The organism is Shewanella benthica KT99 (assembly GCF_000172075.1).
In the GTDB taxonomy this organism is placed as follows: domain Bacteria; phylum Pseudomonadota; class Gammaproteobacteria; order Enterobacterales; family Shewanellaceae; genus Shewanella; species Shewanella benthica_A.
Genome location: NZ_ABIC01000030.1, coordinates 1 through 53,191 on the forward strand (window position 1 = coordinate 1; position 53,191 = coordinate 53,191).

Consider the following 53,191-nt stretch of genomic DNA (forward strand, 5'->3'; position numbering starts at 1 on the left):
TGGTTGACTAAACTACAGCTGGAAAATGACAACCATTCGTGCTTCTGGAACAGACTCAAGATATTAACTATATAGCTCAGAGTGGTCTTATCGGTCGTGATGGTATCGACAGCAGTGTTAAGGGCCGCGCTCACTTCGACAGTGCATCACGCGACTACACCATGGCTGCGGGTCAGGAAACTCTCGAAGTAGCATTAACCTATGTTGCTGACAACGGTGCTAACTACACTAAGATGTTTATCTTCCACCGTGGGAAATTCAACATTGATGTCGACTATGTGATCGACAACACCACAGATAAGCAGCTGCAAGTGCAGATGTACGGTCAGATCAAGCACAGCATCAAGGAAAGCGAAAGCAGCATGATGATGCCGACTTACCGTGGTGCCGCCTTCTCGACTGCAGACATTCGTTACGAGAAGTACAGTTTCGATGATATGGCTGACAAGAACCTGGATAATAAGACGCTAGGTGGTTGGGCAGCTATGCTGCAACACTACTTCGTTTCTGCCTGGATACCACCAGCTGACGATCAGAACATTATCTTCTCCAGCTTAAGTGCTGGCGGTCAGGCTAATATCGGTTTCCGTGGTGCCATCTATGATATTGCGCCGGGTGCGACTCAGACTATCAAGGCTCAGTTCTATGTTGGTCCTAAAGATCAGAAGGAACTTTCTGCAATCTCGGACTCACTCAACTTAGTGGTTGATTATGGTTTCCTCTGGTGGATAGCCGTGCCTATCAGCAAGTTACTCATGTTCTTCTATTCAATAGTGGGGAACTGGGGTGGGGCGATTATCCTTATTACGCTTACCGTGCGTGGTATGTTATTCCCGCTAACTAAGGCTCAGTACACCTCTATGGCTAAGATGCGTAGTCTACAGCCTAAGCTTGCAGAGATGAAAGAGCGTTTCGGCGATGACCGTCAGAAGATGGGTCAGGCCATGATGGAGCTGTACAAGAAAGAGAAAGTTAACCCTATGGGTGGCTGTCTGCCTATCTTGCTACAGATGCCTATCTTCATCGCACTCTACTGGGTGCTAATGGAGAGTGTTGAATTACGTCATGCACCATTCATGTTATGGATCATCGATTTGTCGGTACAAGATCCTTACTACGTGATGCCAGTGCTGATGGGTATCTCCATGTTCGTCATGCAGAGAATGCAGCCTATGGCACCGACCATGGATCCTATGCAACAGAAGATGATGCAATGGATGCCGGTAGTATTTACCGTGTTCTTCCTCTGGTTCCCTGCTGGTCTGGTACTTTACTGGTTAGTAGGTAACATAGTTGCCATCACGCAGCAGAAGATCATCTACGCGGGTCTGGCGAAGAAAGGCTTAAAATAAGTCTGCGACTCAACAAGCGTTAACTGAAAAGCGGTTTAATACTTAGGTATTAACCGCTTTTTCTTTTTATGAAAGACTGAGTCTTTCAGTTTTACCCCCTCTTATTCAGCGTAGGAATCACAGTAATGACAGCAGATACTATCGTGGCACAAGCCACCGCCCCAGGCCGTGGCGGTGTAGGCATCATACGTATCTCCGGCGATCAGGCCAGCGAAGTGGCTATGGCCATGCTTGGGCACATACCCAAGACGCGTTATGCCGATTACTGTGATTTTAAAACTGCCGATGGTGAAGTGATCGATCAAGGTATCGCCCTCTACTTTAAGGGACCCAAGTCCTTCACCGGTGAAGATGTACTCGAGCTACAGGGCCATGGTGGTCAGATAGTACTGGATATGCTGATCAAGCGCGTGATGGAAACCAAGGGCATTCGCATCGCCAGACCTGGTGAATTCAGCGAACAGGCCTTTATGAACGACAAGTTAGATCTCACCCAGGCCGAAGCCATCGCCGATCTTATCGATGCCACCAGCGAACAAGCCGCTAAGAGCGCCCTGAACTCACTCCAGGGCGAATTTTCGGCAGAAGTACATGCATTGGTCGAACAGGTCACTAACTTGCGCCTATACGTCGAGGCAGCCATAGATTTCCCCGACGAAGAAGTAGACTTCCTCTCAGACGGTAAAATTTCCGGCTCACTCAACAAGATTATCACCAAACTGGACTCGGTCAAGGCCAGCGCCAAGCAAGGTTCGATAATCCGTGAAGGCATGAAGGTGGTGATAGCCGGTCGACCCAATGCCGGTAAATCCAGCCTGCTTAACGCACTTGCGGGTAAAGAGACTGCCATAGTCACCGAAGTAGCAGGCACCACCCGTGACGTACTGCGCGAGCATATCCATCTAGATGGCATGCCATTACACATCATAGACACAGCAGGCCTGCGTGAAACGGTCGATACCGTCGAGAAGATCGGCATAGAACGCGCCTGGGCCGAAATTGAAACCGCCGATCAGGTGCTATTTATGCTCGATGGCACCACCACAGATGCCGTCGACCCACACGAGATCTGGCCAGATTTTATCGACCGTTTACCGAATAAACTCGGTATCACAGTGGTGCGTAACAAGGCAGACCTCACAGGTGAGTCATTAGCACTCAGCGAAGATCACGGCCATCCCGTGTTCCCTATCTCGGCAAAAACAGGTTTAGGCATAGAAGCGCTCAAGCAACACCTTAAATCGCTTATGGGTTATCAGAGCAATCTCGAAGGCGGCTTTATCGCACGTCGTCGTCACTTAGAGGCGCTTGATCTAGCCAGTAGCCACCTGATGTTAGGTAAAGAGCAGTTAGAAGTTTATCTGGCCGGTGAGCTATTAGCCGAAGAGCTACGCATGACGCAGCTAGCCTTATCTGAGATCACCGGTAAGTTCACCTCAGACGATCTACTCGGTAAGATCTTCAGTTCTTTCTGTATAGGGAAATAGCCCCGTCTTTCCGGCATGCTTTTGGCCGGAATCCAGATCCTAGAAAAAGACGAACGCGGCGCTAATCGGCAAGATCCGGATTAAGCAGGACCCTAGCTAACCCCTGACTCAAAACGAAACTCAAATTCGCTATATAATATGCTTTATGCGGCTAAATTAGCCGATAAAATCACTATTTTCGGTGATAAAAATAGCAGATCTAAACCTGTACATTTTTTGATCTCGATCAAAATCATCAACAGACATATCAACAAGTAATCTAAAATTAGATCTTTTATTCAAATACCACGCAAATCAAAACCTAACACGTTGATATTAAAGAAATCTCTTTGTGTATAAACATATCGGTTTTACTTGTAAATTACAAAAATTAAGATCTTAGTTGAAAAGTTATACGCAAAACGAATTTTAATTCTGCAGATCAAAATCGATCTGATCGAGCAAAGATCAAAAACAATTTTTATAACTTCGATTCTTTAAAATTTATACTCAATATATCTATCAAAATTTAAGCTGGAAAATAAAAAAATGGTCATTAAAACCACTCGATTTCGGATCATTTTACATCGACGACTCGACTCGCCTTCTTGTATTGAATCTTCCAACCTTGCCAGCGAGGTAACTCCCAGCGTTTAGGGCCGGTTTTGCGAGCACCATTGGCGTAAACTAATGTCACCAACTTGCGTTTAGGCTGGTATTCCACAGCGAGCTTAAGGTCGGCTAATATCAGCTGAATCGGGTACAAGTTATCGAACTCTTCACGCAACCAATCCGGGATCCCCTCGAATAAGAGATCATCCGCCTCTATCAGTTGCAAATCATCAAAGCTTTCTACCCCTAGCTCATTCAACCTCGCCATAAGATAGAGATCGAATACCAATGGCTCTTCACCTAAGCTGTTAACCAGACCAGATTCGGCAAATTGTTCCTTAGCCTTTCCCAGTGCTAACCAGATATTCCAGGCGGCGATATCATTTTTCAAACGTTGGGATAAGCCCTTAAATTGACGACCGACACTTATGCTACGCACAATAGCCTCAATCGCCTGCTCCCCCTCGACTTGTTTCAAGCGGGAACCTATCACCCTGCCGGCGTAAAGCGTCTCAACCAGCAGCTTATGGCTCTGGCCCTTCTCCTTACCGTCTCCCAGACGCTCCTCACCTAACTGAGCCTCTAACAACAAGTTAAATGAGATGGGTGCCATACAAGAAGCCAGATTCAACGTCTGCTTTGCCCCCTTACCTGCAATCGAATGCAGATCGAATATCACCGCCGCTAACGCACTATCCTTACCATCGACTCCCTTAAGCTCACTACAGAAACGACTGACGCGGCCGATTTGTGCCTCGCTGAAGCCATTACCAAGGGCTGTGATGCGTTTTTCACGTCTAACGTAGGCGAGTTCAGGTGCCGCCTTGATCACGGCTAACAACCAACTCTGGCGCAGCTCAATGTCCTTACTGACTAATACGGGTGATTGCTCGACTCTCTGTAAGCCTAATGCCGAGCGGATCTGGTTTGCCAGCATGCGTGCCTCTTTACGGGCTCCTCTATTCACATAGCCGGCATCGGCATCTCCAAGAAAGTCCGGCAGCTTATCTCTTACTATTTTTATTAGCGTAAATGCGTCACAGCCCAGGGGCTCCCATTCATTCAGCAATTTAAGATCGAACTCACTGGTGGGTAACTTGAACAAGCCCTGTGGCACACTCAGGGCCGCGGCGAGATCGACCATCAAGCCACGACACACATCGTCGGGCATGGCGCTGATAAGGTGAGCAAACTGAGTATCTATCGGTAGCGGAGAGAGTTTCTTGCCATGGGCCGTGATCAGCCCGTCTGCATCTATGGCTCCCATAGCCAGTAACTTTTGTTCGGCAATCGCCACTGATTTAACTGGCAAGTTATCGACAAACTCAAGTTCAGACAGCTTATAACCACAACAAGCGGCTGCCAGCATAGGTTCCACCAGCTCCTCACGTTGAAGTTCTGGCGGTGTCATGGCTTCCATGGGCGCACTCTTACCCCATAAGCGAATACAGATACCGTTTTGCGTACGGCCGGCACGCCCCATTCGCTGAGCACAGCTTGCTTTAGATATTCTCGCCAGAGAAAGCACAGTACGGCCGTTACGCTGATGGGTACGCCGCTCAAGACCCGTATCCACCACAGCAGTGACCCCGGGGATAGTCAATGAGGTTTCTGCCACATTAGTGGCAAAGATGACTCGCTGATGATCGGCTTGCTGCAGGACATTCTTCTGCTCTTGAGGACTGATACCACCATGGAGGGCTATTAGTTCCAATCGCTTACCACTCGTGGGAACCAAAGGCTGACAGCTTTGAATAGCGCCTTGAATCTCACGCTTGCCCGGAAGAAAAACCAATATATCTCCATCCGTCTGTTGTAACAAACCCGACACTGCGGTTTTTACCGCTTGTTCCACGCCGCGAATGTCAGGCAGGTGGTGACTTTCAAGGGCCTGATATTTTAGTTCCACGTGGAACCTTTTCCCTGCCGCTATTAAACGACGGGCAGATCGCGCTTCTACAGAGCTTCCGACACAGGTTTGATCGGCTAAACCATTAGTTAAGCCCTTGCTTAAATAGTGAGTCAAACGTTCACCGTCTATGGTGGCCGAAGTCAGTATCAGTCTAAACTCGGGTGAAGCTTGGGCCTTAAACTTCAACATGGCCAGCAGCAAATCAGTGTCCCAACGGCGTTCGTGGAACTCATCGATAATCACAGTAGCGAAACTGGCTAAACCGGTTTCCTGCAGCCAACGTAGGGCAATACCCGGCGTAACGAAGGCTATCTGAGTATCATCAGTCACTGTAGAATCGAAACGTATGGCATGGCCCACTTTTAACTCAGTTTGCCCGCTGACAAATGAGGACAGCGCCAAACAAGCAACCCGCCGGGGTTCCACAACCAAGACACGTTTAGGTCTTCCAGTATTCGGTCCTTCACTATCGGGTTCCACACACCAAAGTGGTAAACGGGTAGATTTACCCGAACCGGTATCGGACTCAACTACTAAGTGATTGTCTTTTATCGCTAATTTAAATTCATCATAGAGCTTATCTATGGGTAATGAATTGATAGCCGAGGTGACTTTATGAGATGGATCAGATACATAAGTTTTAGGTGTTGTTGGCTGCATATAATACAAAGAGTATGAAATGTTCAGATAAGTTTAACGGGCAAAGGCCAGAGATGGAACACATGGAAGATAGCAGAGGCCATAAAATGGTTGAATTCAAATAGATCTAAACGCAGAATAGTTTTTATTTCATGACCATAGGCCACCTATGCAACTTATCCATCTATTCTGGCAACCTGATAATTCTGCATTCGACAACACGGGTCAAATGTATTTATGGGTGGAGAGTCAGAATGAGATAACCAGCCCCGGGTTTTACCCTTACCAGCTAGACAGCAGTAGCTTCATGGGGTTTGCCACCACACAGCTGAAGATGAACTCGGCCTTCGATGAAGTAGACATCTGGCTCCCTTGTAACGCCAAGGGTGAAGCTACAGCCTCGCCAGTCATCGCCAACATCAATAATTTGGACGACAATCAGTGCACTACATTTAAGCCATTCATACTCAATGTGATAGAGGTGGATGATCCCATCGGCTTTTTAAAAGAGCTAAACTTTCAGAGTTATCACTTCGAAGAGACGCTGATCTTAGCCGACGATGCCAAATTTTGGATCAAGATGGCCTATGAGCTCAGCCATATGATCAAGCAAGATCAATATATCCCCGCCTTGGTAGCGCAGAAAGGGACAGCAAAAACCCAATACCATACTAAGTGGCAGACTCTCTCATCCGAATATCACCACCGGCTGAAGATGATATCCTCCCACATGCCTCATTCTGCCTGCTTAGGTGATTTTACCGGCTACGACACCCTGTCGGCCTTACACCACTTCTCCGATGTCAGCCTCAATCAATTGATTGCAGCCACGCCTTACAGCCAGAAAAACATCAAGTCAGTAGAAGGTACTTTTATCGCACAGACCTTGAGTCACCAAACTCAGAACATAGATGCCGACACATTCAAGGCATGGAAACTGTGGCAGAATAATCTAGTCTATGATCAGTTTGGCGCCGATTTCACCCTGTGCTTTAAACTGCTCGAAGCCAGTGACCAGCATGAGGGCGACTGGGGACTCGAGCTACTGCTGCAGTCGAAGCGGGATCCATCTTTCATGGTCAACCTGACTCAGTACCGGCAGGATAAGGCCGCTAAACAACAGCTTTTCGCCGAACTTCTGGGTACCTCGGTGGAGCGCACACTATTGCTGCAGCTAGGCTATGCCAGTCGAATCTATGCCGTCATCGAACATATTTTTACAACTAAGATGCGAGAAGCCGTGATCCCGCTCGATCAGCAGCAGGCTTTTCAATTTCTGAAAGAGGATGCCTGGACCCTGCACGCCTGCGGCTACCGCATCATAGTTCCTGCATGGTGGACTTCTAAGGGCCGGCTTAAGGCTAAAGTAAAACTCAGGGCTCACAGAAGCACGACTAGCGCCTCTAATTCACCTAGCGGCTTTATCGACACAGATAGTCTTATTCAGTTCGACTATAGCTATTCCATGGGTGAACACGAGGTGAGCGCAGAGCAGTGGCAGCAGCTGCTGGAGACTAAATCTGATCTGGTTTATTTCAGAGGCAGCTGGATAGAGATAGATAAAGCCGAGATGGAGAAGATGCAAGGGCTTATCGAAACCTCCCGCAAAGACATGGGCAGCGGCAACATGCAAAATCTCTTGGCCCTGGCAGCAGATGAATCCAGCTACGATATTGAGCTGGATGCAGGCTTAGAGACTATAGTCGATGAGCTAAAAAACAAACATAAATTTAGCCTAATCACCCAGCCAGCTCAGTTGCAAGCCAAGCTTAGGCCCTATCAGAATCGCGGCACATCCTGGCTGGCCTACCTAGAAACCTTGGGCATGAACCCCTGCCTGGCTGACGACATGGGTCTGGGTAAGACCATGCAGATCATAGCACTCATGCTGTTACAACCGAGAAAACAGGCGGCCTTGCTGGTGGCACCGACCTCTGTGGTGGGTAATTGGCTAAAAGAAATTCAAAAGTTTGCCCCAACGTTAAATGCTGTCATACATCACGGCAGTCAGCGCAAACAAAAACAGGCGTTCAGCAAATTAGTCGCGCAGCACGATCTGGTCATCACCTCCTACGGCCTGATCCGCAAGGATAAGGCCCTGTTTAAAGAGATACGCTGGTCACGGCTGATCATCGACGAGGCGCAAAATATTAAGAACCCAGCATCGGCACAGACCAAGATACTGTACGGCCTCAGTGCAGACTCGCGCATCGCCCTCACCGGCACACCGATAGAAAACCGCTTAATGGATCTCTGGTCTATCTTTAACTTCTTAAACCCCGGTCTACTAGGCACTCAGGCCAGCTTCAGGAAAAACTTCGAACTACCGGTGCAGAGAGACAATAATTTACATAAGGGTCAGTTACTGAAGAATATCGTCGAGCCTTTCATCCTGCGCCGCCTGAAGACAGATAAGAATATCATCAACGATCTGCCGGACAAGATAGAACAGAAAGTCTATTGTGAATTGACTACCGAGCAGGCCAGCATCTATCAATCCATCGTCGATGAGATCACCACACAGATGGAGCAGACCCAGGAAAGCCAGGGCCAGAAAGTGATCATGTTATCCGCCCTGCTGAGGCTGAAGCAGTGCTGTAACCACCCGGCTCAGGTGCTGCAGGACGGCAGTGAGTTCAGCATAGAACGTTCGATCAAGTTGCAGCGACTGGTGGAGACATGCAAGGAAGCCATCGGCAATAACGAGAGTATCCTCATCTTCAGTCAATTCACCGAGGTCTGTAGTCAGATCCAAAAAATACTTAAAAATCAGTTGGGTTTCCAGACGTATTATCTGCATGGTGCGACCTCACGCAAGCGGCGAGAACAGATGATCCAGCAGTTTCAGGCCGAAGATAGCCCTCCGGCGGTATTTATCTTATCGCTAAAAGCCGGTGGTGTGGGTATCACCCTCACCAAGGCTAACCATGTTATTCACTTCGACCGCTGGTGGAACCCGGCCGTAGAAGATCAGGCTACCGACAGGGCTTATCGCATCGGCCAGCAGAAAACCGTGTTTGCACATAAATTCATCACCTTAGGCACCATAGAAGAGAAAATAGATAAGATGTTGGAGGATAAGAAAAAAATAGCCGACTCGATTATCGGCAATGATGAGTCCTGGTTATCCGGACTCGATGCCAATTCATTCATCAAGCTAATCCAGCTGAGCCGGGAGGTCTGATGCCGACACAAAAAACATGGTGGGGTAATGCATTCATCGACTCGCTGGAAGCCTTTATCGATAGCGGCCGCCTGCAACGTGGCCGCGCCTATCGCACCGATAGTCGCATGCTGAAATTCGACATCAAAGCCAACCGGATAGAGGCCAGCATACGCGGCAATATAAACCCCTATTTCGGTATCACTAAGGAACCCAGATATAGAGTATCCCTGGCCTTCGAAACGATCTCCGCCAAACAGTGGCAAACCATCATAGCCAAACTCTGTGACAACCCGGGCTGGATCTCTAAGCTGATGCTCAACGAGATGCCGGAAAATATAGAGAACGCCTTCGGCCAGAGCCATTTCTTACCCGAATCCTACCGGGACATCAAAGCCAGCTGTAGCTGCCCCGATGACGCTAACCCCTGTAAACATATCGCCGGGGTATATTACCGCCTGGCCAACATCCTCGACAGGGATCCCATGTTGCTGTTTCAACTGCGAGGCTTACCGCCGGTAAACTTACATAAGGCGCTGCAAAAAACTGAGTTAGGGCAGGTATTCTCGGAGCATATCAGCACCGCGGACAAGGTGGAGATAGAGTATCAAGACCACAGGTACAGTGAATTTAACATCACCGCAAGAGGCGACTCTGCCAACCAGACTAAAGCTATCAACCAGGCGCAATACTGGACCATGACAGACTGGTTGCTGCCACAAAAAGATGAAGCTATCACCGAGATTAATGCCTCCCTAATCAAGAAGCAGGGGGATTATCCGGAATTCTGGACCCGCTCCAACTCGTTTATCGACGCCATGGAAGAGATCTACAGCACCACTAAGCGCAAGAACAAGAAAACACTCAGCAGCGGCAGTTGAGGAGACTTGTCACATCACATGAAGAGCACCAAGTGTAGCAAATAGCTTTTTAGTTAGTCTTTTGGGTTCATTGGGCGGTTTTGTTGTTTGGTAGGGTTTTAGCAAGCCATGGCTATATTGGTGTTTATTGCTTGCAGCAAGTGCTGTAATGTCGTGGTGACAGGGATGTCATAGAACGGCCATTTTTGGAAGCTCGCAGCCGCAACTACACTGGTTGATAAAAGCAAAAACAGTAGATTTCTTCGACTTTAATAATGACTAAAACCGCTTTGAGGCAATTAAAAGGAGTATTCGCCTCATGTAGTGAGGCGATTAAGCTTGTTGTTCGCCTCACATAGTGAGTAGAATAACAGTGTTATTTGACTCATTGTTATAGATTGTTAGAGGATCATCATGTGGATTTGGCAACAAGCTAACTGGCCTGACTTTCGCTGGGAAACCGATAAAATAGCCTTGTTATTGCGTCAGGTTAGATTCAACCAAGGTCTGCTGCTTGGTAAATTAGATCATGAGCCCTCAGCTCAAATAACACTTGATACCTTGCTGGCAAATATCATTCATTCCAGTGCCATTGAAGGCGAAAAACTCAATGCCTTCTCGGTACGCTCATCTCTGGCCAACAAGCTAGGTATCAGCGATGAAAAGCCCTATCCCACCACGGTTCAAACTGATGGCTTAGCTGAGATGACACTAGATGCCCTGCAGAACTGGCAAACACAGTTAAGTTTACAGCGGATCATGGATTGGCATAAATTACTGTTTCCCGAAGGTTATACCCTGTTTAATCCCATTCAAGGTGGCGTGTTACGGGGTAGCGAGCCTATGCAAGTCATCTCGGGGCGTATAGATAAACCTAAAGTCCATTTTGAAGCCCCACCTCGCTCAGAGCTCGAAGATGAACTCACAAGGTTTATAGACTGGTTCAACAGCTCACAGCAAGATGTGGCAATGGATCCCTTGATCCGTGCAGCCATCACTCACCTGTGGTTTGTGACTCTGCACCCACTCGATGATGGTAATGGCAGAATAACCCGCTTACTCACAGATTTAGCACTCGCTCAGGCAGAAAACCGTTCTATTCATTTTTATGCCATGTCAGTGAGTATCCTGGAGCGCAGACAAGCCTATTACGATATTTTGGAGAGCACTCAAAAAGGCGAATTAGATATTACCTCCTGGTTAGTCTGGTTTTTAGATACGCTCAATAGTAGTTTGCAGAAATCACTCAATGATATCGCCCAGACAGTAGCGAAAACTAACTATTGGCAACGTGTCGATCAAACATTACTGAGTGCAGAACAGGTAAAAGTGCTTAATAGACTGCTGGATGCCAGCCCTGAGCACAGTTTTAAGCTGGGCATAAGCAGTAGCCAATATCAGAAGGTCGCTAAAGTCAGTCGTGCAACAGCGACTCGTCATTTGGCACAGCTTGTTGAACAAGGATTTTTAGTTAAAGCGGGAGCCGGTGGGCGAAGCACAAGATACTTGCTAGCTAGCAAGTAACGCAAATAGCTTTCTGGTTAGGTTTTCGTTTCATTGGGCTGGTTTTTTGTTTGGTGAGGTATAAGTAGTTCATAACATTGCTGATGTTAATCGCCTCCTGCGGGTGCTGTATAGGGATATACCAATGTCGTGATGGCAGGATGCCAATGAACGACGTATGTGCAGGTAAGCTCTCGGGACGCTGGCTCTTGATTTCATGAGAGTCCATCTTTCGAGATTATCTTGCCTACTACACCTCGTCTCTAAAAAGCAGTGTATCGCTTCGATTAGTGGCTTAACTAGGCTGGTTCCATAATAGCGAGTGTGGATAGACTATTTTCAAGGAATGGCATTAGAGCTTTGGGATCGTCAGGTTCAAATAGAGTGACACTGTCTTCGTCATGTTCTATTTCGATATCCCATTCAGAAGCGCTGAAACGAGTAGCTGTGGCGGAAAATACAGTGTATCTATATAGCCTCTTCATAAGAGATTAATTACCAATGCTCTCAAGATATTCAACGAAAGGGGCGAAGTCGCCCTTATCAGCTTATTTAAGACAAAAGATATAAGCACTGCGCTCATCGCTTATATTAGCAAGATCTCCTTTGGCCCATATTAGAGGTGACTCTTCCAATAGGAAAATACGAACGACGTCAGTAAAAATACGAGAATGCCTGCCATTGCCATTTGGAAACGGATGAATCCATACAAGCCTGTGCTGTATACGAGCGCAAAGCTCTAGATTTGAGTAGTGTTCATACTGTATCCAAAGCTTCGCATCTTCAAGAAAGTTTCCAAGATTTACTCGAACCTGGAGCGGATCACATCCAATGCTAAGCTCGCGAGTTCTTATGTTCCCAGCCCACTTCCAAACATCACCAAATAGACTTTGATGTAGATCCAGAACAAAGTCTGTAGAGAAGATGGAATCAAGCTTTCTCGTCCTTACTCTGCAACCATAACTTGCGGCCGCCTGCACGCATGATCTCTTCAGCCAGCTCGTCAATCAAATACTGCTCCTTGTCCTTGCTAATGGATTGAGCTTCCAAAAACATATTCTTAGAAGCCTTTCTAACTTCCGTTGAGGCAATTTTAAGGGCTCGATCGCTAATAGTCTCAGCCACAGCCTTCTTAGGCTTTAGTGTGTATGAGAACTCACAATCCAAAGCATCTGCTAATGCTTTTAGCTGGTTGAGTGTTATATCCCCTCCAGCTTCTCGCCTCTCAAGAACAGAGACTTTATTCCTGGTCATCCCTGCTCGAACAGCGAGTTGGGCGCCTGACATATCAAGCGCTTTTCTAATCGTTCGAACCCACCCCTCTTTTGGTACTGTGGGGGTAAATATATTAATCACGCCATCGACGATTTCTCGATATTGTCTAAGAACGGTCTTCTTAACTGTGCCTTTTTGCTTTAATGACTTGGCTTGAAAAGAGTGCATAGCAACCTCACTTCCCATGGTTCATACAAAATAACGTAATCAAATTTAGCGACTAAACATTATATACGTATCAATTTAAGCATACACTACCACACCGATTGTATCTGATTTTGAATACAAAACAAATAAAAGCGTATCTGATTATAGATACTAAAAATGAATACTGCAGGCAAGAGCCAAGATACATAGACTCGATGCTGTGACTTGTCAGCTAACAAGTTTGGCAAATAGCTTTATTTGGTTAGTCTGTTGGGTTCGTTGGGCTGTATTTTTGCTTGGTGGGGTATTTGGCAGCATGGCTATATGGTGTTTATTGCTTGCAGCAGGTGCTGTATATGGTCTTGCATGTTCCCTGCATGCATAAGACATTTCCTCCATCCGTGGAGGTCAGACATACGAATGTCGTGATCACATGGATGTGAAAGAACGACCTTATGTGCGCCTTTTCTTTAACAAGGGTTGCGAGTCGCCGGCTGTTGATTTTATAAGAGTCATCCTTATGGGCTTGCCAAAACAAACAACGTCCATGTTTAACGGCCAGTTCGATAAATATGTCCATATACAACAGCCAGTTCAGCTTCCATGCTTCTCGTTCATAGGCTCATGGCTATGCCATATTCACCCTTATCTCTCGCTCGAAGAGTTTCACGCCGTGAAACCTCGCCCTGTCATCGAAGCTCGCAGCTGTATCTACACCTGTAGGTAAAGCAGAGCTCACCTCTTCGACTTAATTAGGTCGTTTCTGAAATAGCGAGTGTGGATAGACTGTGTTTTTCAAGAAATGGCGTTAGCACTCTGGGATCTTCAGATTCAAATAAAATGACACTCTTTTCATCATGGCCTATTTCGATATCCCATTCAGAAGAACTGAAGCGAGTAGCTGTGGCGGTAATCACGGTGTAGCGACTAAAGCCAGTGTTCTCACGGTGATCTTCATCGGGGTTTTCATTGAAATAGTCGACCCAGAGAACTAGGTATTGGTCATTTGGCTGGCTCTCACTTCGATCTAGGCCTGAGTAACCTGAAACGGCCTTAGCCTTAAACATAAAACTTGGACACACATCATTGTGCCAACTCTTATCGACTAAAATGGGGAAGTTCTCAAGGCTAAACCCCAGATCAAAGCTTTCACCAAACTCTTGTTGGTATTGGTGCATTACTAAATACCGAAGAGGGTTACACTACTTAATTATAGTACATAACTACATTGATTTTTATATGATTAATATTTTTAAGAGGATTGTAACGCACTTATAAATACTCAAGCTGTATCAGAATTAGATACAGCTAAAATTTATTAACTACGTTAGGTAGTACTTTACAGGTTCAGGAAATAAAAGACTCAAATCTCGCTTATTTATCTTAAATAATGGACCTTTCTCAGCAACTTTTGGCTTTGCCCCTCCAGTACGCTTTATTAAATGATCCATAGTAATAACCCCACTTTCAATCAGAGGCATGAGTTGGCTCAATAAAGGCGACTTTGTATGTACTACAGATAGCAGATAAAAATGTTCAACACCTTCAATCCTTTCACTTTTCGCTTCTATCCAAAAAGTTTCAGCATGCTTTTCTTTTAATCTCTGGCGCAATAATCTTCCAGTCCAAGTAGCAACATGAGCCCCATCGCTATGAACTTCATTTAACTCATCTTTTTCACGATCAAACTCAAATTTTAAACCTTGGCTATTAGCTTTATTAGTACTAAGTGTGCAGTAAAGTTTAAAATTATCTTCTCGAGCATATCCATATTTGTCCAGAATGGTAGCACTGCTTTTACAAGTGCTAAGTCCCCAATCAGCAACCTGTGCAAATAGAGTAGTTCTAGTCTTATTACCACGCCCAGATTTTAATTCAATCCCCTTGTAGTCAGGTAACTTACTAGAATTAGCCTCAATATCTAAAGCAGACTCAATAGACAGACCAATAGCAGCGTTTCCTTCCATAATGGCTCGAAGTGGCTTTTTAGCTAACACCTTTAACTTAGCTAAAAGTTCATCAGAAATACTATTACTAACGGCTAAATACTTACGAATAAAACTCTGTAAACCAAGTACTTTACCAGCATAACTAGGACTGACTTCTCGAATCAAATGTGGCTTATTAGATTCTAACTCTATGTTCTTCATACTCAAATTAATTAAATATGCAGAATCATCACTGATGATTATAGCTATTTGGTCCCCTGAACAAGCAAAGTCGCCTAATTTAGTGAACCACATTCTAGGATCACCTTTTTTAGTGTTGGGTCTATAAAGGCTAACTTTCGATGCATTGCACTCTTTCTCCGATAGAAAAAATGCACTTTTCATTACTTTTGATTCTTTTCCTTGCCCTTGATTTTCATAATCATGAAAATTGGTTATATCAAAGTGTGTTCTAACTGTTTGAGTAGCATCGAGTATCGATTTTTTTAAACCTGTAGTAGTAGGTTCAAAAATAGAAAACTCAATTCCTAACTTTGTTAGTAATGATTTGTTTTTACTTACTAAAAGTTTTTGACTATCAGTAAGATAACTATCCACATCTAATTGATTGAGTTCTCCAGCCTCAACTTTTTTAAATGCAAAATGATCTGGTCTTGATAAAACTTGCTGTGTATCAAAAGCTTTAAGAACTGCTTTCCAATTTCCAAAGTTTGCTTGTTGCGCAACGAGTAACAGGGCTTCAGATTGGGTTATATTTTGTGATTTTTTAAGCTTTTTTGCTTTTTGTTTTAATCGCTCAATATTTATGAAGGAATTTTTAGAATGGTTTTGTTCTGAAGTCATGCATACACCTCTGTAAAAACTTAAGTTTCAATGAGTTATACACCAGACTTACTACCCAAAAATAAGCTAATTAGTGCTAACGAAACAAGTTTTTACAGAGAGGACACATAGGGCCTTTACTTTATTGGGTTGTTGGCTTCTCTCCAAAGCCTTGTTTGTAATGTATATTTAAGAGTTTTAACTGTCAACATTAGATTTTAAAAACGAGGATTGAATGCCTGGACTTTATAGCCTTTTTCAATTAGAATCCCCACAGATAAAATTTCTTCTTGTAGGTGTATATTGAACCATATCGAATTATTCGCAGGTTGCGGTGGATTATCATTAGGCTTAGATAAGGCCGGCTTTAAGCTCATCATGGCTAATGAATTATCACCAATGGCAGCAGAGACATTTGCTTATAACTTCTTAAATGAAAACCTAGAAGAAATTGCAAAAAATGATGGAAAACCAAAACAATCATATTGGTTAAATAGCCAATTTAGTGATTTAAAATCTAGGCTAAGAGAAAATCCATTTAACTCACCTTCTTTCTCATCTGGCGAAGGGTTTAGTGACATCCCTAAAGATTTAGATAAATTACAAGGGAAACTTGTAATTGGAAGCATTATCGAACTAAATAAATTACTAGAAAATACTCCTGAACTTGTCAAAAAATTACAAGATGGCTTCGGAAAAGGCGGTTTAGACCTCGTTTCAGGTGGACCACCTTGTCAAAGTTTTAGTATGGCAGGCTTGCGTAAAAGGGACTGCGATAAAAACTCATTACCATGGGAGTTTGCAAAGTTTGTCTCTCTTACGAAACCTAAAATTGCTGTTTTAGAAAATGTCACAGGTATATTACGAGCTTTCAAAGATGATGATGGAAATTCCTTTCATGCTTGGTTTGAAGTCGCAAAAGTTTTTGCCACAAAAGGCTATGTCCCATTATGCCTTCATATCAATGCACGTTTAGCAGGTATAGCTCAAAATCGACCTCGTTTCATTATGATAGCTATACGTGAAGATATTTATGATCGATTAGCAATCAATTTTAAAAGTGATAGTACTGAATCTAAGCTATTCAAGTCTTCTGAAATATTTTTCCAAGCTGTTCAGAAGGACATTGGAAAAGTAAAATTTGGCTCACTTCCATATTTTGATGTAACTAAACCTGCAGACTTAGCACTCTTCAAAAACTCTTTTTTACACCATTTAGTCGGCATAAATGAAGTTTCAGTTCGTGAAGCGCTAGATGATTTAAAGCAAAAAAAACCCAAACCAGTATCAAAGTTCGTTAAGAACTTAAATAAAACGTTCTCTAACTCTCTCAAAAAAAGAGAAGGTGGAATCCCCAATCACGAACAAAGAAATAATAGTGAAATAGTGAAGCGCAGGTTCCGTCTTTATCAAGTACTTCAACAGATCGATAATCGTTCTGTAACTAAAGCAGTTTTTGCTATTTTAAAGGGAAGTGATACTCAACTAAATGAGAATGTTTGGGCTGAAATAAAAGAATACAGCTACCTTAGAGAAAGTGGAAAGTTAGAATTGTTTTCAAAAAAAGAATCCTTTATAACTTACTTATTGTCACACCCGACTAAAAAGCAAACACAAAAAGCACTCGCCCCAAATTCACCAGCACCAGCTGCATTGTCTATTCCTGATGATGCTTGCCATTATGATGAAGATGAACTGAGAGTATTAACTGTAAGAGAAATGGCTAGAATTCAATCTTTTCCTGACAACTTCGTATTCCGTTCCAAGGTCACTACAGGCGGTCAAATGAGGAAATTTGAAGTACCACAATACACTCAGGTTGGTAATGCCGTCCCTCCACTACTAGGTCTAGCATTAGGCAAAGTAATTAAAGAGCTACTTAATAGTAAATGTGATTCATAGTCCGTTATTTAACGGACATATTCCAAGGATAATTAGGTATAAATATCCTTGGAATATACTAAATCCCTTTACTGAACGATGCAACTATCGAAGCTTATGGTGAAGGTGATGCGCAGTTGATGAAGGTCTTGAAATCGCCATTGCGTGCTTAACCGCGTTCCGCGAGGTTACCTGCATATAAGGTCTTTATTCACATCCATGTATAACATTATTATATCCATATACAGCACCTACAACACCAATGAAGCTATGGTTTCCAAAAGCAAACCAAACACCTAACTCGCCAAATAAAACTAATACGTGATTTTACGATTGTTAACTATCTTGAGAGCACCGCCTAAGAAACACTTCCAGTACAACTCACGTAAAGATTAAATAAAACCTCATTATTCACCTCAGATAAGCAACCTTTATTACATATCTACTGTAGACAATATAACCAAAAGGAATAAGATAAGAACACTAATGGAAAATAGTGAAAAGGAATGAAATGGCAACATCAGCAATGCAATTTAAAATGAGCTGTTTAAAGACTTTGACTGCAGTAGAAGCCGATAGAAATAGATCAAATCAACATGAATTTCAAGGCGTCGCAGCATTAAAAAGTATATTTGGACGACAACGTTTGTCTTGTAGCGCACACTTTTCGATTAGAGGACAAGAAGGTCTATCTTCAGCAGGTTTAACTTGGTACGACTCAAGAGAAAAAAAAGATCATCGCTCACCTGAGTTTCGATTATATTTTCAGTCAAACGCAGTCATGGACATTGCGCAAGAGGGAGATACTATTGTAATTGGATTAGATCAAAACGATAATATCCACTGTGAGTTAATTAGAAATGGTTCTGTAGATTATGTGAGGTATTCACACTGGTCTACAAAGTAAATATCCTCGAGATTGCCAAAGGCACAATAAGTCAGTAACACTTAATTACTGACTTATTTCATTGAAAAACTCTACGCCATATCCATCATGAAAACATCATTCACTAGAGCAGTAAATGTAGGACAAGCATACTTTTACTGACGATAAGACCTATCGAAGAAACAATGCTTTGCCAACAGGTGTAGATGCGGCTGCGAGCAATAAATACCAATGAAGCCATGGTTTCAAATTAACTTACCAAGTTCCTTCAAAGCCAAATGATACCAAAGCCTAACCAAAAAAGTTCCTTCAACCTTGTGAACCGACAAGGGACCAAATTTATTGCCCTACACTATCATTATACAAACTAGTTCAAACAGCACTTCTTGTATTTCTTGCCACTGCCACAGGGACAAGGGTCATTGCGGCCGACTTGCATATCCGCGATAAAAGGCTGTTGGATATCAAGACTATTGATATGAGAATCAAAATAACTTTCATCGAGTTTGTTGGGGGTATTCATCAAATCATCAAAGACGGCCATGAGGTCCTCATCATTCATCTCAGATTCAGCGTCGAAACCCGCCCACTGGCTAAGTGAATCCATCACATCATAATCGCCACTGATTAGGCCACTTTCCCACTCTGAATAACCGATAGACTGATTATCCCAATCTAGGATGCACTGGTTCTCAGCAGGACCTTCGTCAATCACTTTACTCTCTACATAGCCTACAAACTGGCTGTGATACTGATTAAACTCATTAGAAATTAACAGATTAATCAGTTCAAATAGGGCTATGGAGTGATTATTTTTAACGAGACAGTCGATAAAATCTGCAATGCTTTGATTCAGCGTCTCTCTATCAATTTGGCCTGTATGTAATTGAGAGAATAATGCACTTAAGGCAGCCATCTTAACCATTTCTCCGGCTTGATCTGAGTTAACCAAGTAACTGAGTTGTTCAGGTTTTCCTTGAGCCAAAATATAGTAAGCAGTCGAGAGTTCTGAAGCTATAAAGTCACCGAGTAGACGCTCTAATGGACTATCACAGTCTTCTTTATCGGTTAGGTTTATCAGGGAGTCAAAGCAACTAAATTGCTTACGATCGATAATCAGACAGATGCCGAAGAAGAGAAGATTACCGTCGGATCCGCTCAAGTCTTCTGTAGCGATAAACTTCTGCATCAAGTCATCTATCACAGGCAATAACTCCGACCACTGCTCTCTGGCTCCCAGTAAGGCTGCAACCGGTAGTTCTGTTAGATCATCACTACTAAGAATGGAGATTATCTCTGCTAATTTCATTTTTAACTCAAACGGAAAGAGGTGAACTCGCATAATAGAATAGTAAAAGAGGAAGCTAAAGCTCTAAGTCTGCATGGTTATGAAGACAGATAAACCGAAGAGATAACACTTTGCTTTACCAACAGGTGTAGATCAGACCAAACACCCAAGCCGCTAAATGAAACAAAAATGTTATTTCACTATTGTTAACTGACTATCTGACTGCCTGTCTAACTGATGTTCTTGGTTAGCCAACAGCTGTGCTTCAGTTGACACCTGCTCATCAAGATAGGAGGTAACATCTTGGTAAGTTAACCAAAATGCGTAGACGATTATGGCTGATAAAATAAAACGTAACATTAGGACTCTTTATTCACTGATTTAGTGAAGTAGTTCGTAAACTTATTCATAAAATTATTCGTGAAATTTCTATACTAGTGTCATGGCTAAAACAGACAGTAAAGCTGATGTTTTATAGCGGTGACGAGATAATACAAACAATTTAGAGTGAATTTCATACACTAGATACTGTCAAGATCTTGTCTGTTTTATCAGATTTTTCTGAAGTTTGACCGCTCATTAGTTGCGTCAAACATCCTACTCGGCGTCATTTTATTGAACGCTTAATAAGTGATGGCTAACTGTGGCTTTAACAAGAAATGAACCAATAGGTGCCAGCTTATTACTATGCCTGTCACTAGCTTATATAAAATGTATGGCGGAACTTATAACGAACAAAAAAAAACACCACTCAGCCTGAAACCTTACCCTAGTACAAATATCTCAGTATCCTAGATTTTTTATAGCTAAGAGTTCTCAAAAATAATCGAGAAACTACTGCCGATAGACCCTGATAGAGGTAGAATGCCGCCGTCTGTTCCAACCTATGCATTTATGATGATCGATCTCGCTATACTGCCACTGTATTTAACGACTGTTATCGCCCTGTTACTGATCCCTGGCCCGGACATGCTATTGATAGCCAGTTCCAGCTTAAGCTATGGCAAAAGAGTCGGTGTGTTTGCCAGCCTAGGTAATGCCACCTCAGGCTTGATTCTGACTTTGCTGGCCGCCATGGGTGTGTCTGCATTAATCGCCATGAACCCTATGGCTCTGCAGGTGCTGCGCATCTTAGGCGGAGCATATCTATTGAAGATGGGTTGGGATTGTATGCGCAGTGGCCCCCTTGATGCCCCGGAAATTGAACAACAATCGGGTCTGGCTAAGATGCTGTACCGCCGCGCGGTATTCAGTAATCTGTTAAACCCTAAGGCCCTACTCTTCTTCGTGCTGTTCCTGCCGCAGTTTGTTTCGCCTGAGCTAACGGCAACGTCTGGCGAGCAGATGCTGGCTCTAGGCCTGCTACTCAATGTGATGGGGTTAGTGTTTAACTTATTGCTGGTGTTAATGGTGGGAACCTTGGGCAAGCCATTACTTAAAAATGACAAGTTCAGGGCTAATCAAAACAAGTTTATGGGGATGATATTCTTCGCCTTAGCCATCTGGTTACTGGGCTCTCAAGTTCAAGCCATGAGCTAGCTAAAACCCAACAGACACCTGAGCGGGATTATCTTTTTTTTATTAAAAAAGAGTACGTCAACCCCGCCCAGCCTATGCTATTTATCGTTTTTGACTGTAATCTATGATGGTCTGACAATAAAGGGACAACAAACGCTCATCTTCTACCGCGACTCCCACTCTTTGTGACTCATGGCTCTGCCATTCATCGTGCATATACTTACGTGTATCGAATTTTTGTATTGTCATGCCTTCCGCCGGGCCATCGGTGACGACGCGCACGGGTCCTTCACGCAGAGTAAACAATGATGGGTCTATCACATAAGCGATGGCCGATGGATCATGCACATGACAACCTTCCAGCCCCACTTTCTCGGAATAGAACTTTAAGTAGTAACGGCTTATGTCCCAGATAAACTGGCCAACTTCACCGGCATCATCCCTGAGTCGATCCAGATAATCCTTGGTGAAGAAGCTCTGTTCGGTCACATCCAGCCCGATAATAACCACCGGCCAGGATGCACCAAACACAATATCGGCGGCGTGAGGATCGTCATGAATATTGGCCTCGGCATAGGGCGTCACATTGCCCCTGTGATCATTAACGCCAAATGCACCGCCCATCACCACCACTTCTTTCACCAGAGTCACGATTTCGGGAGCCGCCTCCAATGCCAGAGCCAGATTGGTCAAGGGCCCCACGGCCACTAGGGTGATTTCTCCAGGCTCAGCCCTGAGGGCATCGATAATGTATTGATAGGCCGGACGCGGATCGGCTTTAACGGATAATTCGGCGGGTGCCAGCACATCACCTAAACCTGACTCGCCATGTACCACAACCGTAGCCCCAACTGGCGGGCGAACCATAGGTTTAGCGGCCCCCTTGACTACATCGGCCTGCAATCCGTACTTTTGCTTAAGAAAAAGCGCGTTATGAGTGCCGTTTTCTATGGTGGCATTACCATAAACACAGGTTATGGCCTTAAGTTCTATCTCGGGATGCGCCTCGGCAAAGATGATAGCCATGGCATCGTCGATGCCGGGATCTGTATCTAAAATTATTTTGTTTGTCATAAATTCTACCGTTTAAGTTTAAATAAAATGTTTCATATACCCAAGCCACCTCGTGATCCGAGTCTCAAGATTGCTGTCACTTATCGACTTGCTAAAGTCTGCATATTAAAGTGCTATGAGTATATACCCAGACCAGATAACCATTGATGTGACCTAGTGCTAATAATTGTAATTTATATATTAGCTTTACTTTAACATTCATATTTACTGGAGTATTATCTGGCTACAAAAATGCAACAAAGCCATTACCCTTTACTTTTTTTAAGGAAGCAAACAGTGCCCAGGACGGCCAGTCAACTATAACCATCATTCAGGAAGCCCCTAATGAAAGAAGTCACATTTCGCTGGATAGACAAGTTTCTGGTAAACCTAAAAATTCAGGAAAATTTCTTAATCCTGTTTTCCTCTTCATTGTTAACTATGATCATCGTTAGTTTTACCTTAGTCAATGCCATTCAAAATCAACAAGAACAGGCGTTACACCAAGAGGTACGTTTGGTAGCTGGCCTGATGGCCGACACCGAACTGAATAGCACTCAAGTCTCAAATCTACTCGCCAACAGCAATGTACAACGAGGAAGAAACGGACTATTTCCTATGCGGATAGCCGAAAGTGACCAATATCTGAGCGGCGGCGAGTTACCTGGGCTATTTACGGCACTAAGCCCAAGTCATATGGGTGTCATTGCGATCAGTATCCTATTTTTGATCATGAGCACTTACTACATCATGACCTTCGTGGGAGGCGCACTGTTTAATATCTATGATGCCGTGTTACGCCTGGCTAACGGCGATCTGGCCTCCCGTATAAACTATGATCCCGCACGTAACGAATTCAACCTGATAGCTCAGACCATAGACAGGGTGTCAGAACGTGAGCATGTTTTAGTGAAAGCCACTCAAGAAGCGATAGCCCTGATCCAGCAGATAAGTTCCCAGTTAGGTCAACGCAGCAATGAGAACACTAAGCTGAGCAGCCAACAACAGGAGCGCATTGACTCTTTGGCCAGTGCCACCGAGCAGATGGCGGCATCGATACGTGAGGTGGCAGTTCATGCCCATGACTCATCGACCCAAACCGGCGAAGCGACCAAGACCACCGATCAGGGACGGTCTCAGGTAGGGCAAACATTAATTGCAATAAAGAAGTTAACCGCAGAGATAAATGCAGCCTCTGGTGCTGTAACCGAGCTTGACTCTAATGCCGCACAGATCGATGCTATCGTCTCAGCCATTAGGGCCATCTCAGAGCAGACCAACCTATTGGCGTTGAACGCCGCTATCGAGGCTGCAAGAGCCGGAGAACAAGGTAGAGGTTTTGCCGTGGTTGCCGATGAGGTACGCACCTTAGCCAGTCGTACTCAAAATGCCACGGTTGAGATTCAGAAGATGATAGAGACACTGCAGAAGAATAGTCGACAGTTGATGACTGTGATGCAACAAACGGTAACAGAAGCCGAGACCAGTGAGCAGTTGATGGAGTCGGTGAGTAAGAGCATCGAAGATATTTCCGGCCAAAATAAATATATCGCCGATCGCAGCATAGAGATAGCCGCCGCGGCAGAAGAACAGGGAGCCGTGGCAGATAACATAGCCTCTGATGTGGAACTGGTCCGTACGGGCTCGGAGCATCTGGCCTCCATGGTGACTCAGACATCCGCGGAGATACAGTCTCTGCATCAACAGGCGGATAATCTGGAAAGCCTGATGAAAGATCTTAAGGTATAGCCCTGCGATACCACTGCTCATTGAGCAGTGGTATTAAGCAAGTTTACGTATCAGAACATAATCATGATAGAGATCTTCATGATTAAAATGGCTAATGCCGAAGGGATCCACACTCGGCTTAAACACTGCGTGAAGCCGCCCTTGTGGGTCGATAAGATAGAGAGCGACCCCATGGCTAACCTTATAGGAGTCTTGTTCCCCCCTAGTGGTCTCTATTTTTACTCTGATCCCCAACTCATGTTCAAACTGCTTCGACGCCCCGCTAACTAACTGTGCCTCCGCAGCCTTCAGCCCTAAGATATTAGCGCCAAAGAATGGTACATACTCAGCTAATCTCTCTACCGTGTCACGCCCAGGATCTATGGTATAGAACAGCAGATGAATATCCTGATATTGGCCCTCTGCTTGCAGGCGCAGCTGAAGTCGGTTCAGCAGCATCAGAGTCGTGGGGCAAATGTCGGCACAATTGAGGAAACCATAGGCAAGTAGATGCCATTTCCCCTGCAGATCGACCTGAGTAAATGGCTTATTGTGATGATCCACCAAGGTGAAGCTGGTTAAGGCCCGCGGGTGTTCTAACAGAGTAGCACTTCGAAGTAACTGATGAGCCGAGGGGCTGACATTGGTATACATAAATAACACTGTGATCAGGGCTAACAAGACCGCAGTTATCAGGCCAGTGCTGAACGTCAGTTTGATCCTGAGACTGGTGCTCATTTAGCGACTATCAATAAGTAATTCACGCCTTCATCTTATACTGAGATGAAGGAGAGTAAGCGATTAACAAAGGTGTAGTCTCCTTCTATGGCCATCAAACTAATAAACACCACGATTGCCAGAGGCGGTAAGAACAACACCAGTTTTAATGCCAGCCGTTCCCACCTGACATGCATAAAGATAGTGATGATAAGCCCGGCCTTCAATGACATAAATAGCAAGATCAGCGTCCATCTCAATATGCCCTGCACTTCGAAAAAATCCACCAGGTAGGACATGGTGCTGAGCACAAACAGTAGCCCCCATATTTTCAAGTAGAGGCTGATGGGATGTAGCTTGGGCTGCATTTGTTCCGCCTCTTTATTTGTTATCTGACTCATACACCACCTCAATAATTTACCGCTGTTATCGCTTCCCTCTTTTATCCCTTATCGCTTTTACCCTTATCGCTTTTCGCTCTTAACCTATTTTCTATATCGCTTACCAGAGATAGAAAAGTGCGAAGATAAACACCCAAACAAGATCGACCATAGCAGCGTCCAATAAAGCTCTTATTAATTACCACAAGTAACTCTTTACCAAAGATAAAAGAGTGCGAAAATAAACACCCAGACTAAGTCGACAAAGTGCCAATAAAGGCCGGTGATCTCGACGATGTGATAGCCTTTGCCTTCGTAGTGGCCGCTAGCGACCCGCCGTGCAATAACCAAGAGAAAAATAACACCTGCGGTGACATGCAAGCCGTGAAAGCCGGTGATCATGAAGAAGGTGGCACCAAATTGTGCCGAGCCCATAGGATTTCCCCAAGGGCGTACGCCCTCCTCTATGATCAACTTGGCCCACTCAAACGCCTGCATACCAAGGAAAGATGCTCCCAATAAAGCAGTAGCCGTCATAAACAGGACGGTCTTGCGGCTGTCACCGCGATAGGCAAAATTCACCGCCATCGCCATGGTGCCGCTACTGGTGATCAGGATGAAGGTCATGATGGCGATAAGCACTAACGGAATATGGTACCCGGCTATGGTTAGCGCGAACACTTCACTGGTGAGTGGCCAGCTGTCCATGCTGGACATGCGCACGTTCATGTAGCCGATTAAAAACACGCTGAAAACAAAGGTATCGCTGAGTAGAAACAACCACATCATCAACTTGCCCCAAGGCATATTGAAAACCTGCTTGTCGGCTCCCCAATCACTCACGGCACCCTGCCAATTGTCGGTGGCTATGGGCGCTGCTACTTTTTTTTGTTTATCGTCTGTGCTCATGTGTCACTCCACTCCTAACACAAGTCCTACAAGCTATACTAGGCTGCTTTTTGTTGTTTATCGTCTATGCCGATGGCTACAAATCCTACAAGCCACACCAGGCGGCGATGGTGTTATAGGTACTGGGTGAAGCCGTCAGCAAGGCGAAGATAAACAACCAGAGCAACCACAGGTAATGCCAATACCAGGCGCATAAGACTAAACTTCGCTGCAAAATATCCAGCTTCACTTTGCGGCTAAAAATAATCAGCACCCGAACCAAAGCAAATAAACCGCCCAACAAGTGCAGACCATGAATTGCGGTTAGCATATAAAAATAGCTGTTGGCCGGATTAGAGTTGATAACAAAACCTTGCTGGCTCAGCTGTTGCCATACAACCCACTGACCGAATATGAACAAGAGGGAGAAGATCACGCTCAGTGTCAGCAGACCCAGTAATCTGTTGAGCTTATCTTCGCTCACCTGGCCGACAGCAAAATGCAGACTCAGGCTAGCCAACAACAACCAGCCCGTATTAGCCCATAACCACAGAGGTTGATACAGAGGTGACCAGGGCTCACCACCCAGAGCCTGAAAGTCGGCATATTGAGAACGCGACAGATAAGTCACGCTAAACAGGAAGAAGATGACACTGACCACGGCGATGAAAAATTTAAGCCCCGTCTTGCCGGGAGAACCTGGTTGATATTCGATTAACTCTTGATCCAATGTTTCCGCAGACTGGGCCAACCAAGGTTTCTCAGTAAGTTCTCTGAAAATGCTGCTAAAAAAGTTCATCAAGCGCCTCCCTTATCATCCATCATCTCGACCTCTTGCGGGGAAACATTCTGCGGAATAAAGTCGGCCTTCACGCCGGGTACGCTGTAATCGTAGGCCCAACGATAAACTACAGGGATCTTTCCCCCCCAGTTGCCGTGTCTTGGCGGCGTATATTCGGTTTGCCATTCCAGCGTGGTGGCATTCCAGGGATTAGGCCCAGATTTCTTGCCCTTAAAGGTGCTCCAGATGATGTTGAACAGAAATATCAGCTGCACCACGCCGACAATCAGCGCAGATATGGTGATACTGGCATTGAGGGATTGGGCCGACTCGGGGATAAACTCGGTTGGCCCCATGGCAAAGTATCGCCGCGGTACCCCGAGAAACCCCAGGTAATGCATGGGGAGATAGATAGAATACGTGCCGACGAAGGTCATCCAGAAATGAAACTTACCCAGACCCGTATGGAGGAAACGTCCAGTGACCTTAGGGAACCAATGATAGATGGCGGCGAACAGCACCATGATAGGCGAAACCCCCATCACCATATGAAAATGAGCCACCACAAAGTAGGTATCAGACAGGGGCAAGTCGACCACCACATTACCGAGAAACAGTCCGGTTAATCCGCCGTGGGTAAAGGTGAAGATGAAACCGATGGCGAACATCATCGGCACTGTCATATGTATGTTGCCCCGCCACAGAGTCAAGGACCAGTTATAGACCTTAAGCGCCGTGGGAATGGCGATAATCAAGGTGGTGGTGGCAAAGAAGAAACCAAAATAGGGATTCATGCCGCTAACATACATGTGGTGTGCCCAGACGACAAAACTCAGTCCGCCAATGGCGACGATGGCCCACACCATCATGCGATAGCCGAAGATATTTTTTCTGGCATGGGTCGCTATCACATCGGACACCATGCCGAAGGCCGGCAGCGCCACAATATAGACTTCAGGATGACCGAAAAACCAAAATAGATGCTGAAACAACACCGGACTGCCGCCGGTATAATTGAGAGGCTCACCCAGTGACAAGATGGCGGGCATGAAGAAACTGGTGCCCACTAACTTATCTAGCATCATCATGATGGCACTCACCAATAGTGCCGGAAATGCCAACAGACCTAAGATGGTGGCGGTGAAGATCCCCCATATCGTTAGTGGCATACGCATCAGAGTCATGCCTCTGGCACGAGCCTGCAATATGGTGGTGACGTAGTTGAGTCCTCCCATGGTGAAGGCGACAATAAATATCGCCAGAGACACCAACATCAAGATGATACCACCATCGTTTCCCGGTGTGCCGGGTAAGATAGTTTGCGGTGGGTACAGGGTCCAGCCTGCACCAGTAGGGCCTCCGGGAACGAAGAAACTCGCCAGCAGGACGATGACCGAGAGTAAATAGGTCCAGTAACTGAGCATATTAAGGTAGGGAAATACCATGTCCCTGGCGCCCACCATCAAGGGGATCAAATAGTTACCGAAGCCACCGAGAAGTAAGGCAGTGAGTAGATAGATCACCATGATCATGCCATGCATGGTGACAAACTGCAGGTAACTACTGGGGTCGATAAAGGAGAAACTATCGGGAAAGCCTAGCTGCAAACGCATCATAGCCGACAACGCCAAGGCGACTAAGCCGACGAACAGAGCCGTGATGGAATACTGAATGGCGATGACCTTATGATCTTGGCTCCAGATATACTTAGCCATAAAGCTGGTGGGATGATGGGACTCGTCGGGTTGATCGACAATGGCGGTATAATTCATCGGCTCACCTCCTGTGTGCTACGACTCTGGCCTGTGATACTCGGTGATTCAGTTGCGCTAATCGCCCTACTCCCCAATTGAAGATATCCTGCATCAGCAGCCGGCTTTAACCTGGTGATATAGGCAATCACATCATCTATGGCTTGCTCGTTCTGCAGTAATCGCGACATCATAATCATCTGAGTGCCGTAGAGATCTTCACGATGAGCACCGCGAATGCTGGCGCGATAATTTTGTAACTGACGCTTGAGATACCAGGCATGTTGCCCGGCTAATCTGGGAGCGTTGAGGGCAAACTTACCTTGAGCTTGGTCACCATGGCAGTATGCACAGTTGGTAAACAGGCGTTGACCACTCGCTATGGATCGAGCCAGAGGGCCGTTACTCACCGCGGCTGGAGAGATGGCCAGAGTCGGCAAGGATGCGATATAAGCCGTGACATCTTTTATCGCTTTAGCATCGACTAAAGTATTGGCCATCGCTGCCATCTGCTGACCGTAAATATCCTGCTGGTGGCTGCCACGAACCTGAGTCTTATAATAGTTAAGCTGGCGCGTTAAGTACCAGGCAGGCTGACCCGCTAGCATAGGTGCATTAAGCGCTTCATTACCCTGACCATTATCGCCATGACAGGCGGCGCAGCTGGCATATAATTTTTTACCTAGCTGCAGATCCCCCGCTGGTGCATCGAGTGACTCTCTGAAGGTGAACTGCTTATCCAACCAAACTTGATAGTCTTGGGCCGTGTCCACCACTATCTGGCCTCGCATGGTGTAGTGAGCCATGCCACATAACTCCTCGCACAACATCTCGAAACGACCAAGCCGTGTAGGCGTAAACCAGAGGTAGGTCTCGATCCCGGGCACCAGATCCATCTTGACTCTAAATTGCGGCACCGCGAAGTTATGTAATACATCTTTAGAGCGCATCAACACCTTTACCGGCTGATCCAGCAAGATATGCATCACGTTACTGGGGATCAAAATGTCATCTTGGGCATTGATATCATCAGGATTAAGGCCGAAAGGGTTTTTCTCATCCATCAACTCGACGGCGCTTTGGCCTAATACACCGTCTTTACCGGGTAATCGGTAACTCCAATGCCACTGCTGCCCCACGACTTCGAATATCTCGGCATCATCGGGAACCGTGACAAAATCCCCCCAGACGACCAAGCCAGGAGCAAGCATGGCCGCCACTCCGATAGTAGTGAACACGGTTAGCCAAACTTCGAGTTTCTTATTCTCTGGTTCATAATCGGCACGTCTGTTTTTATCGAAACGAAAGCGGAAAACACAATAAGCGAGGAAGCCATTTACCGCGATAAAGACGATACCTGTGATCCAAAAGGTGAGAGTGATGGTATCGTCGATGGCGGTCCAATTGGACGCGATCGGAGTAAACCACCAAGGGCTTACGAAGTGAAAGACCACGGATACTAGTACTAATAACAGGATAACAACCGCTATAGCCATGCCACCCATCCCTATAAAATATAGTCTCACACGCCTGCGAAGATAAAATGTGTAGCGACCAGACTAAAAATAACCAGATAATTCAGTTTTTCTAGGATCTGTTGACCTTTTATACCCACGATAACCATTAATAAGAGTGATCAACAAACGCCGCCCTAGGGGCTCATCTCTATGAGCTATTGCAGAGTTACCAGCTTTTGACTTAATCCATTACATCATCGCTCGATGTCTTACATTAAACCCATTGATATTGAGAAAATTTCAAGATAGAAAGATAAACAGACTCTTTTAACATAGACCATATTTTTCATTCTCTCCTGATCTCGGGCTAAACAGCAGCAATAAAAAAAGCGCCAAAAGGCGCTTATACCAGTTCCATTAAGTAAGTGATCATTCAGCGGAAATTAAAAACGCTGTAGGCAAGGGCTATATTTGCTCCTGCCATATAGACATTCGCCACATCCGCGTGGCTATGAGGGGATTAAAGCTAATAGTTATTCTCGGCAACAAGCTCCTGCGTTGCTCTACCGTCTTAATCCGTTCAGTTGTATATCGAAAGCCACTTGCACAGCATAAAGTGTTTTTCCTTTTGCTTTAAGGCTTAGATTCAGGGCATGGTCTTCATGAAACTGTGGAACTTATCTTGCCAGCGAACCAGCCAATGTGGAGTAGCCGATCCCAGCCCCGCAGGCTCTAATTTTGGGTGAGCATTGATGATCTTGGCAAAAACAGGTTCCTGATTGGTGTCCACATCGACAAATAACACATGCTTGCCCTTATGCAGTAACTCCTGAAATCGTTCAAAATGTACATTTGGTTTCTGAATACCGATAAAGCCACCTTCCCAGGTACAGAAACCCAGTATCACTATGGCTAGAAAAATAAACGGTAGCCAACCCGCCGCACTCTCGGTCCAGCCCATCTCATAAGCAAGCATCAAGGTCGCAGATGAGATAACAAAGCCTATCACGGCTCCTATTTCTGTCGAATGCACCACATCCTGTTTTAGCACAGGCTCAACTTCATGTAGATGGTGATTTTCGACATCGGCATCTTTCTCACTCAATATATGTATTTGTGGTTCTGTTATCCCTTCGGCCTCGAGCTCCTGTTCAACCTTCTCCAGATCGTCGAGATCACTGGTAATAAAGTAATGTCTTAACATGCCCTTACCCTCACAATAGATCTTTTCATCCTTTAGGTGACACCTTGTTCGGGTATCTCAAGTAATGAAAAAATCCTCAGTTAATATTTCAAGTATAGCAGTGATTCATTATTCGCTAATGGATGCAATAGAGCGGATAGTCAGCTGTGGCAAGGTATTAATAGCAAGACCAATACTTGGTATAATCAAGCCAATTGGCAAGCATCTCTAGCCACTTATAGAGTCAAACTTGACCATTTCAGCACTATATAGCAAGCCTATTTAACAGACATAGCAGTAAGTATAAGGAAACAAGATGGCAAAAATAGACATATTAGTAGGCACAACTCTGGGTAATGCTGAGTACGTTGCCGACGAATTCTCGGCAGTTCTAAGCGGATTAGGCCATGAAAATATCATACATATGACCCCTAAATTCACCGATCTTGACCCTAAATCATTGTGGTTGATCGTCTCATCTACACACGGTGCAGGGGATCTTCCTGACAATATAATGCCATTTTTAGAGGAGATCTTGTCTCAAAAACCCGATCTTAGCGGCACTAAATATGCGATTTGTGCGATCGGAGATTCGAGTTACGACACTTTCTGTCAGGGACCGGAAAAATTAGCTCAAGCATTGGAGAGTTGCGGTGCACAAGTCTATGTGGATAAGATCCAGATCGATGTGCAATACCATCATGTGCCAGAAGATCCCGCACTGGCTTGGTTAGAGCAATGGCAAGATCGTCTTTAAGATCTTTTTAGAGGATAATTTAAGGATCGACTCACAGATTAGATCTTACTTATCCACATATTACGATCTGAAATGATAAATATGTGGATAACCTATTATTTTCTTCTGGTTAAGCTCTGTATTATTCAAGGTCCGATCCGGTCAAGGATCCACCCTGTGGATAAGTAGTCGATCTACCCACAGGCTTACATGAGTTTGATCATAACAAGATCACAGGATCTGATCCTTGCTAACTCATGAATCGTAAAGAAAAAAAGCGGTTACCCACAGAAGATCGCTCCCTTAATAATAACAATAATAAAGGATCTATATAAAGATCTTAAGATCTATTAAGCAGATCCTCTCGGGATCGAACGATCGAAAATGATCTTTCACCTTGGGTCAATCAGGTGCTAAAATATGCACCTCAAATTCACATTAGTTCTTTATCGTCGTCAGTTTTAATTTAAGGTTTTGTAATGCATTTTCATGAACGGTTCGATGTAATTGTTGTTGGTGGTGGTCATGCCGGTACGGAAGCCGCCCTGGCTGCAGCAAGAATGGGATCTAACACCCTGTTGCTGACACATAACATAGATACCTTAGGACAGATGTCCTGTAATCCTGCGATCGGCGGGATCGGCAAAGGACACTTGGTAAAAGAGATTGATGCATTGGGCGGAGCCATGGCCATAGCCACTGACTTTGCTGGTATTCAATTTCGAACCCTCAACTCGAGCAAGGGACCAGCGGTTAGAGCCACTCGAGCCCAAGCCGATAGAGCGCTCTACCGAGCTAAGATCCAACAGATACTGCAAAACCAACCGAATTTAAGATTGTTTCAACAAGGCGTCGATGACCTGATTGTTGAAAACGGCCGTGTCATCGGAGTGGTCACTCAGATGGGACTCGCCTTCGAAGCGCCCACCGTTGTTTTGACTGCGGGTACTTTCCTCAGTGGTAAGATCCACATCGGATTGCAAAACTACAGCGGCGGACGAGCCGGTGATCCGCCATCGATCGCTCTCGCCGATCGTTTACGTGAACTCCCGCTCCGTATTGGTCGATTGAAGACGGGTACACCACCTAGAATCGATGCGAATAGCATAAATTTCGATCTTATGACCGAACAGAAAGGCGATACGCCACTTCCTGTTATGTCATTTGTCGGTGATGTAAAAGATCATCCTCGCCAAGTATCTTGTTATGTGACTCATACCAATGAGCGTACTCATGAGATTATTCGCGGCGGTTTGGATCGTAGCCCTATGTATTCAGGGGTTATCGAAGGCATAGGTCCACGTTATTGTCCTTCTATCGAAGACAAGATTAATCGCTTCGCCGACAAGACATCTCATCAAATATTTATCGAGCCTGAAGGACTCAATACCAATGAGATCTATCCCAATGGTATTTCAACCAGTCTGCCTTTCGATGTACAACTGGATCTGGTTAGATCAATCAAGGGAATGGAGAATGCACAGATCATTCGCCCTGGTTACGCTATCGAATATGATTATTTCGATCCCAGAGATCTGAAGAAATCTTTAGAGACTAAAGCGATTGGCGGACTCTTCTTTGCCGGACAGATCAACGGTACAACAGGTTACGAAGAAGCTGCTGCTCAAGGATTATTAGCCGGCATGAATGCATCTTTGCAGGTTCAGGGCAAAGAATCTTGGGCTCCTCGTCGAGATCAGGCTTATTTAGGCGTTTTGGTTGACGATCTTTCGACTCTTGGCACCAAAGAGCCTTACCGTATGTTCACCAGCCGCGCCGAATATCGCTTATTACTGCGTGAAGACAATGCGGATCTGCGTCTGACCGAGAAAGGCCGGGAGTTTGGCTTGGTCGATGATAACCGTTGGAGTCAGTTTAGTAAGAAGCGTGAGTCTATAGAGCTAGAGTTACAACGTTTAAGAGGCCAGTGGGTTCACCCTAATTCGCCTCTGTTGGATGTGTTAAATCCTCAACTGAATACGCCTATTTCTCGTGAAGCGTCTTTCGAAGATCTGCTTCGTCGTCCTGAGATGGATTATCCTAAATTAATGAAACTCGAAGGCTTTGGTCCAGGACTCGAAGATCAACGCGCCGCTGAACAAGTACAGATCCAAATTAAATATTCTGGTTATATTCAGCGTCAGCAAGATGAAATAGACAAGGCGCTTAAACATGAGACTACCGGACTGCCGTTAGATCTGGATTACCAAGAAGTGCCGGGACTGTCGAATGAAGTGATCGCTAAGATGAATGAATATAAGCCTGAAACTATAGGTCAGGCGTCGAGAATTTCGGGAATGACCCCCGCCGCTATCTCGATTTTATTAGTGCACCTGAAGAGACGTGGTTTACTTCGTAGAAAAGCTGGGTAAATTGTACTCTTTTTTATGAATTGTCAGTAAGGGAAGCGCTAAAGGCTTCCCTTACTGTTTTGACGGCTTCATAATAGCCTGTTCATGCCGATTTAAGTTTGTTATTAAGGATTAATCCCGTGTTATCAGCCCTATTAGGTGAATATCTAGCTGAAATGAATTTGACTGCCACCGAGCAGCAGCAGCAACAGCTGGTTGGATTTGTTGAGATGCTCAACAAGTGGAATAAGGCGTATAACCTGACATCGGTTAGAGATCCTCAGCAGATGTTGATCAGGCATATCATGGATAGTCTCGCTGTGTCGGCACATCTTGTGGGTGAACGTTTCATCGATGTTGGCACCGGGCCGGGTTTACCCGGGATCCCGTTGGCGATAATGAATCCAGATAAACATTTCGTTTTATTGGATAGTTTAGGCAAGCGAATTCGCTTCTTGAAGCAGGTTCAGTTTAATCTGGGTATCGATAACATCAGCTCTGTAGAGAGTCGTGTCGAAGCCTATGAGCCTGAAGAAAAATTTGATGGTGTGCTCAGTCGAGCCTTCGCCTCTATCGAAGACATGTTGCACTGGTGTCATCACCTGCCGACGGATAATGGCTGTTATTATGCACTCAAGGGTCAATTGGCCGAAGATGAAATGACAAATATTCCTCAGGGTTACCAGCTCACTGATGTTATCAAGCTGAGTGTCCCCCGTCTGGATGAACAGAGACACTTGCTAATAGTCGTTAAAAAATAGTGTTTAAGTTGCTTTCTTTTAGTGATTCAAGCAACTTGGTATTGGATGCAATTGCGTCGATAACGTATACGCGACATACAGGATGGTATTGTGGGTAAAGTGATTGCCGTGGCTAACCAGAAAGGTGGCGTAGGAAAAACAACAACTTGTGTCAACTTAGCAGCATCTTTGGCCGCCACAAAGCGCAAAGTGCTGTTAATTGATCTCGATCCTCAGGGTAATGCGACCATGGGAAGTGGTATCGACAAGTACAGTGTCGAGAATACTGCTTATGAGTTGTTAGTCGATGAAAAATCTTTCGATGAAGTTGTCTATAGAAATACTAGCGGAAAATATGATCTGATCGCGGGTAACGGTGACGTTACTGCGGCCGAGATCAAGTTAATGGAGTTCTTCGCCCGTGAGATCAGATTAAGAAATGCATTAGCACCGATTAAAGACGATTACGACTACATCTTTATCGATTGTCCCCCCTCATTGAACATGCTGACGGTGAATGCCATGTCGGCTGCCGATTCCGTTTTGGTTCCCATGCAGTGTGAATATTATGCACTGGAGGGCTTAACGGCCCTTATGGATACCATCAGTAAGATTGGCGCCATGATTAATCCTGGCCTGCATATCGAAGGGATACTGCGTACCATGTACGATCCCCGAAATCGTCTGGCTAATGATGTATCCGATCAGCTCAAGCAGCACTTCGGCGAAAAAGTTTATCGTACCGTCATTCCAAGAAATGTCAGACTGGCTGAGGCGCCTAGCTTTGGTGCTCCGGCCATGTATTACGACAAATCGAGTGCCGGCGCTAAGGCATATTTAGCCCTGGCGGGCGAAATGATTCGCAGAGCAGAACAGCATCAAGAGCTAGAACAAGCTTAAATAAAGGCAATGGAAATGACATTGAAAAAACGTGGACTGGGTAAAGGTCTGGATGCATTACTCAGTACTAGCCATGCGGCAAGTAAGAAACTTTATTTAGCTGAAGAAGCCGCCGAAGTCACGGTTAAAACAGATGACCTGTTAATGCTGGCCATAGATTTGATGCAGCCTGGTAAGTACCAACCGCGTAAAGATATGTCGCTCGAGGCGCTCGAAGAGCTCGCCGAGTCGATAAAGGCTCAAGGCATCATTCAGCCTATTGTCGTGCGTAAAGTTTCTGCGACCATGTTTGAGATCATCGCCGGGGAACGTCGTTGGCGTGCGGCTCAAATAGCTAAGCTGGATAAGGTACCTTGTATCGTTAAGCAGGTGGCTGATGAAGCCGCCATTGCTATCTCACTAATCGAAAATATTCAGCGTGAAGACCTCAATGCAATGGAAGAAGCGATTGCGTTAGAGCGATTAATGCGCGAATTTGACTTGACCCATCAACAGATTGCTACCGCAGTGGGTAAATCTCGTGCAACAGTGTCTAATTTACTGCGTCTCAATGGTCTCAACGAGCCGGTAAAACGCATGTTAGAAAATGGTGACATCGACATGGGACACGCCAGAGCATTACTCGCGATAGAAGGTGATGAGCAAACAAATGTTGCCAGATTAGTCGCAGCAAAAGAATTAACCGTTCGTGAAACTGAACGTTTAGTCAGCAAGACACTAAATCCACCAAAAATCACCGATAAACCGGTAAAAGATTACGATGTCACCCGCTTAGAAGGCCTGTTAGTCGAAAGATTAGGTGCTAAGGTTTCAATTACCCATAATAAAAAAGGTAAGGGCAAGCTAATTATTAATTATCAGGATCTCGCTGAATTAGACGGCATAATCACTAAAATTCACTAAAATTCACTAAAATTCACTAAAATTTCTACGTTAACGTCATATTATGTAATTTTGTGACATGTGTTAAATTTAAGGTTTTACATATTTAGCGTTAGATCATGTTAAAAGAGTCGATTTCCCTCAGCTTAAACTTGCTTTGAAGGCCCGAAAAGGTATACTTTCGCCAGCTTTTTGTCCTTCGTCATTGTCCGGACTTATGTTGTCTGGTCATCGAAACAAAAAGTATAAATGCGGAGAAGATAAATTGAGTAAGATTTTAGCACGTCGTGGCCGGTGGTCTGCCTATAAACTGGTTTTGATGCAGGCGGCGGTGGCTGGGGGTGCTTCGGTTTTCTTTTTCGCTCTGTGGGGAGTTCAGTATGGTCTATCTGCTTTGGCAGGTGCTGCTATCGCTGTACTTCCTAATTTTGTATTCGCAACCTTAGCTTTCTCTCATATGGGAGCAAGTTCATCGGTTAAAGTTGTTAAAACTTTTTACTGGGGGGAAGCGGTAAAGTTGCTGTTAACCATAGCTATGTTTTCGCTGGTGTTTATCAATTGGAAAGTGGGATTTATGCCCCTTTTTGTTTGTTATACCTTAGCGTTAATAGTGCATTGGACTGCTCCTTTATTTTTCAAGCAAAGTTAAGTGGGATGAATCATGGCTGCAACTGGTGAAGCGTTAACACCACAGGGCTATATCCAGCACCACCTTACTAATCTTCAGGTTTGTGCTACCGAAAATGGTTTAGCAATAAACGCTCCTGAGTGTGTAGGGAATTTCTGGACATGGCACATTGATTCGTTGTTCTTTTCGGTTGGGCTTGGTGTTCTGTTCTTGTGGCTATTCCGTAGCGTAGGAAAAAAGGCAACTACTGGTGTACCCGGCAAGCTTCAATGCTTTGTCGAAATGGTCATCGAATTTGTCGATTCTAGCGTGAAAGAAACCTTTCATGGCCGCAACCCTGTTATTGCTCCGTTGGCATTAACTATTTTTGTTTGGGTATTCATGATGAATTTCATGGATATGGTTCCAGTTGACTGGATCCCAGGTGCCGCTGCTTTAGTTGGCATCCCTTACATGAAAGTTGTTCCAACGACCGACTTAAACATTACCTTTAGCATGGCTATCGGTGTGTTTGTGATGATTATTTACTACAGCATCAAAGTCAAAGGCGTTTCAGGTTTTGTTAAAGAACTGACAATGCAGCCTTTTAACCATTGGACAATGATACCCGTCAACTTCTTGTTAGAATCTGTTACCTTGATCGCTAAGCCAATCTCATTGGCACTGCGTCTGTTCGGTAACTTATATGCAGGTGAGTTGATATTCATCCTTATTGCGTTGATGTACGGTGGAAATATGGCGCTTTCGGCTCTAGGTGTAACTTTACAGCTAGGTTGGTTGATCTTCCATATTTTGGTTATTACCTTACAGGCGTTTATTTTCATGATGTTGACCATTGTTTACTTAAGCATGGCACATGAAGATCATTAGGGATTGCTGTAAAATTTTTTACTAAATCATAAACTAACTAGATTTAGAATATTTGGAGATAGAGATGGAAATTGTATTAGGCATGACAGCTATCGCTGTTGCTTTACTAATTGGTATGGGTGCTCTCGGTACCGCTATCGGTTTTGGCCTACTAGGTGGCAAGTTCTTGGAAGGCGCTGCGCGTCAACCAGAAATGGCTCCTATGCTGCAAGTTAAAATGTTCATCGTTGCGGGTCTTTTAGATGCGGTAACTATGATCGGTGTTGGTATCGCATTATTCATGCTTTTCACTAACCCTCTTGGTGCAATGCTGTAATAAACGCTTCTGTCTTTAAACTAAATAGGAGGCTGTTGTGAATCTCAACGCTACCTTTATAGGTCAGACGGTTGCCTTTATTCTCTTCGTGTGGTTTTGCATGAAGTTTGTTTGGCCACCTTTGATGAATGCCATCGAAGAACGCCAAAAAAGGATTGCCGACGGTTTAGCCGATGCTGACCGCGCCGTAAAAGACCTTGAATTGGCACAGGCGAAAGCCACTGACCAGCTAAAAGAAGCTAAAGCTACTGCTAACGAGATCATTGAGCAAGCGAACAAACGCAAAGCTCAGATCGTCGATGAAGCAAAAGCCGAAGCAGATACTGAGCGTGCGAAAATCATCGCTCAGGGTCAAGCAGAAATTGAAGCTGAACGTAATCGCGTTAAAGAAGACTTGCGTAAGCAAGTTGCTGCTCTAGCCATCGCTGGCGCAGAGAAGATTCTTGAGCGTTCGATTGATGAAGCCGCCCACAGTGACATAGTTAATAAACTAGTCGCTGAACTTTAAATAAGGAGTTTGAGTTATGGCTGAAATAACCACCATCGCTCGTCCTTACGCAAAGGCAGCTTTTGACTTTGCCATTGAAAAAGATGCAGTAGACAGTTGGGCAGAAATGCTGAACTTCGCGGCTGTGGTGAGTGAAAACGACACCATAAAGCCTCTGTTATCTGGCGCTCTTTCCAGTGATAAACTGGCCGAACTCTTTATCGGAGTTTGTGGTGAGCAGATCGATGTGCAAGTTCAAAACCTGTTAAAGGTAATGGCTGAAAACGGTCGTTTAGTAACACTACCTGCTGTATTTCAACTATTTGTTGAAATGAAACATGAATGGGCAAAAGAGATTGAAGCTAATGTAGTTTCAGCGATTGAGCTTACTTCAGTTCAGCAACAGGATATTAGTGTTTCTTTAGAGAAACGTCTAGCACGCAAAGTTAAGCTTAATTGCAGCATAGATGCCAGCCTTATTGCTGGTGTAATTATCACGGCAGGAGACCTAGTCATAGATGGCTCGGTTCGCGGAAAACTTTCGCGTCTGTCTGATACGCTGCAATCGTAATTGGGAGTTTGAGCATGCAACTGAATTCCACTGAAATCAGCGATCTGATTAAACAGCGGATCGAGCAGTTCGAAGTCGTTAGTGAAGCTCGCAACGAAGGTACAATCGTTGCAGTGAGTGACGGCATCATTCGCATCCACGGCCTAGCCGACGTGATGCAGGGTGAGATGATCGAGCTGCCTGGTAACCGTTATGCAATCGCGTTGAACTTAGAACGTGATTCTGTAGGTGCCATAGTAATGGGTCCTTTTGCCACTTTGGCCGAAGGCGACAAAGTAAGAACAACTGGTCGTATTTTGGAAGTCCCAGTTGGCCGTGGTCTATTAGGCCGCGTAGTCAACACATTGGGTGAGCCAATCGACGGAAAAGGACCTATCGACAACGATGGTTACTCTCCTGTTGAAGTAATCGCACCAGGTGTTATTGAACGTCAGTCAGTATCTCAGCCAGTTCAAACTGGTTATAAAGCCGTTGACTCTATGATCCCAATCGGTCGTGGACAACGTGAATTGATCATTGGTGATCGCCAAATCGGTAAAACCGCTTTAGCAATCGATGCCATCATCAATCAGAAAGATACGGGTATCAAGTGTGTATACGTAGCAATCGGGCAGAAAGCTTCTACTGTTGCTAACGTGGTTCGTAAGCTTGAAGAGCACGGCGCATTGGAGAACACCATAGTTGTTGTTGCTACAGCTTCTGAAGCTGCTGCACTGCTATATTTGGCTCCATACGCTGGTTGTTCTATGGGTGAGTACTTCCGTGATCGCGGTGAAGATGCACTGATTGTCTATGATGATCTTTCTAAACAAGCAGTTGCTTACCGTCAGATCTCATTGTTGCTTAAGCGTCCACCAGGACGTGAAGCATACCCAGGTGATGTATTCTATCTTCACTCTCGTCTGTTAGAGCGTGCTGCACGTGTTAACATTAAGTATGTAGAGAAGTTTACTAAAGGTGAAGTTAAAGGCAAAACTGGTTCTTTGACTGCTCTACCTATTATTGAAACTCAAGCGGGTGATGTATCTGCATTCGTACCGACTAACGTAATTTCGATTACCGATGGCCAAATCTTCCTTGAAACTGACCTGTTTAACTCTGGACTACGTCCTGCGGTTAACCCAGGTATCTCAGTTTCTCGTGTTGGTGGTGCGGCTCAGACTAAGATCATCAAGAAACTGTCAGGCGGTATTCGTAGCGCACTTGCACAGTATCGTGAGCTTGCAGCCTTCTCACAGTTTGCATCTGACTTAGATGAGGCTACTCGTGCTCAGCTTGAGCATGGTGAGCGTGTTACCGAACTTATGAAGCAAAAGCAATACGCCCCTATGAGCGTTGCCGATCAAGCTGTGTCTATTTTTTCAGCTGAAAAAGGTTACCTCCAGAGCGTTGCGCTGAAGAAAATCGGTGATTTCGAAGCATCTCTGCTCTCATATATGAACAGCGAGCATGCTGAGCTGATGAAGACCATCAACGATACTGGCGATTATAATGCCGATATCGAAGGTGAGTTGAAGGCTGGCCTCGATAAGTTCGTCGAAACCCAAAGCTGGTAAATCGAAGAGGTGTCGTAAGGCGCCTCAGGTCCAGATTGGAGAGTAAAGATGGCTAACGCTAAAGAGATTAAAACCAAGATAGCGAGTGTGCAAAACACTCAGAAGATCACGTCTGCAATGGAAATGGTTGCCGCGAGCAAAATGCGTAGAGCACAAGAGCGCATGGCAGCGAGCCGTCCATATGCAGAAAATATGCGTAAGGTGATCGGTCACGTGGCGCAAGGTTCTCTCGAATATAAGCATCCATATTTGGAAGTGAGAGAGGCTAAGCGTGTTGGTTACATAGTTGTGTCAACCGACCGTGGTCTTTGTGGTGGTCTGAACGTCAACCTTTTCAAGAAGGTTGTCGCAGACGTGAAGAAGCAACGTGAAGCCGGAGTAGAAGTTGAATTCTGCGCCATTGGTGCACGTAGCATACAATTCTTCAATAACTTTGGCGGCCAGGTATCTGCTTCCGCATCGGCTCTAGGCGACGCTCCGGCGTTGAAAGATCTGATTGGAACGGTACGTGTCATGCTAGAAGCATACAACGAAGGCAAGCTGGATCGTCTGTACGTGGTATTTAACAAATTCGTTAATACCATGAGTCAGATGCCTGTGATCGAGCAGCTGCTACCTTTGCCTAAGTCAGAAAGTGATGTGATAAAGCATCGCTGGGATTACCTATACGAGCCAGATCCAAAAGAACTTTTGGATATCTTACTGGTACGTTATGTGGAGTCTCAAGTTTACCAAGGTGTTGTTGAGAATATTGCATCTGAGCAGGCTGCCCGTATGGTCGCCATGAAAGCTGCAACAGACAATGCCGGTGATCTTATCACTGAATTGGAGTTGGTCTATAACAAGGCCCGTCAGGCTGCGATTACGCAGGAACTGTCGGAAATTGTTTCAGGTGCCGCTGCCGTTTAGGCTAGGTAACGAATACAAGTTTTAGAGGATTAATCATGAGCACAGGTACTGTTGTCCAAGTTATTGGCGCGGTTGTGGACGTTGAGTTTCCACAAGATGCTGTACCTCAGATATATGACGCTCTAGAGATCAAAAGTGAAGGCTTGGTGCTGGAAGTTCAGCAGCAAATCGGTGGCGGTGTAGTTCGTACTATCGCCATGGGTACTTCAGATGGTCTGCGTCGTGGTCTTGAGGTGACAAATACAGGTTCACCAATTACTGTTCCGGTTGGGTCTGTGACCTTAGGCCGTATCATGAACGTATTGGGCGAGCCTATTGATGAAGCGGGTCCAATTGGTGGAACAGATCACTATGTGATCCACCGTGAAGCTCCTACATTTGAAGAACAATCAAGCTCGACTGAACTTTTAGAGACAGGCATCAAGGTTATTGACCTTATTTGTCCGTTTGCTAAGGGTGGTAAAGTTGGACTGTTTGGTGGTGCTGGTGTTGGTAAGACCGTCAACATGATGGAACTTATTAACAACATCGCTAAAGCACACTCAGGTTTATCTGTTTTTGCTGGTGTAGGTGAGCGTACTCGTGAGGGTAACGATTTCTACTACGAGATGAAAGATGCTGGTGTTCTCGATAAGGTGACCATGGTTTATGGTCAGATGAACGAGCCTCCAGGAAACCGTCTACGTGTGGCACTGACCGGTCTGACTATGGCTGAGAGATTCCGTGATGAAGGTAAAGATGTTCTTTTCTTCATTGATAACATCTATCGTTACACCTTAGCGGGTACAGAAGTATCTGCACTGCTGGGCCGTATGCCTTCAGCGGTAGGTTACCAGCCAACTTTGGCTGAAGAGATGGGTGTACTTCAGGAGCGTATTACATCGACTAAATCAGGGTCTATTACCTCTGTGCAAGCCGTATACGTACCTGCGGATGATTTAACGGATCCGTCACCAGCAACAACTTTCGCTCACTTAGATGCGACTATTGTATTGTCACGTAACATAGCTTCTATGGGTATTTACCCAGCGGTTGACCCATTGGATTCGACTTCACGTCAATTAGATCCTCTGGTTGTTGGTCAAGAGCACTATGATGTTGCTAACGGTGTGCAAACCGTACTTCAGCGCTATAAAGAGCTGAAAGATATCATTGCGATTCTAGGTATGGATGAATTATCTGATGAAGATAAGACGACCGTAGCTCGTGCGCGTAAGATTGAAAAATATCTTTCACAGCCTTTCTTCGTAGCCGAAGTATTCACCGGTTCTCCAGGTAAGTACGTTTCTCTTAAAGACACCATCCGTGGCTTTAAGGGCATTCTAGAGGGTGAGTTCGATCATCTTCCTGAGCAAGCGTTCTACATGGTTGGTTCTATCGACGAAGCCGTTGAGAAAGCTAACAATATATAACTAGGTGTTCTGCACTAGTGTAAAGTTAGTGCAGGGTACTAGTTTAAGGAGAACTGATGGCAGCCATGACAGTACAGCTTGATATTGTAAGTGCAGAAAGCAGCATCTACTCTGGTCTTGTAGCACACCTACAAGTTACCGGTGGAGAAGGCGACCTGGGTATTATGCCTGGTCACGCACCACTGCTTACTAATATCAAACCTGGCATGGCGCGCATCGTTAAGCAAGACGGAAAAGAAGAAGTGTTCTACCTTTCGGGTGGTATCCTGGAAGTACAACCTTTTTCTGTTTCAGTATTGGCTGACGTCGTTATGCGTGCCGATGAAATTGACGAGCAAGCAGCTGTAGAAGCTAAACGCCACGCCGAAGCCTCTTTGGCCGAAGCTGGTGCAGACTTCAACTATGCAGCAGCAGCAGTTGAGTTAGCCCAGGCTATCGCTCAGTTGCGCGTTGTCGATACCATCAAGAAGAACCTTGCCAGATAAGGTTATTGTTTGATGAAAAAAGGCGCCTAAGGGCGCCTTTTTTATTGCTTGCTGCGCAAGCTGAAATTATTTTATAAAATATGCCTCATTTATCGTCTTTCCGGCACTGGCCGTCGTCTCTGTTTTACTGTGCTCTTCCCTATAGCTTCTTATAGCGTGAGCTATGCTGAGATCTAACCAAGGCTTGGGTGTTACCATTTAGACACTAATTTATCGCAAGAGTATTCCTCCTATGCAACAGGTTTTAATTATCGTCAATGACGCGCCTTACGGATCAGAGCGGTTATTTAATGCTTTGCGTTTAGCTATTCAGCTTAATGAGCAAGAGTGTCCACCCGCTAAGGTGAGTCTGTTTCTGCTGTCTGATGCGATTACTGCAGTTTTGCCAAAACAGCTTCCTGCTGAGGGTTATAATATTCAGCAAATGCTGGAGATTCTTATTGCCCAAAACAGTGAAGTTAAGTTCTGTGGTTCCTGTATGCATGCCCGAGGTTTGACTGATTTGAATGTGATCCAAGGCTGTGAATTGGCCACTATGGATGACTTAGCACTTTGGGTACTGGCAGCGGATAAAACGTTAACCTTTTAATGCTTAAAGCTGTAAGGACGGGCTTTGCCCTGTAAGACGCTGCGCTATAAGGACGTTCGCTGCGTTCTCTGTAAGTAACGAGTGGCCAAATTATGAGAGAGCTTGTCATACTTCTCTTTCTCGTCTTTCCGGCGCAGGCCGGAATCCATCCTTCAGCCAACTCGTTGGTGTCTACTAGCTTACTTGTAAGCAGCACCATCAGCTTGCGCCACAAGCGTCGTCTTAGCCCTTGTTATGACCATCTTCTTAGCTTTTTCCCTGCTTTTCCGTTAAAATCAGCCCCATAAAAATTTCTCCCTCTCCATTTTTCTTTATTATTTTTATCAGCATTAGCTCAAGGATAACTCCATGGCATTGAACGTAGTGATTTTGGCCGCAGGCAAGGGAACCCGCATGCGCTCAGATCTTCCTAAAGTCTTACACCCTATTGCACATAAGAGCATGGTGCAGCATGTGATCGATACCGCTCATAACGTGGGCAGCGATGCGATCCAGCTAGTGTATGGCTATGGTGCGGATAAGCTACAGAGTGTCTTAGGTGAGCAGCAACTTAACTGGGTGCTGCAAGCAGAGCAGTTGGGTACCGGACATGCCGTGGCTCAGGCAAATGCGAATATCAAGGATGATGATACCGTGCTGATCCTCTATGGTGATGTGCCGCTTATTCAGGCTAAGACATTGGAAGCGCTGTTAATGGCGCGGGAAGCTAATGGCCTGGCCATTCTTACTGTGAACCTGCCAAATCCTACAGGTTATGGCCGTATAGTGCGGACTCCTTGTGAAGGTCAAGAGCAGGGCAAGGTCCTAGGTATAGTGGAGCAGAAAGATGCCAATACGGAGCAGTTACTGATCCAAGAGGTCAATACTGGCATCATGGCGGCTCCAGGTAAGCAACTTAAAGATTGGCTTGGACAGTTATCATCAGATAATGCCCAAGGAGAGTACTACCTGACTGATATCGTCGCCATGGCCCATAAAGATGGCGTTGCTATCACAACGGCTCAGCCTGAATCGGCAGTCGAAGTGGAAGGTGCCAACAACCGAGTACAGCTGGCTCAGCTGGAGCGTGCCTATCAGGCTCGTGAGGCGGAGAAGTTGATGCTGGCCGGTGCTAACTTGCGCGATCCTGCCCGTATCGACATTCGCGGTGAGGTGACTGTAGGTATGGATGTGATGATAGATATAAACGTTATCATTCAGGGCAGAGTCACCATAGGCAATAATGTGACTATCGGTGCTGGCGCCATTCTTATCGATTGTGAGATTGGCGATAACGCCGAGATCAAGCCTTACTCTATCGTCGAGAGCGCCAAAGTTGGCGTCAAAGCCAGTGCCGGACCATTTGCGCGTTTGCGCCCTGGTGCCGAGTTGAAAACAGATGCTCATGTCGGTAACTTCGTCGAGATTAAGAAGGCGGTGTTGGGTGAGGGCTCCAAGGCGGGTCATTTGTCCTATATCGGCGATGCTCTGATCGGTGCCGGCGTGAACATAGGCGCAGGGACTATCACCTGTAACTATGATGGTGCTAACAAGCATCTCACGGTTATCGAAGATAATGTATTTATCGGTAGCGATACTCAGCTAATTGCCCCAGTGACGATTGGTAAAGGCGCCACCATAGGAGCCGGTTCTACTATTACATCTGATGTGGCCGAGAATGAGTTGGTGATCACTCGAGTTAAGCAGCGTCACCTGAGTAATTGGGTTAGGCCGGTAAAGAAGCCTAAATAAGTTCTAATTCTAACGTAAACGCTAAGTTTACATTTAATACTAAGGCAGCCAATAGGCTGCCTTTTTCATTTATGCGGCTTTCGAACACCAGTTATGAAGAAAATATAATCGAATTAGTAGACTATATTTTGGCTGATTAATTGCAAATATGTTTCGTTTGTCTATAATCTTGCTTTCGAAACGAAACTTAAGTGAAACTTTAATGACTAAACGTAATACTCAGCAGCGACGTCATACCATAATCACCCTGTTAAATGGGGATGGTGAGGTGAGTGTCGATGAGTTGGCATTACGTTTCGAAACGTCTGAAGTGACCATTCGCAAAGATCTCAGCGCATTAGAAAAAACTGGCCTGTTGTTGCGTCGCTATGGTGGTGCCGTTTCGGTTCCTAGAGAGATGACTCAAGTTGCTACCGCAGCGATATCCATGAACAAGCAGAATATCGCCAAGGCGGCAGCCAGGCTGATTAAAGATCACAATCGCATCATCATAGATAGCGGCAGTACTACCTCGGGTCTAGTTCAAGAGCTAGGCAGTAAACGTGGTTTGGTGGTGATGACCAATGCCCTGCAACTCGCCAGCGCTATCCATGAATTAGAGTATGAGCCGACGCTCTTGATGACGGGCGGAACCTGGGATCCTCATTCTGAATCTTTTCAGGGTCAGGTTGCCGAACAGGTATTACGCTCCTATAACTTCGATCAACTGTTTATCGGTGCCGATGGTATAGATATCGAACGTGGTACCACGACGTTCAATGAGTTAACCGGGCTGAGTAAGGTGATGGCCGAAGTTTCCCGTGAAGTCATCGTCATGCTTGAGTCAAATAAGATAGGCAGGCGCATTCCTAACCTGGAATTACCCTGGAGTGATATCAGCGTGATAGTCACAGATGACAAGCTTGCCGATGAGGCTGCTGAAAAAATTTCCGAGCAAGGCGTACGTGTGATCGTGGCGCCTTATTCAAACTAAGCAAAATTTTCGATTTTAACTTTTCAATTTATATAAAATTTTAGGTATTAATATGTGCGGAATTGTTGGCGCGGTAGCGCAAAGAGATGTGGCTGAAATATTGCTCGAAGGTTTACGCCGCTTAGAGTATCGCGGCTATGATTCGGCGGGCGTTGCAATTATTAATAATGCTGAGCTTAGCAGTACTCGCCGTGTGGGTAAGGTGCAGGAATTATCCAGTGCATTGGATGCCGCGCCTCTAAGTGGTGGAACCGGTATCGCTCACACTCGTTGGGCTACTCATGGTGAGCCCAGTGAACGCAATGCACACCCACATCAATCACAAGGTGATATTGCGGTTGTTCATAATGGCATCATAGAAAACCACAACAAGCTGCGCGAGATGCTAAAAGGCTTAGGTTATAGCTTCGCATCCGATACTGATACCGAAGTTATTTGTCACCTGGTTCATCACGAGCTTAAGTCCCATAAGACTCTGCTAGCCGCGGTTCAGGTCACGGTTAAGCAGTTGGAAGGCGCCTATGGCACAGTGGTTATCGATCGCCGTGACAGCGATCGCATGATTGTCGCCCGTTCGGGCAGTCCCCTGGTTATCGGTTATGGCTTAGGTGAAAACTTTGTCGCCTCGGATCAGCTGGCACTACTTCCCGTTACCCGCTCTTTCTCATTCCTCGAAGAGGGAGACGTTGCCGAAGTGACTCGTCGTAGCGTAGATATCTATGATATCGACGGTAATGCGGTTGAGCGCGAAGTTAAAGAATCTGAAGTGACTCATGACGCCGGTGATAAGGGCGAATATCGTCACTACATGCTCAAGGAGATCTATGAGCAGCCATTGGCCTTGAGTCGCACCATAGAAGGACGTATCGCCAATAAGCAGGTATTAGATACTGCCTTCGGTGACAATGCTGCCGAGTTCCTTAAAGATATTAAGCATGTACAGATCATCGCCTGTGGTACTAGTTATCATGCTGGTATGGCTGCACGTTATTGGCTAGAAGATTGGGCCGGCGTCTCATGTAACGTGGAAATTGCTTCCGAGTTCCGTTACCGCAAGTCGCACATGTTCCCTAACAGCTTGTTGGTGACCATTTCTCAGTCTGGTGAGACCGCTGATACTTTAGCCGCATTACGTCTGGCGAAAGAGATGGGTTACAAGGCCACCATGACCATATGTAACTCTGCCGGTTCGTCTCTGGTACGTGAGTCTGATATGGCTTACATGATGAAAGCGGGCGCCGAGATTGGTGTTGCTTCGACTAAGGCTTTCACGGTGCAGTTAGCCGCTCTGCTGATGCTAACGGCTGTTATCGGCCGTCATAATGGCATGTCCGATGAGATGCAGGCTAAGATCACTCAGAGCCTGCAGTCTATGCCTGCGAAAGTTGAACAAGCACTTGGGCTAGATACAGCCATTGCCGAATTGGCCGAAGATTTTGCCGACAAGCATAATGCACTCTTCCTTGGCCGCGGCGATCAGTATCCCATTGCCATGGAAGGGGCACTAAAGCTCAAAGAAATCTCCTATATTCACGCCGAAGCCTATGCATCGGGTGAGCTGAAACATGGCCCATTGGCGCTTATCGACGCCGATATGCCTGTTATCGTGGTGGCACCCAATAACGAACTATTAGAAAAACTTAAGTCGAATGTCGAAGAGGTGCGTGCTCGTGGCGGCCTGATGTATGTGTTTGCCGATGTGGACGCTCAGTTCAAATCTGATGACACCATGAAGGTGATTCCTGTGCCTCACTGTGATGAGTTTATGGCTGCACTTATCTATACTATCCCGATGCAGTTACTCTCGTATCATGTTGCCCTAATTAAAGGTACAGACGTTGACCAACCACGTAACTTGGCCAAGTCGGTGACGGTTGAATAACTTGTAACTTGTCTCCTGTAGCATCATAAAACCGCCTGATTGGCGGTTTTTTTACTCTGTCGGTGAGCCAGAAGCTATTGATCGCCATTAGGTGATGGCATTTTGATGCTCCATGCCAATATGGGCGCTTGAATTTAGCTAGGAGGCTTTTTTGTTTAAGGAATCCCTTTCTGCTGCACCTTTATCTTTTGATATTTTAATATCAAAATTGTCCAGTAAAAGCAGGGTATCGGCAATGGCGGCCTTCAATTTTGATGATGGTGGTAAGCCCTGTGTTCTGGCTTGCCCTAAAGATTCGCGTCGGGTGACACACTCGAGCAAGACTTCAAGGCTTTCAGTGTTACCTAAAGAGGTTGGCGGTAATTTCTTAGATGCCGCGTTGTTATAGATTTCGAATTCGTTTTTAAGGTGTTGCTGAACTTCTCTCATTCTTTCCATATGAATTTTGACCTTTATTTGCGATAAACCCATACTTCCTAAGCTATCTCATTAACATGATTGAAACAAGTCACCTTTATGGCGAACGCCATTCAATTCAGTATGTTTTAATCGAATGGCGTATGAGGAGCATAAATACAATCAAAGCTATTAACCGAACTCGCCACTGACATAGCCTTGGCTGCATCGAGATTGCCCTGGCAATACAGAGACGTTGCTGCTGTCCGCCCGAGAGGCCAAACGCGGCAGAGTTCAGACGGTCTTTAACTTCGTCCCATAGCGCGGCGCTTCGCAGCGACTCTTTAACCACAGCGCCTAACTTCCTCTTATCCTTTAGACCAGGTCATTCATGCGGTTTAGGGTTCTGAGTAGCGTCGGCTTACCGCGACAAGAATGTCCAATAAGTGCCGTCACCTGACGTGATGGGATCTTCAGCGAGATATCTATCAGTGCGTGGTTATCACCATAGAAAAGGTTGAGGTTACTTACTTAAAATTTTTTGCTGACTTGTAGGTATGTCTCTCGGGGGCTTTATATGGGGTTAAACTTGGTTGTGGAATTTATTAAAATGTATCTTTGGCTGACAGAAATAAATTAATAGTCGCTAATAGACTTGCTCAAAGATTAGTAATCTAGCTTACGAGTGAGCTGTTTTGTTGTTGCTCTATTTTTTTCCATACTTTTTCATGGAAGTAAAAAACAAGGGTATTAATGGCTGGTTCTACTATGGCGATGGCTCCACCTAAGATCACGCTACCGGTCAGCAGATAGGTTACGGTAAATGCGACGGTGAAGTGTAATATAGCAAAGGTGAATGTTTTAGTCATGGTGAAAGCCTCTCAGTAATATTTATCTGAATGATAATCATTATCATCTAAATAGTAAAGAGGATTCGTTAGATGAGCTTAATTACATTTTTCGATTAGGCTTTGATTTTAACGTTTGTGTTGTCGATTTTGTGAAGAGGCTGGATGAGGTAAATAATAGAGCCATCGATAACGATGGCTCTATTTAGATAAAAAGTATTATATAAGCATAAGCGCTAGTAGTGCCAGGGGAACTTACTGAAGTCTTTATCGCGCTTCTCGAGGAAGGCATCTCTTCCTTCTTTCGCTTCTTCGCTTGCATAGGCTAAACGTGTGGCCTCTCCGGCAAATAGTTGCTGCCCGACTAGACCGTCATCGGTCATGTTGAAGCCATATTTCAGCATGCGCATCGCCGTCGGCGATTTAGAGTTGATCTCTCGGGCCCAATTTAGCGCTTCAGTTTCAAGTTCGGCATGAGGGATAGAGCGGTTAACCATGCCCATATCGAAGGCTTCATCTGCGCTGTAGTTAAAGCCAAGGAAGAAAATTTCTCGAGCACGTTTCTGACCTATCATCTTCGCCAGATAGGCGCTGCCATAACCTGAATCGAAACTTCCCACATCTGCATCTGTCTGTTTAAAGATGGCATGTTCTTTCGAAGCCAGAGTCAGGTCGCAAACGACATGTAGACTATGACCACCGCCTACGGCCCAACCGGGAACAACTGCAATAACCACCTTAGGCATGAAGCGGATTAAGCGCTGAACTTCGAGTATGTGTAGACGACCCATACGTGCAGGATCTGGTTTACCTTCTTCGGCACCTTCATATTTGTAGCCGTCTTTACCGCGAACACGCTGATCCCCACCGGCGCAAAAGGCCCAACCTCCATCTTTAGCCGAAGGACCATTGCCTGTAAGCAGCACGCAGCCGACGTCAGACCACTGCCTTGCATGATCCAGCGCGATATAGAGTTCATCAACGGTTTTAGGCCTGAAAGAGTTTCGGCACTCAGGACGGTTAATTGCAACACGTACCGTTCCCTGATCTTTAGCTCTATGGTAAGTAATATCTTCGAAATCGAATCCGGAAACCTGTTCCCACAGAGTGGGATCAAATATGTCTGAAACCTGATGGGTCATTGCTATAGCCTTTTCAACGTGATACCTAATGGCATTTGTGTCCAAAGGCTAGGCGGAAAGCGAACCTAGGTCAATGATAGGCAGAGATAAATGCCGTTTGAACCTAGGGTCATGGATAAAGCTATTAGGAACTATTTGATAGGAATCATCTGAGCTTATCGCAGATATATTGCAGGTTATCCCGGCTTAAACTCTCGTGTCTTGGGGCTGAGCCACTACAATATTCATCTTTAAATGATTGAACGCTGTATTCGGATTCCAATATATCATCGAGCACTCTGAGTTCCTCGGTAGACATGCGCTGGGATATATCTTTCTTGAGTTGAGATGTCTTATTATCCACCTTGATAATCTTAGTGCCTGTCGTGGCATCGAGCTTGCGTTCTATCTTCTGCAGAAAGGCATCTGTCTGTGCCATTGGTTCATCTAGCATATTGGTTTCAGTTGCCAGGTAATACAGCACACCGGCGCTTAACCCTAATATTATCCAGCCTCTCATTTTTAAATCCAACTTTGTTTATTAGATGTACGATAGAGGTATAATAAGCTAATTTTCGTGCAAGATTAAAGCAGTAAGGCTACAAAGATGAGCACAGACTCTAATAATAAGGATTATTCTAAGGCTAAGCGGATTAAAATCCACCAACCGGATGCTAGTAAAGTAGATAGCTTTAACCCTCGCAATAGAATTTACGTTAGAGCTATTAACGGCCTGTGGACTAAGCTCAGGAGAAGACTAGGTTGGATCACCATATCATTCTTCCTCATACTCCCCTGGATCCCTTGGGGGAATCGTCAGGCGGTGTGGTTTAATCTGGCTGAGCAGAAGTTTCACATCTTTGGACTCACCATTTGGCCGCAAGATCTGCCACTCTTAGCTGCACTATTTACTATAGCAGCATTCGCTCTCTTCTTTGTGACGACTTACCTCGGCCGGGTTTGGTGCGGGTTCACCTGCCCGCAGACTGTTTGGACCTTTATCTTTATCTGGTTCGAAGAGAAGCTGGAGGGGGCGAGAAATAAACGTATGAAGTTAGATCAGTTGCCCTGGAATTTTAATAAACTATGGCGCAAGACTGCTAAGCATACGGCATGGATTGCGATATCCCTACTGACGGCAATGACCTTCGTCTCTTATTTCGTTCCGAGTAGAGAGGTATATATAGAAGTCTTTACCCTGAATGCAACCGGGGGCATCTATTTCTGGGTGGTGCTCTTTACTTTAGCTACCTATGGTAATGCTGGTTGGATGCGAGAGACCATGTGTATTCATATGTGTCCCTATGCTCGTTTTCAGGCGGTGATGTTTGATAAGAATACCTTTATAGTGGGTTACGATACTAAGAGAGGCGAGACCCGTGGTCCTAGATCTCGTAAGGCTGATCCAAAAGCACTTGGTTTAGGTGACTGTATCGATTGTGATCTGTGCGTTCAGGTGTGTCCGACAGGTATAGACATCAGGAATGGTCTTCAGTATGAGTGTATTAACTGTGGTGCCTGTATCGATGCTTGTGACAATACCATGGATAGAATGGGATATAAGAAAGGCTTAATCTCATATACCACAGAGAATAAG

At 45.3% G+C, this 53,191-nt stretch carries 46 protein-coding genes and 2 pseudogenes; 28 read left to right on the forward strand and 20 right to left on the reverse strand.

What is annotated here, in order from left to right; genetic code table 11:
- Positions 1-29: 29 nt before the first annotated feature.
- Positions 30-1,352: pseudogene (yidC, locus tag KT99_RS13590) on the forward strand (membrane protein insertase YidC); the annotation flags it as partial.
- Between the two features lie 125 nt (positions 1,353-1,477).
- Positions 1,478-2,839: a tRNA uridine-5-carboxymethylaminomethyl(34) synthesis GTPase MnmE gene (gene mnmE / locus KT99_RS13595; protein WP_005501044.1), complete on the forward strand. Its 1,362-nt coding sequence runs from the start codon at positions 1,478-1,480 to the stop codon at positions 2,837-2,839.
- A gap of 556 nt (positions 2,840-3,395) precedes the next feature.
- On the opposite strand, the gene KT99_RS13600 is transcribed toward mnmE, so the two are convergent.
- Positions 3,396-6,002: a helicase-related protein gene (locus KT99_RS13600; RefSeq protein WP_005501049.1), complete on the reverse strand. Its 2,607-nt coding sequence runs from the start codon at positions 6,000-6,002 to the stop codon at positions 3,396-3,398.
- 148 nt (positions 6,003-6,150) lie between these two features.
- Between KT99_RS13600 and KT99_RS13605 the strand changes: the two genes are divergently transcribed.
- The 3 genes from KT99_RS13605 (at position 6,151) to KT99_RS13615 (ending at position 11,528) form a co-directional block, all read left to right on the forward strand.
- Positions 6,151-9,165 (forward strand): DEAD/DEAH box helicase, encoded by a 3,015-nt coding sequence (locus tag KT99_RS13605; RefSeq protein ID WP_005501051.1) that lies wholly within the window; start codon positions 6,151-6,153, stop codon positions 9,163-9,165.
- The gene (locus KT99_RS13610) at positions 9,165-10,025 is read left to right on the forward strand and encodes an SWIM zinc finger family protein (protein ID WP_005501053.1); all 861 of its coding nucleotides are present in this window, start codon (positions 9,165-9,167) and stop codon (positions 10,023-10,025) included. The genes KT99_RS13605 and KT99_RS13610 overlap by 1 nt, the downstream gene beginning before the upstream one ends.
- A gap of 393 nt (positions 10,026-10,418) precedes the next feature.
- On the forward strand, positions 10,419-11,528 hold the full coding sequence (locus KT99_RS13615) for a Fic family protein (RefSeq protein ID WP_005501055.1): 1,110 nt from the start codon (positions 10,419-10,421) through the stop codon (positions 11,526-11,528).
- A 527-nt stretch (positions 11,529-12,055) separates the two neighbouring features.
- Here KT99_RS13615 and KT99_RS13625 read toward each other — a convergent pair.
- From KT99_RS13625 to KT99_RS13640, 4 genes are all read right to left on the reverse strand, one after another.
- Positions 12,056-12,487 (reverse strand): mobile mystery protein B, encoded by a 432-nt coding sequence (locus KT99_RS13625; RefSeq protein WP_050774367.1) that lies wholly within the window; start codon positions 12,485-12,487, stop codon positions 12,056-12,058.
- Positions 12,438-12,950, reverse strand: coding sequence for a mobile mystery protein A (locus tag KT99_RS13630; RefSeq protein WP_040572005.1), 513 nt, complete (start codon positions 12,948-12,950; stop codon positions 12,438-12,440). Before KT99_RS13630 ends, KT99_RS13625 begins: the two co-directional genes overlap by 50 nt.
- A 731-nt stretch (positions 12,951-13,681) precedes the next feature.
- Positions 13,682-14,107 carry a hypothetical protein gene (locus KT99_RS13635; protein WP_005501062.1) on the reverse strand — a complete coding sequence of 142 codons (426 nt, stop codon included), beginning with the start codon at positions 14,105-14,107 and terminating at the stop codon, positions 13,682-13,684.
- A gap of 144 nt (positions 14,108-14,251) precedes the next feature.
- On the reverse strand, positions 14,252-15,721 hold the full coding sequence (locus KT99_RS13640) for an MvaI/BcnI family restriction endonuclease (protein WP_005501063.1): 1,470 nt from the start codon (positions 15,719-15,721) through the stop codon (positions 14,252-14,254).
- 282 nt (positions 15,722-16,003) lie between these two features.
- Between KT99_RS13640 and KT99_RS13645 the strand changes: the two genes are divergently transcribed.
- The gene (locus KT99_RS13645; RefSeq protein ID WP_005501065.1) at positions 16,004-17,602 is read left to right on the forward strand and encodes a DNA cytosine methyltransferase; all 1,599 of its coding nucleotides are present in this window, start codon (positions 16,004-16,006) and stop codon (positions 17,600-17,602) included.
- 490 nt (positions 17,603-18,092) lie between these two features.
- Positions 18,093-18,488: a hypothetical protein gene (locus KT99_RS13650; RefSeq protein WP_040572006.1), complete on the forward strand. Its 396-nt coding sequence runs from the start codon at positions 18,093-18,095 to the stop codon at positions 18,486-18,488.
- Positions 18,489-18,834: 346 nt separating this feature from the next.
- Here KT99_RS13650 and KT99_RS13655 read toward each other — a convergent pair whose 3' ends face one another.
- Together KT99_RS13655 and KT99_RS22325 are read right to left on the reverse strand one after the other, a co-directional pair.
- Complete coding sequence (locus tag KT99_RS13655; protein WP_100067675.1) at positions 18,835-19,776, reverse strand: DUF1186 domain-containing protein; 942 nt, start codon at positions 19,774-19,776, stop codon at positions 18,835-18,837.
- A 171-nt stretch (positions 19,777-19,947) separates the two neighbouring features.
- Positions 19,948-20,115, reverse strand: a complete 168-nt coding sequence (locus tag KT99_RS22325; protein WP_005501069.1) for a hypothetical protein — start codon at positions 20,113-20,115, stop codon at positions 19,948-19,950.
- A 537-nt stretch (positions 20,116-20,652) separates the two neighbouring features.
- Here KT99_RS22325 and KT99_RS13660 point away from each other — a divergent pair.
- Positions 20,653-21,294, forward strand: a complete 642-nt coding sequence (locus KT99_RS13660) for a LysE family translocator (RefSeq protein WP_198402025.1) — start codon at positions 20,653-20,655, stop codon at positions 21,292-21,294.
- Positions 21,295-21,375: 81 nt separating this feature from the next.
- On the opposite strand, the gene KT99_RS13665 is transcribed toward KT99_RS13660, so the two are convergent.
- On the reverse strand, positions 21,376-22,347 hold the full coding sequence (locus tag KT99_RS13665) for a nucleoside hydrolase (RefSeq protein WP_005501072.1): 972 nt from the start codon (positions 22,345-22,347) through the stop codon (positions 21,376-21,378).
- 324 nt (positions 22,348-22,671) lie between these two features.
- Here KT99_RS13665 and KT99_RS13670 point away from each other — a divergent pair, with 324 nt between their 5' ends.
- Complete coding sequence (locus KT99_RS13670; RefSeq protein ID WP_005501074.1) at positions 22,672-24,075, forward strand: methyl-accepting chemotaxis protein; 1,404 nt, start codon at positions 22,672-22,674, stop codon at positions 24,073-24,075.
- Positions 24,076-24,108: 33 nt separating this feature from the next.
- On the opposite strand, the gene KT99_RS13675 is transcribed toward KT99_RS13670, so the two are convergent.
- The 7 genes from KT99_RS13675 to KT99_RS13705 all read right to left on the reverse strand — a co-directional run bounded on the left by KT99_RS13675 (position 24,109) and on the right by KT99_RS13705 (position 31,232).
- Positions 24,109-24,792, reverse strand: a complete 684-nt coding sequence (locus KT99_RS13675) for an SCO family protein (RefSeq protein WP_005501075.1) — start codon at positions 24,790-24,792, stop codon at positions 24,109-24,111.
- 35 nt (positions 24,793-24,827) lie between these two features.
- Entirely contained in the window at positions 24,828-25,172 is a 345-nt protein-coding gene (locus tag KT99_RS13680) for a cytochrome C oxidase subunit IV family protein (RefSeq protein ID WP_005501076.1), read from the reverse strand.
- A gap of 195 nt (positions 25,173-25,367) precedes the next feature.
- Positions 25,368-26,060: a heme-copper oxidase subunit III family protein gene (locus KT99_RS13685; protein ID WP_005501077.1), complete on the reverse strand. Its 693-nt coding sequence runs from the start codon at positions 26,058-26,060 to the stop codon at positions 25,368-25,370.
- Between the two features lie 85 nt (positions 26,061-26,145).
- Positions 26,146-26,838 carry a cytochrome c oxidase subunit 3 gene (locus KT99_RS13690; protein WP_005501080.1) on the reverse strand — a complete coding sequence of 231 codons (693 nt, stop codon included), beginning with the start codon at positions 26,836-26,838 and terminating at the stop codon, positions 26,146-26,148.
- Entirely contained in the window at positions 26,838-28,592 is a 1,755-nt protein-coding gene (locus KT99_RS13695) for a cytochrome c oxidase subunit I (protein ID WP_005501081.1), read from the reverse strand. The genes KT99_RS13690 and KT99_RS13695 overlap by 1 nt, the downstream gene beginning before the upstream one ends.
- Positions 28,589-30,067, reverse strand: coding sequence for a c-type cytochrome (locus KT99_RS13700; RefSeq protein ID WP_040572012.1), 1,479 nt, complete (start codon positions 30,065-30,067; stop codon positions 28,589-28,591). Before KT99_RS13700 ends, KT99_RS13695 begins: the two co-directional genes overlap by 4 nt.
- Before the next feature lie 607 nt (positions 30,068-30,674).
- Positions 30,675-31,232 carry a hypothetical protein gene (locus KT99_RS13705; RefSeq protein ID WP_005501086.1) on the reverse strand — a complete coding sequence of 186 codons (558 nt, stop codon included), beginning with the start codon at positions 31,230-31,232 and terminating at the stop codon, positions 30,675-30,677.
- Positions 31,233-31,527: 295 nt separating this feature from the next.
- On the opposite strand from KT99_RS13705, the gene mioC reads away from it, so the two are divergent.
- From mioC to glmS, 18 genes are all read left to right on the forward strand, one after another.
- Positions 31,528-31,968: an FMN-binding protein MioC gene (mioC, locus tag KT99_RS13710; protein WP_005501088.1), complete on the forward strand. Its 441-nt coding sequence runs from the start codon at positions 31,528-31,530 to the stop codon at positions 31,966-31,968.
- Between the two features lie 458 nt (positions 31,969-32,426).
- A complete protein-coding gene (gene mnmG / locus KT99_RS13715) occupies positions 32,427-34,319 on the forward strand; it encodes a tRNA uridine-5-carboxymethylaminomethyl(34) synthesis enzyme MnmG (RefSeq protein ID WP_005501089.1) in 1,893 nt (630 codons plus the stop codon).
- Between the two features lie 119 nt (positions 34,320-34,438).
- Positions 34,439-35,059: a 16S rRNA (guanine(527)-N(7))-methyltransferase RsmG gene (gene rsmG / locus KT99_RS13720; protein WP_005501091.1), complete on the forward strand. Its 621-nt coding sequence runs from the start codon at positions 34,439-34,441 to the stop codon at positions 35,057-35,059.
- Positions 35,060-35,149: 90 nt separating this feature from the next.
- On the forward strand, positions 35,150-35,938 hold the full coding sequence (locus tag KT99_RS13725) for a ParA family protein (RefSeq protein ID WP_005501093.1): 789 nt from the start codon (positions 35,150-35,152) through the stop codon (positions 35,936-35,938).
- A 15-nt stretch (positions 35,939-35,953) separates the two neighbouring features.
- Positions 35,954-36,841, forward strand: a complete 888-nt coding sequence (locus KT99_RS13730; protein ID WP_040572007.1) for a ParB/RepB/Spo0J family partition protein — start codon at positions 35,954-35,956, stop codon at positions 36,839-36,841.
- A 244-nt stretch (positions 36,842-37,085) separates the two neighbouring features.
- The gene (locus KT99_RS13735; RefSeq protein ID WP_040572008.1) at positions 37,086-37,469 is read left to right on the forward strand and encodes an ATP synthase subunit I; all 384 of its coding nucleotides are present in this window, start codon (positions 37,086-37,088) and stop codon (positions 37,467-37,469) included.
- Between the two features lie 12 nt (positions 37,470-37,481).
- Positions 37,482-38,318 carry a F0F1 ATP synthase subunit A gene (gene atpB / locus KT99_RS13740; protein WP_005501098.1) on the forward strand — a complete coding sequence of 279 codons (837 nt, stop codon included), beginning with the start codon at positions 37,482-37,484 and terminating at the stop codon, positions 38,316-38,318.
- 64 nt (positions 38,319-38,382) lie between these two features.
- A complete protein-coding gene (gene atpE, locus KT99_RS13745; protein WP_005501101.1) occupies positions 38,383-38,634 on the forward strand; it encodes a F0F1 ATP synthase subunit C in 252 nt (83 codons plus the stop codon).
- A gap of 37 nt (positions 38,635-38,671) precedes the next feature.
- A complete protein-coding gene (gene atpF, locus KT99_RS13750) occupies positions 38,672-39,142 on the forward strand; it encodes a F0F1 ATP synthase subunit B (RefSeq protein WP_005501103.1) in 471 nt (156 codons plus the stop codon).
- 16 nt (positions 39,143-39,158) lie between these two features.
- Positions 39,159-39,692: a F0F1 ATP synthase subunit delta gene (atpH, locus tag KT99_RS13755; RefSeq protein ID WP_005501105.1), complete on the forward strand. Its 534-nt coding sequence runs from the start codon at positions 39,159-39,161 to the stop codon at positions 39,690-39,692.
- Positions 39,693-39,706: 14 nt separating this feature from the next.
- Complete coding sequence (gene atpA, locus KT99_RS13760; RefSeq protein ID WP_005501107.1) at positions 39,707-41,248, forward strand: F0F1 ATP synthase subunit alpha; 1,542 nt, start codon at positions 39,707-39,709, stop codon at positions 41,246-41,248.
- 48 nt (positions 41,249-41,296) lie between these two features.
- Positions 41,297-42,157: a F0F1 ATP synthase subunit gamma gene (gene atpG, locus KT99_RS13765; RefSeq protein ID WP_005501109.1), complete on the forward strand. Its 861-nt coding sequence runs from the start codon at positions 41,297-41,299 to the stop codon at positions 42,155-42,157.
- A 35-nt stretch (positions 42,158-42,192) separates the two neighbouring features.
- Positions 42,193-43,569, forward strand: coding sequence for a F0F1 ATP synthase subunit beta (gene atpD, locus KT99_RS13770; protein WP_005501111.1), 1,377 nt, complete (start codon positions 42,193-42,195; stop codon positions 43,567-43,569).
- Positions 43,570-43,625: 56 nt separating this feature from the next.
- The gene (locus KT99_RS13775) at positions 43,626-44,054 is read left to right on the forward strand and encodes a F0F1 ATP synthase subunit epsilon (RefSeq protein ID WP_005501113.1); all 429 of its coding nucleotides are present in this window, start codon (positions 43,626-43,628) and stop codon (positions 44,052-44,054) included.
- Positions 44,055-44,286: 232 nt separating this feature from the next.
- A complete protein-coding gene (locus KT99_RS13780; RefSeq protein WP_005501114.1) occupies positions 44,287-44,643 on the forward strand; it encodes a DsrE/DsrF/TusD sulfur relay family protein in 357 nt (118 codons plus the stop codon).
- Positions 44,644-44,991: 348 nt separating this feature from the next.
- A complete protein-coding gene (gene glmU / locus KT99_RS13785; protein WP_005501116.1) occupies positions 44,992-46,374 on the forward strand; it encodes a bifunctional UDP-N-acetylglucosamine diphosphorylase/glucosamine-1-phosphate N-acetyltransferase GlmU in 1,383 nt (460 codons plus the stop codon).
- A 202-nt stretch (positions 46,375-46,576) separates the two neighbouring features.
- Positions 46,577-47,347 carry a DeoR/GlpR family DNA-binding transcription regulator gene (locus tag KT99_RS13790; protein ID WP_005501117.1) on the forward strand — a complete coding sequence of 257 codons (771 nt, stop codon included), beginning with the start codon at positions 46,577-46,579 and terminating at the stop codon, positions 47,345-47,347.
- A 52-nt stretch (positions 47,348-47,399) separates the two neighbouring features.
- The gene (glmS, locus tag KT99_RS13795) at positions 47,400-49,229 is read left to right on the forward strand and encodes a glutamine--fructose-6-phosphate transaminase (isomerizing) (RefSeq protein WP_005501118.1); all 1,830 of its coding nucleotides are present in this window, start codon (positions 47,400-47,402) and stop codon (positions 49,227-49,229) included.
- 138 nt (positions 49,230-49,367) lie between these two features.
- Here the strand turns inward: glmS and KT99_RS13800 are convergent, their stop codons facing one another.
- The 5 genes and pseudogenes from KT99_RS13800 to KT99_RS13815 form a co-directional block, all read right to left on the reverse strand.
- Positions 49,368-49,700: a hypothetical protein gene (locus KT99_RS13800; RefSeq protein ID WP_005501134.1), complete on the reverse strand. Its 333-nt coding sequence runs from the start codon at positions 49,698-49,700 to the stop codon at positions 49,368-49,370.
- Positions 49,701-49,839: 139 nt separating this feature from the next.
- A pseudogene (locus KT99_RS20955) lies at positions 49,840-50,117 on the reverse strand (ATP-binding cassette domain-containing protein); the annotation flags it as partial.
- Positions 50,118-50,299: 182 nt separating this feature from the next.
- Entirely contained in the window at positions 50,300-50,494 is a 195-nt protein-coding gene (locus KT99_RS13805) for a DUF2061 domain-containing protein (RefSeq protein WP_005501136.1), read from the reverse strand.
- Positions 50,495-50,709: 215 nt separating this feature from the next.
- A complete protein-coding gene (locus KT99_RS13810; protein ID WP_005501137.1) occupies positions 50,710-51,615 on the reverse strand; it encodes a 1,4-dihydroxy-2-naphthoyl-CoA synthase in 906 nt (301 codons plus the stop codon).
- Positions 51,616-51,760: 145 nt separating this feature from the next.
- Positions 51,761-52,114, reverse strand: a complete 354-nt coding sequence (locus KT99_RS13815; RefSeq protein ID WP_040572009.1) for a hypothetical protein — start codon at positions 52,112-52,114, stop codon at positions 51,761-51,763.
- Between the two features lie 87 nt (positions 52,115-52,201).
- On the opposite strand from KT99_RS13815, the gene ccoG reads away from it, so the two are divergent.
- The coding region (gene ccoG / locus KT99_RS13820; RefSeq protein WP_005501139.1) for a cytochrome c oxidase accessory protein CcoG at positions 52,202-53,191 on the forward strand (990 nt) is incomplete at its 3' end.

Excerpts from the sequence above, each read along its gene's own strand:
- KT99_RS13680 (WP_005501076.1), bottom strand. The coding sequence starts at position 25,172 with ATGAGTCAGATAACAAATAAAGAGGCGGAACAAATGCAGCCCAAGCTA.
- mioC (WP_005501088.1), top strand. The coding sequence starts at position 31,528 with ATGGCAAAAATAGACATATTAGTAGGCACAACTCTGGGTAATGCTGAG.
- KT99_RS13670 (WP_005501074.1), top strand. The coding sequence starts at position 22,672 with ATGAAAGAAGTCACATTTCGCTGGATAGACAAGTTTCTGGTAAACCTA.
- KT99_RS13730 (WP_040572007.1), top strand. The coding sequence starts at position 35,954 with ATGACATTGAAAAAACGTGGACTGGGTAAAGGTCTGGATGCATTACTC.
- KT99_RS13780 (WP_005501114.1), top strand. The coding sequence starts at position 44,287 with ATGCAACAGGTTTTAATTATCGTCAATGACGCGCCTTACGGATCAGAG.
- KT99_RS13775 (WP_005501113.1), top strand. The coding sequence starts at position 43,626 with ATGGCAGCCATGACAGTACAGCTTGATATTGTAAGTGCAGAAAGCAGC.
- KT99_RS22325 (WP_005501069.1), bottom strand. The coding sequence starts at position 20,115 with ATGTTACGTTTTATTTTATCAGCCATAATCGTCTACGCATTTTGGTTA.
- glmU (WP_005501116.1), top strand. The coding sequence starts at position 44,992 with ATGGCATTGAACGTAGTGATTTTGGCCGCAGGCAAGGGAACCCGCATG.
- atpH (WP_005501105.1), top strand. The coding sequence starts at position 39,159 with ATGGCTGAAATAACCACCATCGCTCGTCCTTACGCAAAGGCAGCTTTT.
- KT99_RS13605 (WP_005501051.1), top strand. The coding sequence starts at position 6,151 with ATGCAACTTATCCATCTATTCTGGCAACCTGATAATTCTGCATTCGAC.
- mnmG (WP_005501089.1), top strand. The coding sequence starts at position 32,427 with ATGCATTTTCATGAACGGTTCGATGTAATTGTTGTTGGTGGTGGTCAT.
- KT99_RS13685 (WP_005501077.1), bottom strand. The coding sequence starts at position 26,060 with ATGAGCACAGACGATAAACAAAAAAAAGTAGCAGCGCCCATAGCCACC.
- KT99_RS13810 (WP_005501137.1), bottom strand. The coding sequence starts at position 51,615 with ATGACCCATCAGGTTTCAGACATATTTGATCCCACTCTGTGGGAACAG.
- KT99_RS13655 (WP_100067675.1), bottom strand. The coding sequence starts at position 19,776 with ATGAAATTAGCAGAGATAATCTCCATTCTTAGTAGTGATGATCTAACA.
- KT99_RS13650 (WP_040572006.1), top strand. The coding sequence starts at position 18,093 with ATGGCAACATCAGCAATGCAATTTAAAATGAGCTGTTTAAAGACTTTG.
- KT99_RS13640 (WP_005501063.1), bottom strand. The coding sequence starts at position 15,721 with ATGACTTCAGAACAAAACCATTCTAAAAATTCCTTCATAAATATTGAG.
- KT99_RS13610 (WP_005501053.1), top strand. The coding sequence starts at position 9,165 with ATGCCGACACAAAAAACATGGTGGGGTAATGCATTCATCGACTCGCTG.
- glmS (WP_005501118.1), top strand. The coding sequence starts at position 47,400 with ATGTGCGGAATTGTTGGCGCGGTAGCGCAAAGAGATGTGGCTGAAATA.
- KT99_RS13660 (WP_198402025.1), top strand. The coding sequence starts at position 20,653 with ATGATCGATCTCGCTATACTGCCACTGTATTTAACGACTGTTATCGCC.
- KT99_RS13805 (WP_005501136.1), bottom strand. The coding sequence starts at position 50,494 with ATGACTAAAACATTCACCTTTGCTATATTACACTTCACCGTCGCATTT.
- KT99_RS13675 (WP_005501075.1), bottom strand. The coding sequence starts at position 24,792 with ATGAGCACCAGTCTCAGGATCAAACTGACGTTCAGCACTGGCCTGATA.
- KT99_RS13665 (WP_005501072.1), bottom strand. The coding sequence starts at position 22,347 with ATGACAAACAAAATAATTTTAGATACAGATCCCGGCATCGACGATGCC.
- KT99_RS13690 (WP_005501080.1), bottom strand. The coding sequence starts at position 26,838 with ATGAACTTTTTTAGCAGCATTTTCAGAGAACTTACTGAGAAACCTTGG.
- KT99_RS13705 (WP_005501086.1), bottom strand. The coding sequence starts at position 31,232 with ATGTTAAGACATTACTTTATTACCAGTGATCTCGACGATCTGGAGAAG.
- atpB (WP_005501098.1), top strand. The coding sequence starts at position 37,482 with ATGGCTGCAACTGGTGAAGCGTTAACACCACAGGGCTATATCCAGCAC.
- KT99_RS13600 (WP_005501049.1), bottom strand. The coding sequence starts at position 6,002 with ATGCAGCCAACAACACCTAAAACTTATGTATCTGATCCATCTCATAAA.
- mnmE (WP_005501044.1), top strand. The coding sequence starts at position 1,478 with ATGACAGCAGATACTATCGTGGCACAAGCCACCGCCCCAGGCCGTGGC.
- atpA (WP_005501107.1), top strand. The coding sequence starts at position 39,707 with ATGCAACTGAATTCCACTGAAATCAGCGATCTGATTAAACAGCGGATC.
- KT99_RS13695 (WP_005501081.1), bottom strand. The coding sequence starts at position 28,592 with ATGAATTATACCGCCATTGTCGATCAACCCGACGAGTCCCATCATCCC.
- atpE (WP_005501101.1), top strand. The coding sequence starts at position 38,383 with ATGGAAATTGTATTAGGCATGACAGCTATCGCTGTTGCTTTACTAATT.
- KT99_RS13635 (WP_005501062.1), bottom strand. The coding sequence starts at position 14,107 with ATGCACCAATACCAACAAGAGTTTGGTGAAAGCTTTGATCTGGGGTTT.
- KT99_RS13700 (WP_040572012.1), bottom strand. The coding sequence starts at position 30,067 with ATGGCTATAGCGGTTGTTATCCTGTTATTAGTACTAGTATCCGTGGTC.
- KT99_RS13630 (WP_040572005.1), bottom strand. The coding sequence starts at position 12,950 with ATGCACTCTTTTCAAGCCAAGTCATTAAAGCAAAAAGGCACAGTTAAG.
- KT99_RS13800 (WP_005501134.1), bottom strand. The coding sequence starts at position 49,700 with ATGGGTTTATCGCAAATAAAGGTCAAAATTCATATGGAAAGAATGAGA.
- atpD (WP_005501111.1), top strand. The coding sequence starts at position 42,193 with ATGAGCACAGGTACTGTTGTCCAAGTTATTGGCGCGGTTGTGGACGTT.
- KT99_RS13790 (WP_005501117.1), top strand. The coding sequence starts at position 46,577 with ATGACTAAACGTAATACTCAGCAGCGACGTCATACCATAATCACCCTG.
- KT99_RS13615 (WP_005501055.1), top strand. The coding sequence starts at position 10,419 with ATGTGGATTTGGCAACAAGCTAACTGGCCTGACTTTCGCTGGGAAACC.
- atpG (WP_005501109.1), top strand. The coding sequence starts at position 41,297 with ATGGCTAACGCTAAAGAGATTAAAACCAAGATAGCGAGTGTGCAAAAC.
- KT99_RS13815 (WP_040572009.1), bottom strand. The coding sequence starts at position 52,114 with ATGAGAGGCTGGATAATATTAGGGTTAAGCGCCGGTGTGCTGTATTAC.